Source organism: Streptomyces sp. NPDC024555, assembly GCF_055559335.1.
Map to the genome: position 1 here is coordinate 1 of NZ_JBVHKV010000033.1, position 57,671 is coordinate 57,671.

36 protein-coding genes (1 of these 36 running past the window's edge) are annotated in these 57,671 nt (G+C 73.3%); 15 read left to right on the forward strand and 21 right to left on the reverse strand.

Going from position 1 to position 57,671, the window contains the following annotated elements:
• Positions 1 to 138: 138 nt before the first annotated feature.
• Positions 139 to 993 carry a hypothetical protein gene (locus ACZ4FH_RS35395; protein ID WP_385113607.1) on the reverse strand — a complete coding sequence of 285 codons (855 nt, stop codon included), beginning with the start codon at positions 991 to 993 and terminating at the stop codon, positions 139 to 141.
• Between the two features lie 444 nt (positions 994 to 1,437).
• Between ACZ4FH_RS35395 and ACZ4FH_RS35400 the strand changes: the two genes are divergently transcribed.
• Positions 1,438 to 2,814: a histidine-type phosphatase gene (locus ACZ4FH_RS35400; protein ID WP_467310030.1), complete on the forward strand. Its 1,377-nt coding sequence runs from the start codon at positions 1,438 to 1,440 to the stop codon at positions 2,812 to 2,814.
• A gap of 60 nt (positions 2,815 to 2,874) precedes the next feature.
• Here the strand turns inward: ACZ4FH_RS35400 and prfB are convergent, their stop codons facing one another.
• From prfB to ACZ4FH_RS35415, 3 genes are all read right to left on the reverse strand, one after another.
• On the reverse strand, positions 2,875 to 3,981 hold the full coding sequence (gene prfB, locus ACZ4FH_RS35405; RefSeq protein ID WP_383640969.1) for a peptide chain release factor 2: 1,107 nt from the start codon (positions 3,979 to 3,981) through the stop codon (positions 2,875 to 2,877).
• Between the two features lie 79 nt (positions 3,982 to 4,060).
• A complete protein-coding gene (locus ACZ4FH_RS35410; protein WP_383640971.1) occupies positions 4,061 to 5,299 on the reverse strand; it encodes a serine/threonine-protein kinase in 1,239 nt (412 codons plus the stop codon).
• Positions 5,300 to 5,477: 178 nt separating this feature from the next.
• Positions 5,478 to 7,127, reverse strand: coding sequence for a serine/threonine-protein kinase (locus ACZ4FH_RS35415; protein ID WP_467310033.1), 1,650 nt, complete (start codon positions 7,125 to 7,127; stop codon positions 5,478 to 5,480).
• A 506-nt stretch (positions 7,128 to 7,633) separates the two neighbouring features.
• Here ACZ4FH_RS35415 and ACZ4FH_RS35420 point away from each other — a divergent pair.
• From ACZ4FH_RS35420 to ACZ4FH_RS35440, 5 genes are all read left to right on the forward strand, one after another.
• Positions 7,634 to 11,317: an FtsK/SpoIIIE domain-containing protein gene (locus ACZ4FH_RS35420; protein ID WP_467310109.1), complete on the forward strand. Its 3,684-nt coding sequence runs from the start codon at positions 7,634 to 7,636 to the stop codon at positions 11,315 to 11,317.
• A 406-nt stretch (positions 11,318 to 11,723) separates the two neighbouring features.
• On the forward strand, positions 11,724 to 13,094 hold the full coding sequence (locus tag ACZ4FH_RS35425; protein WP_467310035.1) for an ABC transporter substrate-binding protein: 1,371 nt from the start codon (positions 11,724 to 11,726) through the stop codon (positions 13,092 to 13,094).
• A 4-nt stretch (positions 13,095 to 13,098) separates the two neighbouring features.
• Positions 13,099 to 14,529, forward strand: a complete 1,431-nt coding sequence (locus ACZ4FH_RS35430) for a carbohydrate ABC transporter permease (protein ID WP_467310037.1) — start codon at positions 13,099 to 13,101, stop codon at positions 14,527 to 14,529.
• The gene (locus ACZ4FH_RS35435; protein ID WP_467310039.1) at positions 14,526 to 15,446 is read left to right on the forward strand and encodes a carbohydrate ABC transporter permease; all 921 of its coding nucleotides are present in this window, start codon (positions 14,526 to 14,528) and stop codon (positions 15,444 to 15,446) included. The genes ACZ4FH_RS35430 and ACZ4FH_RS35435 overlap by 4 nt, the downstream gene beginning before the upstream one ends.
• 143 nt (positions 15,447 to 15,589) lie before the next feature.
• The gene (locus tag ACZ4FH_RS35440) at positions 15,590 to 17,740 is read left to right on the forward strand and encodes a bifunctional glycosyltransferase/CDP-glycerol:glycerophosphate glycerophosphotransferase (protein WP_467310041.1); all 2,151 of its coding nucleotides are present in this window, start codon (positions 15,590 to 15,592) and stop codon (positions 17,738 to 17,740) included.
• Between the two features lie 169 nt (positions 17,741 to 17,909).
• On the opposite strand, the gene ACZ4FH_RS35445 is transcribed toward ACZ4FH_RS35440, so the two are convergent.
• The 5 genes from ACZ4FH_RS35445 to ACZ4FH_RS35465 form a co-directional block, all read right to left on the reverse strand.
• Positions 17,910 to 18,284, reverse strand: a complete 375-nt coding sequence (locus tag ACZ4FH_RS35445; RefSeq protein ID WP_467310043.1) for a DMT family transporter — start codon at positions 18,282 to 18,284, stop codon at positions 17,910 to 17,912.
• Between the two features lie 67 nt (positions 18,285 to 18,351).
• Entirely contained in the window at positions 18,352 to 19,866 is a 1,515-nt protein-coding gene (locus ACZ4FH_RS35450; RefSeq protein ID WP_467310045.1) for a methyltransferase domain-containing protein, read from the reverse strand.
• Between the two features lie 97 nt (positions 19,867 to 19,963).
• Positions 19,964 to 21,205 carry a glycosyltransferase family 39 protein gene (locus tag ACZ4FH_RS35455; RefSeq protein WP_467310047.1) on the reverse strand — a complete coding sequence of 414 codons (1,242 nt, stop codon included), beginning with the start codon at positions 21,203 to 21,205 and terminating at the stop codon, positions 19,964 to 19,966.
• A 169-nt stretch (positions 21,206 to 21,374) separates the two neighbouring features.
• Positions 21,375 to 24,941: a bifunctional glycosyltransferase/CDP-glycerol:glycerophosphate glycerophosphotransferase gene (locus ACZ4FH_RS35460; protein WP_467310049.1), complete on the reverse strand. Its 3,567-nt coding sequence runs from the start codon at positions 24,939 to 24,941 to the stop codon at positions 21,375 to 21,377.
• 229 nt (positions 24,942 to 25,170) lie between these two features.
• A complete protein-coding gene (locus ACZ4FH_RS35465; protein WP_467310050.1) occupies positions 25,171 to 25,776 on the reverse strand; it encodes a TetR/AcrR family transcriptional regulator in 606 nt (201 codons plus the stop codon).
• A gap of 355 nt (positions 25,777 to 26,131) precedes the next feature.
• Between ACZ4FH_RS35465 and ACZ4FH_RS35470 the strand changes: the two genes are divergently transcribed.
• The 4 genes from ACZ4FH_RS35470 to ACZ4FH_RS35485 all read left to right on the forward strand — a co-directional run bounded on the left by ACZ4FH_RS35470 (position 26,132) and on the right by ACZ4FH_RS35485 (position 31,730).
• A complete protein-coding gene (locus ACZ4FH_RS35470) occupies positions 26,132 to 27,070 on the forward strand; it encodes an ABC transporter permease (protein ID WP_467310052.1) in 939 nt (312 codons plus the stop codon).
• A complete protein-coding gene (locus ACZ4FH_RS35475) occupies positions 27,063 to 27,854 on the forward strand; it encodes an ABC transporter ATP-binding protein (protein WP_467310054.1) in 792 nt (263 codons plus the stop codon). Before ACZ4FH_RS35470 ends, ACZ4FH_RS35475 begins: the two co-directional genes overlap by 8 nt.
• A gap of 145 nt (positions 27,855 to 27,999) precedes the next feature.
• Entirely contained in the window at positions 28,000 to 29,766 is a 1,767-nt protein-coding gene (locus tag ACZ4FH_RS35480; RefSeq protein WP_467310056.1) for a serine/threonine-protein kinase, read from the forward strand.
• Positions 29,767 to 29,927: 161 nt separating this feature from the next.
• Positions 29,928 to 31,730 carry a serine/threonine-protein kinase gene (locus ACZ4FH_RS35485; protein ID WP_467310058.1) on the forward strand — a complete coding sequence of 601 codons (1,803 nt, stop codon included), beginning with the start codon at positions 29,928 to 29,930 and terminating at the stop codon, positions 31,728 to 31,730.
• Here ACZ4FH_RS35485 and ACZ4FH_RS35490 read toward each other — a convergent pair.
• The 6 genes from ACZ4FH_RS35490 to ACZ4FH_RS35515 all read right to left on the reverse strand — a co-directional run bounded on the left by ACZ4FH_RS35490 (position 31,711) and on the right by ACZ4FH_RS35515 (position 41,510).
• Positions 31,711 to 35,160, reverse strand: coding sequence for a hypothetical protein (locus ACZ4FH_RS35490; protein WP_467310060.1), 3,450 nt, complete (start codon positions 35,158 to 35,160; stop codon positions 31,711 to 31,713). The two genes, ACZ4FH_RS35485 and ACZ4FH_RS35490, sit on opposite strands and share 20 nt — an antisense overlap.
• Entirely contained in the window at positions 35,157 to 36,230 is a 1,074-nt protein-coding gene (locus ACZ4FH_RS35495; protein ID WP_467310062.1) for a protein kinase family protein, read from the reverse strand. Before ACZ4FH_RS35495 ends, ACZ4FH_RS35490 begins: the two co-directional genes overlap by 4 nt.
• Complete coding sequence (locus ACZ4FH_RS35500; protein WP_467310063.1) at positions 36,227 to 37,285, reverse strand: hypothetical protein; 1,059 nt, start codon at positions 37,283 to 37,285, stop codon at positions 36,227 to 36,229. Before ACZ4FH_RS35500 ends, ACZ4FH_RS35495 begins: the two co-directional genes overlap by 4 nt.
• Positions 37,282 to 38,949 carry a VWA domain-containing protein gene (locus ACZ4FH_RS35505; RefSeq protein ID WP_467310065.1) on the reverse strand — a complete coding sequence of 556 codons (1,668 nt, stop codon included), beginning with the start codon at positions 38,947 to 38,949 and terminating at the stop codon, positions 37,282 to 37,284. The genes ACZ4FH_RS35500 and ACZ4FH_RS35505 overlap by 4 nt, the downstream gene beginning before the upstream one ends.
• A 73-nt stretch (positions 38,950 to 39,022) precedes the next feature.
• The gene (locus ACZ4FH_RS35510; protein WP_467310067.1) at positions 39,023 to 40,471 is read right to left on the reverse strand and encodes a hypothetical protein; all 1,449 of its coding nucleotides are present in this window, start codon (positions 40,469 to 40,471) and stop codon (positions 39,023 to 39,025) included.
• 172 nt (positions 40,472 to 40,643) lie between these two features.
• The gene (locus tag ACZ4FH_RS35515; RefSeq protein WP_467310069.1) at positions 40,644 to 41,510 is read right to left on the reverse strand and encodes a hypothetical protein; all 867 of its coding nucleotides are present in this window, start codon (positions 41,508 to 41,510) and stop codon (positions 40,644 to 40,646) included.
• Positions 41,511 to 41,617: 107 nt separating this feature from the next.
• On the opposite strand from ACZ4FH_RS35515, the gene ACZ4FH_RS35520 reads away from it, so the two are divergent.
• Positions 41,618 to 42,757: an FHA domain-containing protein gene (locus ACZ4FH_RS35520; protein ID WP_467310071.1), complete on the forward strand. Its 1,140-nt coding sequence runs from the start codon at positions 41,618 to 41,620 to the stop codon at positions 42,755 to 42,757.
• A 69-nt stretch (positions 42,758 to 42,826) separates the two neighbouring features.
• Here ACZ4FH_RS35520 and ACZ4FH_RS35525 read toward each other — a convergent pair whose 3' ends face one another.
• Positions 42,827 to 47,845: an NAD-glutamate dehydrogenase gene (locus tag ACZ4FH_RS35525; protein WP_467310073.1), complete on the reverse strand. Its 5,019-nt coding sequence runs from the start codon at positions 47,843 to 47,845 to the stop codon at positions 42,827 to 42,829.
• Positions 47,846 to 48,262: 417 nt separating this feature from the next.
• On the opposite strand from ACZ4FH_RS35525, the gene ACZ4FH_RS35530 reads away from it, so the two are divergent.
• Positions 48,263 to 48,829, forward strand: coding sequence for a DJ-1/PfpI family protein (locus ACZ4FH_RS35530; RefSeq protein ID WP_467310075.1), 567 nt, complete (start codon positions 48,263 to 48,265; stop codon positions 48,827 to 48,829).
• Positions 48,830 to 48,848: 19 nt separating this feature from the next.
• Here the strand turns inward: ACZ4FH_RS35530 and ACZ4FH_RS35535 are convergent, their stop codons facing one another.
• Both ACZ4FH_RS35535 and ACZ4FH_RS35540 read right to left on the reverse strand, forming a co-directional pair.
• A complete protein-coding gene (locus tag ACZ4FH_RS35535) occupies positions 48,849 to 49,520 on the reverse strand; it encodes an HAD family hydrolase (protein WP_467310077.1) in 672 nt (223 codons plus the stop codon).
• Positions 49,521 to 49,580: 60 nt separating this feature from the next.
• Positions 49,581 to 50,087: a DUF6912 family protein gene (locus ACZ4FH_RS35540; RefSeq protein WP_383651080.1), complete on the reverse strand. Its 507-nt coding sequence runs from the start codon at positions 50,085 to 50,087 to the stop codon at positions 49,581 to 49,583.
• A gap of 288 nt (positions 50,088 to 50,375) precedes the next feature.
• On the opposite strand from ACZ4FH_RS35540, the gene ACZ4FH_RS35545 reads away from it, so the two are divergent.
• Positions 50,376 to 50,795 carry an Rv3235 family protein gene (locus ACZ4FH_RS35545; RefSeq protein ID WP_467310080.1) on the forward strand — a complete coding sequence of 140 codons (420 nt, stop codon included), beginning with the start codon at positions 50,376 to 50,378 and terminating at the stop codon, positions 50,793 to 50,795.
• Positions 50,796 to 51,310: 515 nt separating this feature from the next.
• Here ACZ4FH_RS35545 and secA read toward each other — a convergent pair.
• Positions 51,311 to 54,121 carry a preprotein translocase subunit SecA gene (gene secA, locus ACZ4FH_RS35550; protein ID WP_467310082.1) on the reverse strand — a complete coding sequence of 937 codons (2,811 nt, stop codon included), beginning with the start codon at positions 54,119 to 54,121 and terminating at the stop codon, positions 51,311 to 51,313.
• A gap of 240 nt (positions 54,122 to 54,361) precedes the next feature.
• Here secA and ACZ4FH_RS35555 point away from each other — a divergent pair, with 240 nt between their 5' ends.
• On the forward strand, positions 54,362 to 54,949 hold the full coding sequence (locus tag ACZ4FH_RS35555; protein ID WP_467310084.1) for a GNAT family N-acetyltransferase: 588 nt from the start codon (positions 54,362 to 54,364) through the stop codon (positions 54,947 to 54,949).
• A gap of 67 nt (positions 54,950 to 55,016) precedes the next feature.
• The gene (locus ACZ4FH_RS35560; protein ID WP_467310086.1) at positions 55,017 to 56,192 is read left to right on the forward strand and encodes a winged helix-turn-helix domain-containing protein; all 1,176 of its coding nucleotides are present in this window, start codon (positions 55,017 to 55,019) and stop codon (positions 56,190 to 56,192) included.
• 34 nt (positions 56,193 to 56,226) lie between these two features.
• Here ACZ4FH_RS35560 and ACZ4FH_RS35565 read toward each other — a convergent pair whose 3' ends face one another.
• Both ACZ4FH_RS35565 and hpf read right to left on the reverse strand, forming a co-directional pair.
• Entirely contained in the window at positions 56,227 to 56,982 is a 756-nt protein-coding gene (locus ACZ4FH_RS35565) for a response regulator (protein ID WP_467310088.1), read from the reverse strand.
• A 182-nt stretch (positions 56,983 to 57,164) separates the two neighbouring features.
• Positions 57,165 to 57,671, reverse strand: the 3' portion of a protein-coding gene (hpf, locus tag ACZ4FH_RS35570; RefSeq protein ID WP_383651074.1) for a ribosome hibernation-promoting factor, HPF/YfiA family. 183 nt of this gene lie beyond the right edge of the window; 507 of the gene's 690 nt are visible here — the last part of the coding sequence; the start codon falls outside the window, past its right edge — the gene reads right to left on this strand; its stop codon occupies positions 57,165 to 57,167.

The window sequence follows — 57,671 nt, forward strand, 5'->3', positions numbered from 1 at the left end:
CCCCCCCCCCACCCCCCCCCCCCCCCCCCCCCCCCCCCCCCCCCCCCCCCCCCCCCCCCCCCACCCCCCCCCCCCCCCCCCCCCCCCCCCCCCCCCCCCCCCCGCCTCTCTGTGTGCGATCGGTCACCGCATGCGGTGTCAGGCGGCCGTGCGGCCGTTCACCAGACGCGGCAGGATCCGGAAGCCGATGCCTCCGGCGATCATCGTCGCGGCGCCGACGAGCAGGAACGTGGTCTCGGCCGCACCGGTCTCGGCGAGCTCGTCCTTGCCCTTGCCCTGCTCGGCCGGCTGGTTGCCGACCGAGTCGGTGTCGGTGTTGTCCGCGCACTCGGCGCCGTCGAGGTCGACGGTGCAGGTGCCGGTGCCACCGTCGTTGGAACCGGCGCTGGCGTTGCCGGAGGTGCCGGAGCTGGCGTTGCCCGACGTGCCGGAGCTGGCGTTGCCGGAGGTGTTGGCCTCACCCGTGGTGTTGCCGGTGGTGCTGGCGTTGCCGGTGGTCTCGCCCGTGGTGGACGTCTCGCCGGTCGTGGTGGTCTCACCGGTGGTGGTGGTCTCACCCGTGGTCTCGCCGGTCGTGGTGGTCTCACCGGTGGTGGTGGTCTCACCCGTGGTCTCACCGGTCGTGGTGGTCTCACCCGTGGTGGTGGTCTCACCGGTCGTGGTGGTCTCGCCGGTGGTCTCGCCGGTCGTGGTGGTCTCACCCGTGGTGGTGGTCTCACCCGTGGTCTCACCGGTGGTGCTGGTCTCGCCCGTGGTACCGGCGGCCTGGCCCTCGTCGACGCCGCCGCCGGCGTCGCCGCCCTCGGACTCGCCCTGCGGGCCGGCCTTGACGGCGATGCCGTTCTTGTCCACGTCGGCCTTGACGGACAGGCCGCCGACACCGACATCGATACCGACGGCCTGCGCCGCGCCGGCGGCCGTGAGCGAGGCGCCCGCGGCGATCACCGCACCCGCGGCTATCCGCGCGACGCGGACTCGCGTCTTCTTTGTCATGTGCTGCTACCCCCAGTAGCTGTTCTCGTCAGTGGAGCAGCCATATGCGGGGCACGGCCGGGCGGGGTTCGCTCCGAGCGCCGGCCCACGTCGCGCCGTGGCCATGCCGCCCGCCCCCGATCACACCCGTCCCAGACATACGCATGCTGCCTTAGCACCCTGTCCAGAGTTAAGGACTACGTCAAGGCCATTCCGCGCAATGTGCCCCGTTTTGGGGAGAGTTGATCCTCATTCAGGGTCACGACTGTGACGCACTCACCACGCCTTCTGCGCAACTCGCAACGCCAACTCCCTTTCACGCCCCCCGAATGTCCGCGCGCCCCGCGGACGGGCCGTGCGGACCGGCGCGCATCCGCCCGTCCCCCGGCGTCCACTCCCGGTTCATCCCGGAGCACCAGGATGCGGACGTCCCGCACGCCCCCTCCTGCGAACCTGGTGAGATCCATGCAGAAACGAACCGCCGCCCTCGCGCTGACCCTCGCGGTCTCGGCGCTGCTGCCGGTGGCCGTACCGGCCCAGGCGGCGCCCCCGTCCGGCCGCGGCCCCGGTTCCGGCTTCTACGCGACGAAGACGCCGTACGCCCCCCAGCAGAACCCGCGCTCCTACCAGCGGGCGCCGAAGGGTTTCGTCCCCGTCTTCACGGAGAACGTGTCGCGCCACGGTTCGCGCGCGGCCTCGGACAGCGAGGACGGCGATCTGATCCTCGCGCTGTGGGAGAAGGCGCGTGCCGAGGGGCAGCTCGCGCCCTCGGGCGAGCGTTTCGGCGAGGAGACGCGGTCGCTGCTGGCCGCGATGGAGCGGGTCGGGTACGGGCAGCTCAGCGGCCGGGGCGTACGCGAGATGCGGGAGACCGCGGTCCGGCTGGAGGAGCGGCTGCCCGGACTCTTCGCGCGGATCGCGGAGCGCTCCGAGCGCATCGACGTGGTCAGCTCCGGCAAGGACCGGGCCGTCGACAGCGGGAACCTGTTCGCCGGGGCCCTCGCCGCGCGGAACCCGGCGCTGGCGCCGCTCATCGGCCCGGCCCGCACCGACCCCGACCTGCTCTACTTCCACAAGACGGCGGGCGGCGCGGAGTACCGGGACTACGTCGAGAACGACGCCCGGCTCGCCGCCACGCTCGACGCGATCACCGACCGGCCGGCCACGCGCACCGCCGCCCGCCGGGTGCTGGGGAAGATCTTCGCGCCGGAGTTCGTGCGGCGGATCTCGGCGGGCGAGTTCGCCTCCGTCGGTACGGAGGTGGAGGCGGCGCAGGCCGTCTACGCGCTCTACAGCATCGCCCCGGCCATGGCGGACGAGGGCGACTGGGACCTGTCCCGCTGGATCGCACCGCGCGAGGCCCGCTGGTTCGCGTATCTGAGCGACGCCGAGGACTTCTACGAGAAGGGTCCGGGCTTCGACGACAGCGACATCACGTACCGGATGGCGAACGTCCTGCTCGACGACTTCTTCGCGAAGATCGACGCCGCGCGGAACGGGACGGGCGGCCTGGGCGCGGAACTCCGCTTCACCCACGCGGAGGAGATCATCCCGCTGGCCGCGCTGATGGGGCTGCCCGGCAGCACGCGCCCCGTGTCGCCGGAGCGTCCGTACACCTACGCCGACAACCCGTGGCGCGGCGGTTCGGTAGCTCCCATGGCGGCGAACATCCAGTGGGACCTGTTCCGGAGCGGGAACGGCGACGGGAGCGCGTACCTCGTACGGATGCTCTACAACGAGAAGGAGACCGCCTTTCGCACGGGCTGTGTGCCGGTGACGAAGGGGAGCTACTACTACGAGGTGGACGAGCTGAAGCGGTGCCTGGGGCGCGAGGCGTCCTGAGACCGGTGGGAACACGGCGACGGGCCCGGGAGCAGGTGCTCCCGGGCCCGTCGCGGCCGGCTACTTCTCGCTCTGCTTGCGCCAGCGGATGCCGGCCTCGATGAAGCCGTCGATCTCGCCGTTGAAGACGGCCTCGGGGTTGCCCATCTCGAACTCGGTGCGCAGGTCCTTGACCATCTGGTACGGGTGCAGGACGTAGGAGCGCATCTGGTTGCCCCAGGAGTTGCCGCCGTCGCCCTTGAGGGCGTTCATCTTCGCCTGCTCCTCCTGGCGGCGGCGCTCCAGGAGCTTCGCCTGGAGGACGTTCATCGCGGAGGCCTTGTTCTGGATCTGCGAGCGCTCGTTCTGGCAGGAGACGACGATGCCGGTGGGCAGGTGGGTCAGGCGCACCGCGGAGTCGGTGGTGTTGACGCCCTGGCCGCCGGGGCCGGAGGAGCGGTAGACGTCGACGCGCAGCTCGGACTCGTCGATCTCGACATGGTCGGTCTGCTCGACCACGGGCAGCACCTCGACGCCCGCGAAGGAGGTCTGGCGGCGGCCCTGGTTGTCGAAGGGCGAGATGCGCACCAGCCGGTGCGTGCCCTGCTCGACGGAGAGGGTGCCGTAGGCGTAGGGCACCTCGACGGCGAAGGTGGTCGACTTGATGCCGGCCTCTTCCGCGTACGCCGTCTCGTAGACCTCGGTCTTGTAGTTGTGCTGCTCGGCCCAGCGGAGGTACATGCGCTGGAGCTTCTCGGCGAAGTCCGCCGCGTCCACGCCGCCGGCCTCGGCCCGGATGGTGACCAGGGCCTCCCGGGCGTCGTACTCGCCGGACAGGAGGGTGCGGACCTCCATCTCGTCCAGCGCCTTGCGGACGGACTCCAGCTCGGACTCGGCCTCGGCGAGCGTGTCCGCGTCGTCCTCGGCCTCGGCGAGCTCGAAGAGGACCCCGAGGTCGTCGATCCGGGCGCGCAGCGCCTCGGTCCGCCGGACCTCGGCCTGGAGGTGCGAAAGCCTGCTGGTGATCTTCTGTGCCGCCTCCGGGTCGTCCCAGAGGGACGGCGCGGCGGCCTGCTCCTCGAGCGCGGCGATGTCCGCCCTCAGCGCATCCAGGTCCAGGACGGCCTCGATCGACCCCATGGTCGAGGAGAGGGACTTCAGCTCTTCGGAAATATCGACGACTGCCACGGGTCCAGCCTAACGGCTGTCGGCGCGGACGTTCCTCGGGCCGCTCGATCACCGCCCCGGGGCGGTGCGGAGGGCCGGGTCAGGGGGTGGCGGGTGCCGAGTTCTCCGTGTCCTGGGGGGAGGCTCCCGCGTCGTCGCCGCCCAGGGCCAGCCAGCTGCCGGCGCCTATCGCCGCGGCGAGGACGAGGGCGGCGGCGCCGAGGGTGAGGCGGCGCTTGCGGAGGGCGGCCTGCTTGTTGCGGGCGGAGCCGGGGCGGGGGCGGCCGGGCGCGCGGGGGGCGCGGGCGGTGCCGTGCGGGCCGCCGGAGAGTTCGTCGGGGGCCGGGACGCGCATGCTGGTGTGGGTGTCCCGGTTGGAGTCGGGCGAGGAGCCCGGGACCAGGGGGACGGCACCGCGGCGGCGGGGTTCCTCGTCGGCGGGGGTGTACTGCTGTTCGTCGTACGGCTCCGGCTCGGGTTCCTCGTCCGGCTCGTCGACGTCCAGCGGCGGGATGCCGGCCAGTTGCGGGAGCTGTTCGCGCAGCCGGGCGGCCAGCTCGGAGGCGCGCAGCCGGGAGGCGGGGGCCTTGGCGAGGCACTGGACGAGCAGCTGCCAGAGCTCGTCGGGGATGCCGGGCAGCGGGACCACGGTCTCGGTGACATGGCGGCGCAGCACGGCGCCGGGGTGGCCGCCGCCGAAGGGCGTGAAGCCCGCGAGGAGCTCGTACAGCACGGTCGCCAGGGCGTAGATGTCGACGGCGGCGCGCGGCGGCAGGCCCTCGACGATCTCGGGCGCCAGATAGTCCGGCGTGCCGATGATCTTGGTGGCCTTGGTGCGGCGCGGGGTGTCGATGAGCTTGGCGACGCCGAAGTCGGTGAGGAGCGCGGGGTGGGCGTTGCCGGGGCCGAGCGGTCCCTCCATGTCGAGCAGGATGTTCTCCGGCTTGACGTCGCGGTGGACCACGCCCGCGGCGTGCGCGGCGGCCAGCGCGTCGGCGACGTCCGCGACGATCGCGACGGCGGCCTCGGGGGCCAGCCGGCGCTCGCGGTCGAGCCGGGTGCGCAGATCGGTGCCGCGCACCAGCTGCATCACCAGGGCCAGATCGTTGCCGTCGACCACGAGATCGCGGACGGCGACGACATGGGGGTGGTCGAGGCCGAGCAGGGCGGTGCGCTCCTGGACGAACCGGCCCACGAGCTCCTGGTCGGACGCGAGGTCCTCGCGGAGCAGCTTGACGGCGACGGGCCCCTCGGGTCCCTCGCCGAGCCACACCGTGCCCGCGCTGCCGCGCCCCAGGATCTGGTGGGCGGTGTACCGGCTGCCGATTTTCCGTGCCAAGACTGCTCCCTCAGCGGCTGGCGATGGACGTCGCTCCACAACCCCCGGTCGACAAAGTTACGCGGCGATCGGGGGGCCGTGTGCCGTGGATGGCACCATCCTTCGCTTCTGCGGGCGAAATGCCTCGGAATTGGTCCGCGGAAGTCGATATAGCTACAGGGTCGGGGAGCGTCCCCGGTCAGTTCCCGCTGGTTCCGGAGGTGCCGCCGCTGTCGCCGCCCAGCTTGGAGATCCAGCCGGTGACGGTGTCGACGGCGTCGGTGACCGCGGTCCAGTAGCTCTGCCCCTGGCCGATCCAGTCCTTGAGCGGGGTCAGCTCCCAGATCAGCCAGCTCGCGACGAAGAGCAGCACCAGCGTGAACAGGCAGCCCTTGAGACAGCCGAGGCCGGGGATCTTCATCGGGTTGGCGCTGCGCCGCCTCGGCTCGCGCGGTTCGCGGGGCGGGCGCTGCGCGGGCGCCTGGGGCTGCTGCGGCGGCGCGTACTGCTGCTGCTGCGGCTGGTGGTACTGCTGGGGCTGGTACTGCTGCTGGGGCGGCTGGCGGTACTGCGGCTGCTGGGGCTGCTGGTACTGCTGCTGGCGTCGCGGCTGCTGCTGCGGCGGGGGCTGCTGGCGCTGGGGGCGCCGGCGCAGCGGGTCCTGGCCCGGGTCGAGGTACTGGACCTGGGTCTGCTCGTTGCGGTCGCGGGCGGCCTGGAGCTGGGACTGCCAGGGGTGCGGTCCGTCGGGCTGCGGGGTGCCCTCGGGGCGCGGCGGGACGGGCGGCATGACCGCCGTCGGGTCGGCGTGGCCGCCGCCGGGTCCGGCGTTGTGCTGCATCACGCTGGTGGCCGCGTTGGGGTCGTACGCGCCCGCGTTGCTCGGCAGCACCTGGGTCGGGTCGGCGGCGCCGGGCGTCTCGGGCACGGCGGTGGGCGCCGGGTCGGGGGCGAGCAGGGCGCCCACCCCGTCGGCGGCGGCGATCTGCGCGGAGTTCGCGTGCACCCCGATGCCGGCGGCGACGGTACGCAGCCCGCGCGCCAGGTTCTCCGCGCTGGGCCTGCGGTCGGGGTCCTTGCTGAGGCAGCGCTCTATGACCGTCCACAGCGGGGCGGGCACGGTGCCGGGGCGGCGGGGCTCCTCGCTGAGGTGCCGGTGCAGGACTTCGAGCGCGGTGCCGCCGGCGAACGGCGGACGGCCGGTGACCAGCTCGTACAGCAGGATGCCGGCGCCGTAGATGTCGACGGCGGAGGTCTGCGGGCGGCCCTCGGCGGACTCGGGCGCCACGTAGGCGGGGGTGCCGACGAACTCGTGGGTCCGGGTCAGCCCCGGGGAGTCGGCGAGCCGGGCGATCCCGAAGTCGGTGAGCATCGGGTGCATCTCGCCGTCGCGCTCGGAGAGCAGCACATTGGCCGGTTTCAGATCGCGGTGGACGACGCCGTCGGCGTGGCTGGCGGCGAGCGCGTCCGCGATCTGGGCGGTGAGCAGCGAGGCGGCGACCGGGGTGAGCGGACCGTTCTCCCGGAGGTAGCGGTGCAGGTCGGGGCCGTCGACCAGGTCCATGACGAGGGCGAGGAGATCGCCCTCGACGACCAGGTCGCGGGTGCGCACGATGTTCTCGTGGGTCAGCCGCAGCAGGACGGAGCGTTCCCGCAGGAACCGCATCACGACGTCCGCGTCGTTGGCCAGCTCCTCCTTGAGGACCTTGATCGCCACGGTCTCGCCGGGCTCGCCGGCGACAGCCGCCTCGGCGCCCGCGGTCTCGCGCTGGCGGGCACGCCATACGGTTCCCGTGGCGCCGCGTCCCAGCGGCTCTTCGAGCAGGTACTTGCTGCCTACGGGCCGCACGTCATGCGCTCCCTGCTGGTCGTGGGGTCATGGGCCCCGGTCCGCTTCCGTCCGGAGTCGGGCCCACTCTAGTGGGGCGGCTGACGGTGTTGACCGAGTCCGGAAGGGTACCTTTTCTGCCGCATTCCCCACCATTCCCACCGCTTCTCCGGTCGTGGGGAAAGACGCCCGCCCCCGGCGGATGGTTGCCGCACACGGGTGCGAACGGACGGTTCCGGGCCGTGGCGGGAGCGCGCCGCGCGCCCCAGAAGCCCCTCGGGCCGCCCGGGGCGACCGGCCAAGGGGGCATTTTTGGGCGCACAGCCGACGTTTCAAGATCATTGAGCGGTGACCCGGGGGCGGGTTGTCGGTGGCAGGTGCGAGGATGCCTCCAGCACGACTGCGCGGTCGGGAGCCCCGCGGTGCGTGACGAACCTGTACCGGACGACGCGTCCGTGCCGGGTGGGGGGAGTTCACAGGGCGTCTCCTTCGCCGGGCACCGCGCGCAGAAGGGACCGCTGACGGCGATGCAGATCCGGCTGACCGTCCTGGCGCCGCGCAGCGGCCAGACCCCCGCGCGCGCCTGCGACGTGCTGGTCACCGCCCCCGCGGGGACGGCGCTGGCCACCGTGGCGTCCAACCTGGCCGCGTCCGTCACGGGCCCCGACGGCACCCTCGGCGGCGGCGCGGTGGTGCTGTACGCGGGCCGGGAGCGGCTCGACGCGCAGCGGTGCGCGCTCGGTGAGCCCCCGCTGGTCGACGGGGCGGTGCTCTCGCTCCAGGTGCCGGGCGAGGACGAGACCCCCGACGCCGCCGTTCCGGCCCAGTTGCACGTGATCGCCGGCCCCGACGCGGGCGGCGTCCATCTGCTGCACGGCGGACAGATCCGGATCGGCCGCTCCGCCGACGCGGACGTGCCGCTCGACGACCCCGACGTCTCCCGGCTGCACTGCGCGGTGACGGTCTCGGCGGACGGCCGGGTCTCGGTCGCCGATCTCGGTTCCACCAACGGCACGACGCTCGACGGCGCGGAGGTCCGCGACCGGCCGGTCCGGCTGGGCCCCGGTGCGCTGCTGAGGCTCGGCGAGTCCACGCTCCGGCTCGCCCCGGGCGCCCGGCCGCCCGCGCTGGACACCGCACCCGACGGGGAGGGCCATCTGCGGGTCGCCCTCGCGCCCGCGCCGCACACCGCGCCCGGCGGCCCGCCGGACGGTCCCGGCCCCGACGGCCCCCCGGAGCACGGGCGGCCCGCCGCCTCCACGGGGCACGCGCACTCCGCGGATTCCGGTGCCCCGGCCCGGCCGCACCCCGCCGCCGGGCGGGCCGGCCGGGTGCCGGACGGCGAGGCGCCCCGCCGCGGCGGTCTCGGTGCCTGGGCGCGCCGGCTGACGGGCGGCAAGGGCGATCCGGCGCCCGGAGCGGGTGACGAGGAGGCGGCTGCCGCGCCGGTCCCCGCGGCGGCGTCCGCCGCGCTCCCCTCGGCCCCCGAGGGCACCTGGCCCGATCCGGCCGCCGTCCTGCTGACCGCGCTGGGCCCGGGTCCCCGGCTCTGGGAGCGCGACACCGCGCATCCGGAGGCGCTGGTGGTCCGGCTGGGCACGACGGACCGGGCGGACCTGCCGTCGGTCCCGGTGACGGTGGGGCTGCGGGAGGCCGGTTCGCTGGGGCTGGCCGGTCCCCGGGAGCGGCTGGCGGGGCTCGCCCGCTCGGCGGTGGCCCAGCTGGCCGCGCTGCACTCCCCCGCCGATCTGGAGATCGTCCTGATCAGTACGGACCGGGCGCGCGGCGCGGAGGAGCGCCGCCGCGCCTGGGGCTGGCTGGGCTGGCTGCCGCATCTGCGGCCGATGCACGGCCAGGACTGCCGGCTGCTCCTGGCGTACGACCGCGAGCAGGCGCTCGCGCGGACGAACGAGCTGGTGCGCCGGCTGGACGAGGGCCCGCTCGGGCCGGGCTGGGCCAGTCTCGACGCCGCGACCGTCGCGGAGGCGGCCCGCGCCCACGAGGGTCCGTTCACGGTGGTCGTCGTCGACGGCGACCCCGGCTCCGCGGTCCTGCGCGAGCACACCGCCCGGCTGGCCTCGGCCGGGGCGGCCGCGGGCATCCATCTGATCTGTCTGGCCGAGACCCCGGCCGCGACCCCCACCTCCCCGGTCACGGCGACCTACGAGGCCGCGTGCCACGCCTCGATCGCCTTCCGCGAGTGCGGGGCCGTGGCCATGCTCAGCGGCGATGTGGCGACGGCCCTGCGGCTGCTGCGCACGGCGGGCGGCCGCGCCGCCGGACACGGCACGGTGGCCGCCGTGGACGCGGTCTCGGCGCACTGGGCGGAACGGTTCGGACGGGCGCTCGCCCCGCTGCGCGTGGACGGCCCCGCGGTGCCCCCGGGTCCGCGCGCGGCCGTGGCACTCCCCCCGTCCGCCCGCCTCCTGGACGAGCTGGGCCTGGCCCGCGCCACCCCGGCCTCCCTGATGGCCCGCTGGGCCTCCACGGCGGACGACCAGCCCGGCGCGGCCCCCCGCACCACGGCTGCCCCGCCCGACGACACCCCCCGCGTCGCCCCCCAGCGCTCCCCCGCGTCGGGCCGCACCCCTTACCCCCGCCCGGCACCGGAGAGCCCCGGCTCGGGGCGCACGCCGTATCCGGACGCGCCGTCGTCCGGACGTACGCCGTACCCGGAGACCCCCGGCTCGGGCCGCACCCCGTACCCGGACGCGCCGTCGTCCGGACGCACCCCGTACCCGAAGACCCCCGGCTCGGGCCGCACCCCCTACCCCGACGCACCCAGCTCCGGACGCACCCCGTACCCGGAGACCCCCGGCTCGGGCCGCACCCCGTACCCGGACGCGCCGTCGTCCGGACGCACCCCATACCCGGAAACCCCCGCTTCCGGCCGCACCCCCTACCCCGACGCACCCGGATCCGGACGCACCACCCGCCCCCGGGCGGACGGGTGGCCCGGGGAGACGCCGAGTTCGCGGACGCTGCCGGGGTCGGACACGCGGTCCTGGGGCGACGACAGGGCGGAAGGGCCGGGGGACGGGAGTGTGCGGACGGCGGGGTCCGGGCGGGCGTCGAACCGGGTGAGCGGTCCGCGTCAGGCGGACGCGCCCCGGGTGGCGACGCGTTCCGCCGCACCGGCCGCACCGGCCGCCGCCGCGCCGCCGGTCACGGCGTCCGCCGGGCGGCCGGTGGTGGTGCTCGGGGCCGGGCCCCGGGGGCCGGTGAGCGTGGACCTCGCCGAGGAAGGGCCGCATCTGCTCATCGAGGGGCCGGGCGGCAGCGGGCGTACGGAACTGCTCCGGGCGGTCGCCGCCTCGCTGGCCGCCGCCGACCGGCCGGACCGGCTGGGGCTCCTGCTGGTCGACGGGGCGGGCGGCGAGCGCGGCGAGAGCCTGGGGCCGTGCACCGAGCTGCCGCACGCGTTCACCCGGCTCGTGGCCTGCGACCCGGTCCGGATGCGGGAGTTCGCCCAGGCGCTGGGCGGCGAGGTGAAGCGCCGGGCCGAGCTGCTGGACGGGCTGGACTTCGCCGAGTGGCACAGCCGGCAGGAGGTGGCCCGGCGGATGGTCGGTCCGCGTCCCCCGGGCCCGGCCGAGCAGCGCGGTGACGTGGAGTCCTCGATGAGCGGCACGCTGCGGCTGCGGCCCGCCTCCGCGCGGACGGCCGATCCGGGCCCCTCCCCGCTGCCCCGGCTCGTCGTGCTCGTCGACGACTTCGACGCGCTGCTCGCCCCGGCCCTCGGCAGCCCGGGGCGTCCCGCCGCCGGTTCCGTCGTCCGGGCGCTGGAGGCGGTGGCCCGGGAGGGCGGCCGGCTCGGCATGCACCTCGTCGCCACCTCCGCCCGCCCCGAGCGCACGGAGGACACCGAGCTGGCCCGGGGCGCCCGGCTGCGCATCGTGCTCGACGCGCCCGTGGTGCCGCCGTCGCCGGACGAACCGGCCCCCGGCCGGGGGCGGCTGGGCCACCCCGACGGACGGGTGACACCGTTCCAGGGCGGCCGGGTGACGGGCCGCATCCCGCGCACGGCGACCCTGCGGCCCACCGTCGTCCCGCTGGAATGGGAGCGGATGGGCGATCCGCCGACCCGCCGCCCGGTCCGCGAGCTGGGCAACGGGCCGACCGACCTCGCGCTGCTCGCCAGCGCGCTGGAGCGGGCCGCCCGTTCGGTCAACGCCGAGCCCGTCGCCCCGCTGGCCCCGGCGCCCTCGTGACACCGGCCCGGGGGGCGGTCGCGGTGACGGCACGCACCCACCGCCCCGCAGTCACGCGCCGCACGGGTCCCGCCGAAGGCGTGTGCCCACCGCCCCGCGCGCACGCGCCGCGCCGTCCCCGGAACCGCCCTCCCGCAGCCGTCTCCCGGTTCGCAAACGGGTACGCGTACCCCGTCCGCGCCCCTCTGACCCCCACCGCTCCCAAGTACTCCCAATAACCCCAGACATCACACTGACCCCACGTCACGAGCCCATCACGATCAACGAGTTGGGCCCGATGACGGTATTGCGGCGCCGGTGGGCCGGGCGTAGGACTGTGCGCACAGGACGACGTGACAGAGGGCCGCACCCCCGGGATCCCGGCCGGTGCCGGTCCGCTCACGCGCACAGGAGAGACGGGGCAGGGATGCGCACAACGCTTCGGATTCGCAGGGCCGCCTTGGTGTTCACCGCCATCGGCGCGCTGGCCCTCACCGGCTGCGGCGACGACGGTGACGGCGGCAAGGACACGAAGGGCAAGGACGGGGCGTCCGAGGGCTCCGGGAGCCCGTCGGGGGTCGCCTTACCGAAACTGGACGGGGAGAAGATCTCCGTCGCGGCGGTCTGGACGGGGCCGGAGCAGGAGAACTTCGTCAAGGTCCTCAAGGAGTTCGAGAAGCGCACGGGCGCGACGGTGTCGTTCGTCCCCGCGCAGGACCCGATCGTCAACTTCCTCGGTACGAAGATCGCGGGCGGCCAGCCGCCGGACGTGGCGATGATCCCGCAGGTCGGCGCGATCAAGCAGGCCGTCGAGAAGAAGTGGGCGAAGCCGGCCGGGCCCGAGGCGAAGGCCGAGCTGGCCAAGAACTTCTCGAAGGTCTGGCAGGACCTGGGCGCGGTGGACGGCACCCAGTACGGCGTGTACTTCAAGGCCGCCAACAAGTCCCTGATCTGGTACAACGCCAAGGTCTTCGAGAACGCGGGCGCGTCCGAGGCGAAGACCTGGAAGGACTTCCTGGCGACCGCCGAGACGGTGTCCGCCTCGGGCGTCACCCCGGTCTCCGTCGCCGGCGCGGACGGCTGGACGCTCACCGACTGGTTCGAGAACATCTACCTCTCCCAGGCGGGTCCGGAGAAGTACGACCAGCTGGCCCAGCACCGGATCAAGTGGACGGACCCGTCCGTCAAGGACGCGCTGACCACGCTCGCGCAGCTCTTCGGGAAGCCCGCCCTGATCGCGGGCGGTGCCGACGGCGCGCTCCAGACGGAGTTCCCGGCCTCGGTCACCCAGACGTTCACCGGGGGCGACCAGCCCAAGGGCGCCATGGTCTTCGAGGCCGACTTCGTCGGGATCAACATCGCGCAGACGAAGGCGAAGATCGGTACGGACGCCAAGGTGTTCCCGTTCCCCGCGGTCGGCGCCGAGTCCCCCGTGGTGACCGGGGGCGACGCCGCCGTGGCCCTGAAGGACAGCAAGGGGGCCCAGGCCCTGCTGACCTGGCTGGCCTCCACGGACGCGGCGAAGATCTGGGCCGAGCAGGGCGGGTACATCTCGCCGAACAAGGCCCTGGACCCGGGCGCGTACCCCAACGAGGTGCAGCGCACCATCGCCAAGGCGCTCATCGCGGCCGGTGACGACGTCCGGTTCGACATGTCCGACCAGGCCCCGCAGTCGTTCGGCGGGACGCCCGGCAAGGGCGAGTGGAAGACCCTCCAGGACTTCCTGAAGAACCCGAAGGACATCGCGGGGACCCAGGCGAAACTGGAGTCCGACGCGGCCAAGGCGTACAAGAGCTGACGCGATGACGACAGCCGCAGCGGGGGGCGCCGACGAGGCGCCCTCCGCCGACAGACAACCGTCCGGCGGGGACCGCGTCCCCGCCCCCAGGGCGCCCTCGTCCGGCGGCCGGTCCGGTCCGCCCGGCCCCGGCCGCACCGCCCGGAGCGTCACCGGCACCCGTAAAGCCGTCGCGGCGGTGTTCCTGCTGCCCGCGCTGGTGCTGCTCGGCGCGCTCGTGGTCTATCCGATCGTGTACTCGGTCTACCGGTCGTTCCTCGACCAGTCGGGCACCGGGTTCGCCGGGTTCGACAACTACCGGACGCTGTTCACCGACGACACCATCCGTACGGCGGTCAAGAACAACGCGGTCTGGGTGGTGTTCGCGCCGACCGTCTCCACCGCGCTCGGGCTGATCTTCGCGGTGCTGACCGAACGCATCCGCTGGGGCACGGCGTTCAAGCTGATCGTCTTCATGCCGATGGCGATCTCGATGCTGGCGGCGGGGATCATCTTCCGGCTGGTCTACGACCAGGCGCCCGAGCGCGGGGTCGCCAACGCGGTCTGGGTGGGCGTGCACGACACGTTCAGCGAGTCGGCGGGCTTCCCCAAGGCGCATCCGCTCCCCGTCCATCCGCTGAAGGCGGCGGGCGGCGGCGCGTTCGTGACGAAGACGACCGTACGGGCCGGGCAGCCGGTCCAGCTGCCCCTGGTCGGGGTGCTCCCGGCGAAGATGCCCGGCGACGCCCGCCCGGCCAGGGCGCCGGAGCCCGCGTCCGACGGGGAGATCACCGGCACCGCCTGGCTGGACTTCACCAAGGGCGGCGGCGGGAAGCCGAACGTCATCGACGCCCGGGAGCTGGGGCTCAAGGGCATCGAGGTGGAGGCCGTCAAGGACGGGAAGGTCGTCGCCACCGCCAGGGCGGGCGCCGACGGGGTGTTCACCCTGCCCGCCTCGGCCGACGGCGCCGAACTGCGGCTGCCCGCCTCCAACTTCCGGGAGCCGTACAACGGTGTGGACTGGCTCGGCCCGTCCCTGGTCACGCCCGGCATCATCGGCAGCTACGTCTGGATGTGGGCGGGCTTCGCCATGGTGCTGATCGCGGCCGGCCTGGCCGGACTGCCGCGCGAACTCCTGGAGGCCGCCCGGGTCGACGGGGCCAACGAGTGGCAGGTGTTCCGGCGGATCACCGTGCCGATGCTCGCACCGGTGCTCGCCGTGGTCCTGGTGACCCTGATGATCAATGTGCTGAAGATCTTCGACCTGGTGTTCATCATCGCGCCCGGTTCCTCGCAGGACGACGCGAACGTGCTGGCGCTCCAGCTCTACCGCTCCTCGTTCGGCACCGACGCGGACCTCGGCGTCGGCAGCGCCATCGCCGTACTCCTGCTGCTGCTGGTGATTCCGGTGATGCTGTTCAACATCAGGCGGATACGGAAGGAGGGGCGCCGATGACGACGCCCTCGGCCACGGCCGCCCCCGCCGGACCGGGCGAGGCGCCCGCCGGCCCCGTGAAGGAACGGACCCCGTTCGCGGCACGGCTGGCGGCCCGCGCCGCCGGCGGTGCGATGCGGGTCTTCCTCGTCCTGGTGGCCCTGTTCTGGCTGATGCCGACCATCGGGCTGCTGCTCTCCTCGCTGCGCGGCGCCGACCGGATCGCGGCCTCCGGCTGGTGGAAGGTCTTCACCGCCCCGTCCGAGCTGACCCTGGACAACTACTCCCGGCTGCTCGACAACTCGGCGATCACCGACTCGCTGTTCAGCACCGTCATGATCACCGTGCCGTCGACCGTCCTGGTCGTGGTGATCGGCTCGCTGGCCGGATACGCCTTCGCCTGGATGGACTTCCCCGGCCGCGACTGGTGGTTCCTGCTGGTCGTGGGGTTGCTGGTGGTGCCGGTGCAGGTGGCGCTCATCCCGGTCTCCAAGCTCTTCGGCGAGGTCGGGATCTTCGAGACCACCTTCGGGGTGGTCCTCTTCCACACGGCCTTCGGCCTGCCCTTCGCGATCTTCCTGCTGCGCAACTTCTTCGCGGAGATCCCCCGGGAACTCCTGGAGGCGGCCCGGCTGGACGGGGCGGGCGAGATCCGGCTCTTCACCCGGGTGGTGATGCCGCTGGGCGGTCCCGCGATCGCCTCGCTCGGCATCTTCCAGTTCCTCTGGGTGTGGAACGACATGCTGGTCGCGCTGATCTTCGCGGACTCCGACTCGCCGCCGATCACCGTGGCGCTCCAGCAGCAGGTACGGCAGTTCGGCAACAACATCGACGTCCTGGCGCCCGGCGCCTTCGTGTCGATGGTCATCCCGCTCGCGGTGTTCTTCGCCTTCCAGCGCCAGTTCGTCTCCGGCGTGATGGCGGGCGCCGTCAAGTAGGCGGCCGGACAGGCGGGGCGGGGGCGGTCTCCGGGATGCCCGGGGCCGCCCCCACCTGGCGTTTCGCGGGGGCGGCGGGGCCGGCGTAACCCTGTCACTCCTTCGGGCGTTTATGGGGTGTCCCCGGCCGAGAAAGAGACCGTATGCCCCGCCTGAGTGTCATCATCCCCGTCCGTCGCGCCCGGGGCAGTCTGCGCGCCTGCCTGGAGTCGGTGCTCGCGCAGTCGTTCACGGACATCGAGGTGATCGGTGTCGACGACGCGGCACCGGACGGTTCGGGGCTGCTGCTCGACGAGTTCGCCGGACGCGACGACCGGGTGCAGGCCATCCACCTCCCCGACGGGGCCGGCCCCGAGGGGTGCCGCAACGCCGGTGCCGAGCGGGCCGTCGGGGACTATCTGCTCCATCTGGAGGCGCACTACGTCCTCCTGCCGGGCGCGCTGGGCGCCGTCGCCGGCCGGCTCGCGGAGGCGGGCGATCCCGATCTGCTGCTGTACGGCCACCACAAGCGGCCCTTCCGGGGCCGGCCCCGGCCGAGCAGGTCGCTGGAGCTGCTGGGCGGGCTCGACGACGGCCCGCTGACCGGGCCCGAGCGCGCCGGGCTCCTCGACATCGCCCCGGTCCCCTGGAACCGGGCCGTGCGCCGCTCGCTCCACGAGGGCGAGAAGCTGAGCTTCGGACCGGGTCCGCACGGGGAGCGGATGTACGCCCTCCAGACCCTGGCGGCGGCCGAGTCGGTGGCCGTCCTGCCCGTCGCCTGCGTCGAGCACCGCCAGCAGCGCGGCATCCCGGGGCACGGCGAGGAGGAGGCACCCGGTGCCGCCCCCGCCGGGCTCGTCGAGGCGTACACCGGGCTGATGGAGTTCCTGCGCGAACGCCCCCGGCTGGAGCCCGTCCGGCCGCTGCTCTTCGAACGGGCCGTCCAGGAACTGCTGTCGGGCTATCCCGCGGTGCGGCGCGGACGGCGGCGGTACGTGCGCGCGGTGGCCGCCTTCCACCGCGCCCACCGCCCGGAGGGCTTCCGCTTCCCGGGCGGGGCGCGCGGGCTGCGCCCCCGGCTGATCGGCGGCGGGAAGTACGCCGCGCTCGGCGGCCTCGACGCGGTGCTCGCCGTGCGGCGCGGGCTGCGCGCCGCCCCGGACGCCGTCCGGGGACAGGCCAGGCGGACCCTGAGCAAGCGGTACTACTGGTGGCAGCGCACGCGCTCGCTCGACCCGGGCCTGGCCGTCTACGCCGCGTACTGGAACCGCGGGGTGAGCTGCAATCCGGAGGCCGTGTTCCGCAAGGCCCGGGAGCTGGCCCCGGGGGTGCGCGGGGTGTGGGTGGTCTCGAAGAACCAGGTGGACACGGTCCCCGAGGGCATCGACCACGTGGTGCCCGGCACCCGTCGCTACTGGTCCGTCATGGCCCGCGCCACGTACTTCTTCAACAACGTCAACTTCCCCGACCACGTGGTCAAGCGCCCCGGCCAAGTCCATGTGATGACCCATCACGGGACCCCGCTGAAGATCATGGGCCTGGACCAGCAGGACTACCCGGCGGCCGCGCAGGGGCTGAACTTCGACCGGCTGCTCAAGCGGATCGACCGGTGGGACTGGAGCGTCTCGGCCAATCCGCACTCCACCGAGGTGTGGGCGCGCGCCTATCCGGGCGCCGCGCGGAGCCTGGAGACGGGCTATCCGCGCAACGACGTGCTCGCCGCCGCGACCGGGGACGACGTGCGGGCCGCCCGCGAGGCCCTGGGCCTGCGCCCCGGGCAGCGGGCCCTGCTGTACGCGCCGACGCACCGCGACTACGAGGCCGGGTTCACCAGCCGGCTGGACCTGGAGCGGTTCTGCGCCGAGGCCGGGCCGGACACCGTGCTGATGGTGCGCGCGCACTACTTCTACGGGGACACGGGGCTGCCGGAGCACCCCTCGGTCCTCGACGTGAGCGACCACCCCCGGATCGAGGAGCTGTGTCTGGCGGCGGACGCGCTGATCACGGACTACTCGTCGGTGATGTTCGACTACGCCCATCTGGACCGGCCGATCGTGGTGCACGCGCCGGACTGGGAGACCTACCGCACGGTGCGCGGGGTGGTCTTCGATCTGCTGTCGGGCCGGCCGGGCGAGACCCCGGGCCCGGTGGCGACGAGCACGGAGGAGCTGGCCCGGATCTTCCGGGACGGGGAGTGGGACGGCCCGGAGAGCCGGGAGCTGCTGGCGGCGTTCCGGGCCCGGTTCTGTCCGTACGGGGACGGCCGCGCCGCCGAGCGGGTGGTGCGCCGGGTGCTGCTGGGGGAAGAGGTCTGACCCACGGCCGGGGGGGGGGGGGGGGGGGGGGGGGGGGGCGCCGGGGGGGGGGGGGGGGGGGGGGGGGGGGGGGGGGGGGGGGGGGGCCCCGGGCCGCCCGGGGGGGGGGGCCCCCCCCCGGCCCCGCGCGCCCCCCCCCCCCCCCCCCGGCCGTGGCGGCGGGGCGGGGTCAGCGTTGCTGGCCCGCCATGACCGTGATCAGGCCGACCACCACGAGCAGCGAGCCGCCCCAGGTCCACATCGAGGTCCGCTCGTGCAGCACCGTCGCCCCGGCCCCCACGATCAGCAGATAGCCGAGGGCGTTGAACGGATAGGCGAGCGAGAGCGGCACCGTGGCCAGCGTCGACATCCAGGCGAGCGCGGAGACCGCGAAGACCACCAGACCGATCACGACCCAGGGGCTGGTGGCGGCGCGCAGCGCGACCGAGGTGCCGTCCCGTCCCGCGGCGGTCGCGGCGCTCCTCATCCCGTGCTTGAGCATGATCTGCCCGCCCGCCGAGGAGAACACGGCGAAGAGCAGCAGGAGGAGACTGGAGAGGGTCAAGGCCTTGCTCCTGACGGCGGCCCGGGGCGCGGAGTCCGGGGCGCGGGTGGGTTCGGGGATCGCGGGCTCAGACGCCGACCCGGTCGCCGGGGACGTACTGTCGGTTGAGGATGTCCTGAACATCGACGTGCTCTCCAGCGATGATCGTCTCGGCCGCGTGCGGGGTGAGCAGGGCGACGTGCTGATAGCCGAACAGCGTCGGCCGGATCCGGGTCAGCAGCCGCGACACCCCGCCGAGGACCGAGGCGAGCGGCCCGCGTCCCAGCAGGGACCAGAACGGGGCCCCGGTCGAGGCGAGGTCCAGGACGTCGTAGCCCGCGTCGCGGACGGTGCGGCGCAGGCTGGCCCGGGTGAAGAAGCGCAGGTGCGTTTCGTCGAGGATGCCCCGGCGGTCGTAGCCGAAGGCGCCGACGGCGACCCGCATGCGGGAGTACCAGTGGCTGAAGTTCGGTACGGAGAGCAGCACTTCGCCGCCCGGCCGGAGCACGGTCGCGATCTCGGCGAGGACCCGCTCCGGGCGGGAGAGGTGCTCGATGACGTCCCCGGCGACCACGTAGTCGAAGCCGGTGCCGATCTCCGGGGGCAGCCCCTCCTCCAGATCGGCGAGGTGGAAGTGCGTACAGCGTTCACGGACGCCGGACACCTCGACGTAGTCGACGCCGGTCACCTCGTGGCCGAGGGATTCCAGGCGCTGGGCGAACAGCCCGCCGGAACAGCCGAGGTCGAGGACCCGGCCGGGCGGCATGGTGCGCATCTTCTCCAGGATGACCGCGTGCGAGGAGCCGTCGCCCTCCTTGAAGGCGTACTCGACGGGCTTGGGGATCCAGGCGCAGGTGCCGAACCCCTTGACGGCCAGCCGGTATTCGAGGACGTCCTTGACGACGTCCTTCGCGTATTTCATGCCGTTGACGTAGCAGATCTCGTCGCCGTAGTACGTGGGCACGGGGATCTCCTTGATCCGCATGCCGGCGTCGAGGAGCTGGACGATGATCTGGGTGTCGAAGTCGAAGGCGTCGGTGTTCCGGTCGACGGGCAGTTTCTTGAGGGCCTCGACGCTGTAGGCGCGGTATCCGGAGTGGAATTCGGTGAGATCGGATCCGAGGAGCCGGTTCTCCAGCCGGGTGAGAATGCGGTTGCCCAGCCATTTGTACATCGGCATACCGCCCTTGCGGGCTCCGCCGGATTTCATCATCCGGGAGCCGAACACGGCCTCGCATTCGCCGTTCTCGATGGGGGCGACCATATCGGGGAGGAATTCGGGGGCGTACTGCCCGTCGCCGTGCAGCAGGACGACGATGTCGAGTCCGTGGGCGGCGGCGAGGGCGTATCCCGCCTTCTGGTTTCCGCCGTAGCCGAGGTTCTTGGTGTGGCGCATGACCACGGTCCTGGGCATTCCCTCGGCCTGCGACCAGCGGCAGCCCGCGGTGAAGGTGGCGTCGTGGCTCGCGTCGTCGAGGATGAGGATCTCGTCGATCCGGGACCGGAAGTCCTCCGGGATCCGGTCGAGGGTCTTCTCCAGCGTTGTCTCCGCGTTGTACGCGACCACCAGGATGCCGATCCTGGGGCTCGGGCTTTCCTTCACGGGGCGTTCTCCTGTTGTGCTCGGTGCGGTTCGGGGACGGGCGGTGGCGTGGTCGTGGGCTCGGAAGGGGTGAGGGGAGCGGCTCGGTGCGCCGGGGTCAGCGGGCGGCGGAGCGGGAGGGCTGTGCGGTGCGGGGCGGGGACGGTTCCGCCGGGCCGGAACGGTTCTCCGGGCCGGTGGCCGGGGGTGCGGTGAGGAGGCCGTGGATGCCGGTGGCGAGTCCCGCCGCGAGGACGAACCAGCCGGCGGCGCCCAGGTAGAGCACCGGTTCGCTCCAGCGCACGGGGGAGCGTCCGCCGTAGCCGAGGACGGCGGTCAGTCCGGCCACGGCGTTGAACGCGAACCCCTCCCAGGGCCCGAGGACGAACATCGCGGCCGCCGCCCAGGTCAGGTACTGGAGCCCGGAGGCGGTGGAGAGCAGGAGCAGCAGGCCGAGCGTGGCGGCGGTGACGCCGGGCAGCTGGTCGGGGCGCAGCACCGCGAGCCGGACGCCGACGGCCACGCAGACCAGCACGAAGAGGAGGTGGCCGCTGCCCTGCATGAAGGTGACGGCGGCCTCCGGCAGCCCGAGGACGTCGGCGAACCGGATCAGTCCCCAGAGGTGGTAGGAGCCGCCGGTGTAGTCGAGGACGTTCTCCTTGAGGTGGCGGGGGACGGTCACCAGGACCGGCCCCCAGACCACGGCGATCACGGCGGCGAACCCGGCGGTGAACCGGAGCGCCGCCGGCCGGCCGCCGCGCAGGGCGGCGACGAACAGGGCCGGGAGAGCCACGACGGGGACGAACTTGACGCTGATCGAGAGGGCCGCCGCGATCCCCGCCGCCAGGGGTGACCTGCGGTCGGCGAGCAGATGGGCGGCGGCCAGCGCGCACACGACGGCGACCGCGTCGGTGTTGCCGTGGTAGCCGGAGGTCGCGAGGAGCACCGGACTGAGGGCCACCCCGGCCCCGCACAGGACGGCGGTGCCGAGACGGGCGCGGCGGCGGACGATCTCGAACACGAGCAGCGCGCAGCAGAAATCGGCGAGCGAGGCGGGAAAGCGCATCAGCGTGGCGAACGACATGCCGTGCTCGGAAAGGGCGTTCAGTCCGAGCAGCATCCAGCCGGCCAGGGGCGGATGGTTGTAGACGGGGAGTCCAGGGAGTGGTTCCTCGTAGATGCGGAGGGGCCCGTACACCGTGAGCGCCTTGGCGAATCCCTGGAAGAAGCGCACATCCGCGGGTCCCGGTGAATGCGCGGCGATGAGCATGCGCGTCAGAAGACCGACAGCCGCGACGGCCGACACCACGGTCCTCGCCCGGCGCACGCTCCCGTTCTCGCCCCGCGTTCGGATACCCATGAAAACAGAACGTAGCAACCCGGCGACGCTAAGCAACGCACCGATGAACAGACTTGTCCGGGCAGTCGCTCGCATGCCTGCGCATCGGTGCAAACGCCGCCGGGCCGGAATCACCCGAACGGTTCAGCCAGTTCGGACCGTGTGTCCGTCAACGCGCGGGCGCACGGGCTCACTCGGCCGGTGCGAGCATGCGGTCCACCACGCGGGCGGCGGCCCTGCCGTCGTCCAGATCGCAGAAGTCGCGCCGGAACGCCTCGTACGCCTGGGCGTGTCCCTCGGTGGCCCGGACCGGATCGCGCAGCGCCTCGACGAGGGCGGCGGAGTCCGCGATCAGCGGGCCCGGGGCCCGGGACTCGAAGTCGAGGGCGAAGCCGCGCAGGGTGTCGCGGTAGTGCTCCAGGTCGTAGGTGTGGAAGAGCATGGGCCGCCCGGTCTCGGCGAAGTCGAAGAGCATCGAGGAGTAGTCGGTGACCAGCGCGTCGCTGATCAGCAGGAGTTCGGCGGCGTCCGGGTAGCGCGAGACGTCGCGGACGCGTCCGGTGCCGGAGTCGGGGAGCCGGTCGGTGACGAGGTAGTGGCGGCGCACCAGCAGGACGGTGTCCGGGCCCAGCGCGCGTTCGGCGGCGGCGAGGTCGAGCCGCAGGTCCATGGGGTAGCGGCCGCCGTTCTTCGGCAGGTCCTCGCGCCAGGTGGGGGCGTAGAGCACCACCCGGGCGGTGTCGGGGATGCCGAGCGAGGCGCGTACGGCGGCGGCGACCTTGGCGCGGTCCGGGGCGTGGAAGAGGTCGTTGCGGGGGTAGCCGCACTCCAGGATCTCGCCCTCGTAGCCGAAGGAGCGCCGCAGCACGGGGGTGGCGAAGGTGTTCGGGGAGACCAGGAAGCTCCACTGCCGGGAGCGGTGCCGCAGGGTGGCGATGTACGCGCGGTTGGCCCGCGCGGTGTCGGCGAGGTCGAGGCCGATGCGCTTGAGCGGGGTGCCGTGCCAGGTCTGGACGACGGTCTGGCCCTGCCGCCGCTCGAACCATTCGGGCAGCTGGGTGTTGGTGACGACGTACCGGCTGCGGGCCAGCGCCTCGTACCAGGCGGCCGATCCGTGCTCCACGGTGTCGGCCGAGGCCGGGACGCGGGCCTGCCCGTCGCGGACGACCCAGACATGGCCGAGTCCGGTCCCCCGGCGGGCCAGTTCCTCGTGAACGGCGCGCGGCGAGTCGGAGTACTGCCGGCCCTCGAAGCTGGTGAACAGCACGGTGTCGCGCAGGGCGGCGGTGCGCTGGGCGGTGTGGGCGGCGGTGAGCAGCCGCCGGGCGCGCGGCCCGCGCTCGGCGGCCGTCAGCGGCGGTGCGCAGCGCAGCAGCAGCTGGTCGTGGTAGCGGCGTTCGATGGCGTACGTGCGGCCCGCGAGGGTGCGGGCGGCGGGCAGGGTGTGGTGGACGGCGGCGGGGAGCCGCAGGGCGGTGTCGCGGCTCTCGTCGGTGGCGCCGCGTTCGCGGAGGAAGAAGTACCAGTTGCCCTCGCCGAGCGGCAGCGCGCCGCCGCCGCAGACCTCGACGGCGTCGGGGCGCAGTTCGGCGGCGAACCGCCGTTCGCCGCCGGGTCCGGTGAAGGTGACGGGCAGGACGGTCTCCTCGTGGTGGCCGCTGTGCCGGGCCACGAGGACGACGGGCCGGGCGGTGTCCTCGGGGAAGGTGCCCTCCAGGAGCAGCCTGCCGTCCTGGGTCCAGGCGGCCAGGTCGACGACGGGCTGCACGGGGCGGTCGCCGATGAGCAGATTGCCGCGCGCGCTGACGGTGAGCCCCAGCTCGCGCGGTTCCTCCCCGGCCGGGACGATCGGATAGCGGCCGGGCGGTACGGGGCCGGGGACGTCGAGCGGCGTGCGCCGCCCGCCGGGCCCGACGAGATGCACGCTGTACGGGAGGCCGGCGCGGGGTCCGGTGTCCGCCGGGCGGGCCTCGCCGAGGGCGGCGAGCGGGAGGGCGGCGGTGAAGCGCCGCCAGCCGGTCCGGGCGGGTGCGGCGTCCTCGTGGACGGTGACGGGGGCGTCGAGGGCGGCTCCGGAGGCGCGGTGGGTGAGGCCGAGCCGCAGCTCCCCGTCGGCGAACCGGGCCCTGACCATGCCTTCGACGACGACGGCGGGCGCCCCGTCGGCGTCCTCGCCCGCGTGGTGGCTCTCGAAGCGGGCGTCGACGCGCTCGGCGTGCAGGACCAGGCGGTCGGCGTCGAAGACGGGCACGATGCGGTGGTCGCCGTCCGGGCGGTGGACGGGCGGGGCGACGGAGGCCTCGGTGGTGGCGGGCGCGGCGCGGCGCAGGAGGCCCTGGCGGGCGGCGCCGATCTCCAGGCGCCAGGTGACGCGGTCGACGGGCCCGTCGGGGGCGATGCGGATCCGGGCGGGGTCGAGCACCGCCTCGAAGCCGGAGCGGTCGTAGTCGTGGAGGCTCTGCCGGGAGCGGGCGGTGGCCTCCGGTTCGGTGGTGCGGCGCAGCCGCAGCGGGACGACCTGGCGGCGCCCGGCCCGCAGCCAGCCGGCCCGGAACTCCGCGCGGCCGGAGCCCGCGGGGAGGTTGCGCAGATAGGCGTATCCGCCGAGGTGGAGCTTGCCGTCCCGCCAGGTGACGTCGCGGAGCCGGGCGACGAGCGGCAGGTCGCGGTCGGCGACGCGCAGCACCCGGTCGGGGACCGGGCGGGTGAGCGCCGGGTGGACGGCCCGGCGGCGGCGCAGTCCGCGTACGGCGAAGGCGCCGGGTTCGCGCCGGTCGAGGACGAGCACGTCCAGCAGTTCCTCCAGACGGCGTTCGCGCACCAGGTGCCACATCAGCCGCAGCCGCAGCGGGAGGGCGTCGAGGACCGCGGGGTCGACCTGGCCGAGGAAGGCGTTGGCGCGGTCCAGGAAGGCCTCGCGGTAGGCGTCGTCGCCGTCGGGCAGGACCTCCATGAAGTACCAGAGGTCGTTGGCGAGGGCGTGTGCCTCGTAGTGGTTCTTGTCGGCGGGGGTGTGGTGCTCGGCCAGGAACTCGGACACTCCCCGGACATGGGCGACGCGGTCGCGGACACCCCGGACGACGGCCCGGCCGGCGGTGATGGAGCCGGGGCGGTCGCGCCAGTGGTAGACGGGGTCCTTGAGGATGTCGACGGAGGACGCCAGGAAGTGCGCGGGGAGCACGACGGGGATGTCCTCGTAGAGCGCGCCGACCGGGAAGGCGAAGGCGTGCGCGTCCCAGAAGGAGCGGCGGAAGACCTTGTTGCAGGCGATCCGGTCGCCTGCGAGGACCCGGTCGCGGGTGATGTGGGTGCGCAGCCGGGTGGTGGCCATGGGCGCGCGGAACATCGGTGACTGCACGAGCCGGCCGCCGGTCCGCAGCCGCAGCACATTGCCGGAGGCGAGGTCGGATCCGGTCTCCTCCAGGGCGCCGAGCAGCCGTTCGTACGCGCGCGGCGGGACGATGTCGTCGCTGTCGACGAAGGCCAGGTAGCGGCTCTCGGGGTCGCAGTGGCGGACGCCGGTGTTGCGGGCGTGGCCGAGTCCGCCGTTCTCCTGGCGGACCAGGCGGAAGCGGTCGTCCCGGGCGGCGAAGCCGGCGGCCAGGGCGGCGCTGTCGTCGGTGGACCCGTCGTCGACGATCACCACGTCGAGGTCGGTGACGGTCTGCTCCGCGAGGGACCTCAGGCAGTCCGTGAGGAAGGGTTCGACGTTGTAGACGGGGACAACGACACTGAGCCGTGGCGGCATGGCGGACACGTCCGTTCATCGGGGGAGCCTGGCGATCCGTAGGGCTCAACCCCGTGTACGGCCGGGGGTCACCGGTAACGGCCCCCGACGGGTGACGGCGCGCGCATGCGTGCTGACGGCGGACGGCGGCCGGAGGTGTCCGGTGGGTGAGGGTGTTCGGTGGGTGACGGCGGCCGGCGGGTGAGGGGTTCGGCGGGCGGCGGCCGTCAGCGGGCAGGGGTTCGGCGGGCGCCGGCGGTCAGCGGGTGAGGGCGGCGACGGCCGAGGCGGCCAGGTCGTCCAGATAACCCGGGGGCAGGTCGCCCCGGACGACCGCGAGCCGCCAGTAGAGCGGTCCGACGATCAGGTCGAGGACCCGGTCGGGGTCGGTGTCCCCGGGCAGTTCGCCACGGGCCACGGCCTCGCGCACGACGACGGCCGCGATCCCCTGCTGCGGGTCGAGCAGGACGGCCTTGATGGTGTCGGCGATCTCCGGATTGCGGGCCGCCTCGACGAGCAGGTCCGGGATGACCTGCGAGGCCAGCGGGTGGCGCAGACCGTACGCGGCGAGGTCGAGCACCGCGCGGATGTCGGTGTACAGCGAACCGGTGGACGGCGCGGGCATGCCCTGCACCGCCACGGCCGTGACCAGGTCCTGGACGAGGTGGAGCTTGGACTTCCAGCGCCGGTAGACCGCGGTCTTGCCGACGCCGGCCCGGCGGGCGATGCCCTCGATGGACATCCGGGCGAAGCCCACCGCGGCGAGTTCCTCGAACACCGCTCTGCGGATGGCGTCGGTCACGTCCTCGCGCAGCACGGCGGCTCCGGCAGGGACACGGCGGCGGCTTCCGGGGGCGGTCGTCATGGCCGAAGCATAGTCCGGTGCGACGAAACGGTTGCGTTTCGACGTGGGGAGGTCTTTACCTCGACGTCACGACGAAACGGTTGCGTCGCGACGCTGGAGCGTCCTACCCTCGGCGTTACGACGAAACGGTACCGTCGCGACGCAGAGGCGTTCCCTCCTCCGCGTGACGACGACACAGTCCCGTCGCGACGCAACACCGTTCCACCCCTCGCATCACGACGAAACAGTGCCGTCGTGACGCAGGGCCGTCACACCCCCCGCGTCGCCACGCAACGGTCCCGTCCCGTCGCCCGCACACGTTCCCGTACCCCCGGCACCCCGGGGGCGCCCCCGCACTTCCGCGTCGAAAGTGATCGTGGTGAGCCAGACCATCGCCCCGGCCCCGCCGGACGCCCCGCCGCCCCCCGGCCCTCCCTCGTACGCCCCCGGCGAGCTCGCCGCCCTCGCCGCCCGGCACGGGCTGGGCGTGAGCGGGGCCCGTCCGTCGCTGCCGCGCTACGTACGACAGCTGTGGGGGCGCCGGCACTTCATCACGGCGTTCGCCACGGCCAAGCTCACCGCCCAGTACAGCCAGGCGAAGCTCGGCCAGATCTGGCAGCTGATGACCCCGCTGCTCAACGCGGCGGTCTACTACTTCATCTTCGGCGTCCTGATGAGGACCAAGCAGGGCGTCGCCGACTTCGTGCCCTTCCTGGTGACCGGCGTCTTCGTCTGGACCTTCACCAGCAGTTCGATCACCGCGGGCACCCGGGCCGTCAGCGGGAACATCGGGCTGGTCCGGGCGCTGCACTTCCCCCGGGCGTCGCTGCCGATCGCGCTGGCCCTCCAGCAGCTCCAACAGCTGCTGTTCTCGCTGGGCGCGCTGGTGATGATCCTGCTGGTGTTCGGCCAGTACCCCCGGCCCTCGTGGCTGCTGGCGGTTCCGGCGCTCGGTCTGCAGGCCGTGTTCAGCGCGGGCGTCTCGATGGTGGTCGCCCGGCTGGCCGCCCGCACCCCGGACATCGCCCAGCTGATGCCGTTCGTCCTGCGCACCTGGATGTACGCGTCGGGGGTCATGTGGAGCATCGACAAGAGCCTGAGCGGCGACCGGGTCCCGCATCTGGTGAAGGCGGCGCTGGAACTCAATCCGGCGGCCGTCTACATCGACCTGACCCGGTTCGCGCTCATCGAGAGCTTCCACGCCTCCCAGCTGCCCCCGCACGTCTGGGCCGTCGCCACGGGCTGGGCGCTGCTGTGCGGGGTGGGCGGTTTCGTCTTCTTCTGGCAGGCCGAGGAGCGTTACGGACGTGGCTGAGCACCCGGGCACCGCGGTGCCGACCGTCGTCGTCGACGACGTCCACATCACGTACAGGGTCAACGGCGCGCGCACCGGCCGGGGCAGCGCCACCTCGGCGCTGAGCCGGATCGTCTCGCGCCGGGCCGCCCCGGGCGTCCGCGAGGTGCACGCCGTCAAGGGCGTCAGCTTCGCCGCGTACAAGGGCGAGGCGATCGGCCTGATCGGCTCCAACGGCTCGGGGAAGTCCACACTGCTCAAGGCCGTCGCCGGGCTGCTGCCCGCCACGAAGGGCCGAATCCACACCCGGGGCCAGCCCTCGCTGCTCGGGGTGAACGCGGCGCTGATGGGCGATCTCACCGGCGAGCGGAACGTGGTGCTCGGCGGACTCGCGATGGGCATGAGCCGGGAGCAGATCCGCGCACGCTACGACGACATCGTGGACTTCTCCGGGATCAACGAGAAGGGCGACTTCATCACGCTGCCGATGCGCACGTACTCCTCCGGCATGGGGGCGCGGCTGCGCTTCTCCATCGCCGCAGCCAAGGACCACGACGTGCTGCTGATCGACGAGGCGCTGTCCACGGGCGACGCCCGGTTCCAGCGGCGCAGCAAGGAGCGGATCGCCGAACTGCGGCAGCGGGCCGGCACGGTCTTCCTGGTCAGCCACCACAACAAGTCGATCACCGAGACCTGCGACCGGGCGATCTGGCTGGAGGCGGGGGTCCTGCGGATGGACGGACCGGCGGCGGAGGTCGTCGCGGCGTACGAACGGTTCACCGCGGGGCGGGGCAAGGGCGGGTGAGGGGCCGGGCCGGCCGTCCGGAAGGTCCCAAACCTCCTGTCGGACAAGGGATCTGACGGTGCGGCACCTGTCATAGGCTCGTGCGGTCGCAGACGATGACGAGGGCGGGGAGGCTCCCATCAGTACAGGCTTCGGCACGGCACTCATGCCCCTGGGCCCCGGCGATCCGGCCGAGATCGCCGGCTACCGGCTGATCGCCCGGATCGGCGAGGGCGGCATGGGGGCCGTCTACCTCTCGTACACGCGCGGCGGTCAGGCCGTCGCGGTGAAGCTGATCCGCCGGGAGTTCGGCGACGATCCCGAGTTCCGGCAGCGGTTCGAGCAGGAGGTGCGGTCGGCCCGGACGGTGCGCGGCTACCACCTGGTGCCGGTCGTCGACCACGACACCTCGGGCGATCAGCCGTGGCTGGCCTCGTCCTACATCCCCGGCATACCGCTGCACGAGGCACTGACCGCCCACGGCCCCCTCCCGCTGCCCTCGGTCCTGGCGCTCGTCGGCATGGCCGCACAGGCCCTCGGCTCCATGCACATGGTCGGGGTGATCCACCGCGATCTGAAACCGGGCAACATCATGCTCGGCGCCGACGGCCCGCACGTCATCGACTTCGGGATCGCCCGCGCCGCCGACGCCACGCACATCACCCGCAGCGGCCGGCTGATCGGCACCCCGCAGTTCATGTCCCCCGAGCAGACGCTCGGCGAGGAGGTCGGGCCGCCCAGCGACGTGTTCTCGCTCGGGCTGATCGCCGCCGTGGCCGCGACCGGCCGCCATCCGTACGGGGAGGGCGGGGCGGTCTCCATCGGCACCCGGATCGCCAACACCGAGGCCAGGCCGCCCTCGCTGGACGGGTACGAGGACGGGCTGCGCGAGCTGCTGACCGGCTGCCTGGCCCAGGATCCGGCGGCCCGCACCACCCCGGCCGAACTGGCCGCCCGCTACGCGCCCCCGGCCAGCCGGGAGGGCTGGCTCCCCGCGCCGATCACCGCGGAGATCGCCCGCCGCGCGGCCTCCGTACCGCCGGACCCCGGCCCCGCCGCTCCCCCGCCGCCGAAGGGCGTCCCCGACGCGCCGCCGCCGGTCGCCGGTGCGGTCGCCGCCGGGACCACCGTGCCGCCCGTCGCCGGAGCGGGGACCACGCTGCCGCCGCGTACGGACGCGGGAACCGCCCCGACGCCCCCTCCGCCGCCCGCCGTCGCACCGGCCGGCCCCGCCCCCGGCCCCTCGCCGTACGGGACCGTCCCGCCGATGCCGTATCCCGGACAGCCCGGACCGCGGCCCTCCCGGATGTCCGACCGGCGCCGGGGGCTGCTGGCGGGCGCCGCGATCCTGCTGGTGGCGGTGGGCGTCGTGATCTGGTCGCAGTCCGGCTCGGACGGCTCGGGGGACGACGGCAGGGCGGCCTCGGACCCGGCGACGACGGCCGGCACGGACCGGGCCTCCCAGGGGACGGAGGACCCGGAGAAGTCGTCCTCGCCGAAGCCCACGTACACCGTGGTCTTCAAGGACAAGCCACTGCTGATCCGGGCGCCGGGCTGGCAGGAGACCAGCATGATCGATTTCGACGCCCCCCGGCTGGACCCGCACGGCGGCAGCAACCCCGAGGACGAGGAGGGGCAGGAGATCCGGTACTTCAACGGCGTCTCGGTGATGCAGTTCCTGACCCCCACGGGCACCTCGTCCGCCCCCACGCCCGAGGCCTGCCGGGACGCGGTGAACACCTCCGTGATCCAGGACCTGGACGAGGACCGACTGGAGGACGGCAAGACCCTGGGCAAGGGCACCCTGCTGTGCACGGTGACCAGCGAGGGCAACCTCGCCATGATGCGGATCCTCGACTCCCACCTCGTACCGGGCGACTTCACCGTCCCCGGGTACGACACCCAGGTGACGCTCTGGAAGATCAACGAGTAGGCGTCCGAGCGCAGTCCGGCCGGACCGGCTCCGCGTCGCACCCGAAGGAGCCAACCACCCTGCCTCACAGCAGATGTGAGGGACCGTCAACCGTCGTAAGCTCGTACGGTGAGCTGGACGCGCGAGCGCGGGAGGATCCCATCGGCAGCAGCACCGGCACGATGTTCGCACCGCTCGGACCCGACGATCCGCGCGAGATCGGCGGTTACCGGCTGCTCGCCCGGATCGGCGAGGGCGGGATGGGCACCGTCTACCTCTCGCGCACCCGTGGCGGCCAGGCCGTCGCGCTGAAGGTGATCCGCCGGGACTTCGGGGAGGACACCGAATTCCGTCGCCGCTTCGAGCAGGAGGTGCGGGCCGCCCGCCTGGTGCAGGGCTACCACCTGGTGCCGGTGGTCGACCACGACACCTCCGGCCCCCACCCCTGGCTCGCCACGGTGTTCGTCCCGGGTCTGTCGCTCCGGGCCGCGCTGGAGGACCACGGACCGCTGCCCCTGCCGACCGTCATGCGGCTCATGGGCTGTACGGCGCAGGCCCTCGTCGCCATCCACACGGCGGGAGTCGTCCACCGCGATCTGAAGCCCGGCAACATCGTGCTCGGGAGGACGGGCCCGTACGTCATCGACTTCGGCATCGCCCGCGCCGCCGACACCACGCATCTCACCCGCAGCGGGGGGCTGATCGGCACCCCGCAGTTCATGTCGCCCGAGCACGCCCAGGGCGAGGACACCGGCCCCGCCTCGGACGTCTTCTCGCTGGGTCTGATCGCGGCCCTGGCGGCGACCGGCAGTCATCCGTACGGGACGGGCGGGGCGATGACCCTGGGCGCCCGGATCGCCAACACCGCGTTCCGGCCGCCCCGGCTGGACGGTTTCCCGCCCCAGCTGCGCGAGGTGCTGGAGCAGTGCCTGGCGGCGGATCCGGCGGTACGCATCACCCCCGCCGCGCTCGCCTCGCTGTGCGAACCCTGGACGGGCAGGGCACCGGACGGCCTCGGCTCCTGGCTGCCCGGCCCGCTCGCCGAGGAGATCGCCCGCCGTGAGCAGGCCCTGCCGGGACCCCCGGCCCTGCCCGACCCGCCGCCCCCGCTCCCCCGGTCCGGGACCGGCGACCCCGCCCCGCCCGACGGCCGGGCGGCCCCGCCCGACCCGGTTCCCCCGGTCCCGGACGGGACCGGCGAGCGCACGGTGCCGCCCGCCGGGGCGGTGCCGCCGGGTGGTGTTCCCGCGCCCCCGGCCGCCGCACCCGCCGCGCACGCGCCCTCCGCACCGGTCCCCCCGGCCCCCGTCCCTTCCGGGCCGGTGCCCCGGGCGCCCGGCGGTTCGCGCCGCAGGACCGTGCTCAGGGTCGCGCTGACGGCGGGCGCGGCGGTCCTGCTCGTCGCGGGTACCTGGCTGGTCGCCACCCGGACCGGCGACCACGGCCGCACCCCGGCCGACGACAGCCCCGGTGACGTGCGTACGCCCGGCGGACAGCCGGCCTCGCCGACGCCCGGACCGGACCGGAGCGGCCCGGACACCACCGCTCCGGAGACCACCGCGCCGTCACCGGAGCAGAAGCGCTACACCCTGGTCTTCGAGAACCGGCCGCTCTCGCTGCGGGCCCCGTCCGGCTGGGACGCGGTCTCGGTGGACCTCGACGAGCCCCGGGTCGGCGGACCGAGCGAGGGCAGCGGCACCCACAGCGAGCTGACGCTCGACAGCAACCTGAGCCGGTGGGAGTTCCTGACCCCCATGGGCCGCGGTGCCGGGCCGACGGCCGAGCAGTGTCTGCGCGGCGCGCAGACGGACGTGCTGCCGTCGGAGATCGAGGAGGAGGATCTCAGCCGCACCCTGCCGGTGGGCACCCTGCTCTGCACGGTGACGTCCGACAAGAACATCGCCCTGGTGAAGGTGACCAGGGTCGTGCACACCTCGGACGGCATGCCCGACTACTTCACCGAGGTCACCCTCTGGCGGTCGTAGTCCGGGCGCCGCCGCCCCGGCCCGACCACAACCGCAGCAGCACCCGGTCGCCCGGCTCCCCCGCCGCCAGCAGCGCCGCCGCCCGGCGCCAGGTGGCCGGGGGCAGTCCGTTGGCGGTGATCAGCCGGTACAGGTCGGGCAACGGCCCGGTGAGCATGAGGAGTTCGCCCAGCAGCCGGGCGTCGGCGGGCGGGGCGTCCGTGGCCAGGACCAGGAAGAGGGCGTCGGGGCCGAAGCGCTCGACCAGGGCCAGGCCGTCCTCGCCCGCCGCGAGCAGCCAGGGGGTGAGCCGTTCGCCGTGGCCGGCGTGCGGTCCGCGCTGTTCCAGCAGCATCCGCAGCACGCGCCGCCCGGACTCCCCGGCCAGCGGCGGCAGCCAGCGCGGGCCCCAGGCGGACACGGCGTCGGCGGTCCCCGGCAGCCGCTGTTCGACGACGGCGGCGGTGACCGCCACCGCGAGTCCGTGGTGCACGGCCAGCGTGAGGACGGTGGTCAGCGCGGACGGGGCCAGGACGTCGGTGAGCGGGGTCAGTTCGGCGAGGGCGCGGCGCTGTTCCGGGCTGAGCGCGAACCGGTCGGCGAACTCCTGCGCCGGGACGCCCAGCCCCTCGCCGAGCAGGGTGTACAGGGCGCGGGCCGGGTCGGGCGCGGTGACGATCCTGGCCAGTTCGGCGCGGGCGCGCGGGTCCAGCACGGCGTCCGGGGCCGTCGCGTGCAGGGCGAGCAGCGCGGCCCGTTCGGCCGGGCCCGGCAGGGCGGCCAGCAGCGGGAGCAGGGCCGGGGCGGCGGCCAGCGCGGCCAGGGTCCGGCCGGGGCCGTCGTCGTCCCGGACCGGGGTGCCGAGGACCGCCTCGGCGATCCTGCGGTCCAGCCGCCGGCCGTTCACCGCCCAGGCCCGCACCCGTTCGGGGCGTTCGACGGCGCCGCGCACCACCCGGGTCAGCCCGGTGGTGGCGAGCCGGGCCCGCGACCACTCGACGACCGCGACCGAGTCCAGGGGCGCCGCCTGCTCGCTCTCGTAGCGGCACTCCTGGAAGACGACGAGGACCTCGTCCAGTGGGCGGCCGATGCCGGTGGCGTACGTCCCCAGGATGCGCATCGCCCGCTGGTCCAGCCCGAGTTCATGGGCGTGGCGCAGTCCGTCGGTGCCCAGTTCGGCGAGCGCGGCGGCCGGGTCGGGGAAGGCGGTGACGATGTCGCCGAAGTCCAGGTCGCCCTGTTCGGCGAGCCAGCGGGCGGCGAGGACGGGGTGGGCGCAGACGGTGCGCCAGTGCTCGGGCGAGGTGGCGAGCAGGGCGCGGGCGGCGTCGGGGGCCGGGGCACCGGCGTCGGCGGCGATGCGCAGCAGGACCCGGGCGTCGACGGCCCCGTCCTTGTCCAGGGCGGTGATCTGCACCCAGCCGAGGCCGAAGTGGCTCAGGTGCTCGGGCTGGCGCAGCCCGTCGAGCAGCAGGTGCCACATCTCCGGGGTGTAGCGGGTCAGCAGGTCCCGGTCGGGGCCCTCCAGGTGCGGGCGGAGCAGTTCGAGGAGTCCGGGGTCGTCCATGCGTCCGGCGAGCGCCTGGAGGCTGGGGGCGGGGATGTCGCAGAGGACGCCGACGACGGTGTCGTCCATGGCCGCGACGGTGCCGGCCAGCCGGCGCGCGTCGAGCGCCGGCAGCGCGGTGCACAGCCGGCCGAGGAGTCCGGCGCGCCGGATGCCGGGCCGGGTGCGCAGGGCGTCCTCCAGCGGGACGCCGTCCGCGTCGGAGGGCAGGTCGGGGTCGAAGACCTCGGCGAGCCGCTGGGCGACCGGGAGCAGCCGCCGGGTCGCCTCGTCGTACAGATCCTCCTCCGACGGGCCCAGCAGCGCGGACATCAGGCATTCCCGGAAGACCGAGGCGGGCACCCCGGACAGGGCGATGACCAGCCGGTCCATCCGGGCCCGGTCCAGCATCCGGTTCTGTTTGCGCAGCCCGGGGGCGTTCTGCCGGGCGCGGACGGCGACCAGCAGTTCGGTGTTGGTGCCGAAGGCGTCGGGCATCCGCTCCAGCACGATGCCGCGTTCGCTGGGCGACATGGTGTCCATGCCGCCGAGCCGGATCGCCCAGCCGGTGGCGAAGGTGCGGCGGCGCAGCGCCTGTCCGCCCTGGCCGGCCAGCATCTCCTGGTGGAAGGCGTCGAGTTCGCGGTCGGTGACGTACGGGAGGCGGTCGGCGGGCATGCCCGCGATCCTGGGGACGGCGCCGGCGATGTCGCCGGGGTCGACGCGTTCGGCGCGTCCGCCGCGGGCGGCCTCGATCCGGCGCAGTTCCTCGCCGTCCATGCGCCCCGCGATGATCAGCCGGGCGCCGGGGGCCGCGGCGGCGGCCTGCACGGCGTAGCGGATCAGGTCCTTGCGGCGGGCCACCACCCAGCCGGCCCCGGAGAGCTGGGAGGCGGTGCGGGAGGTGAGCCGGCCCTGTTCGAAGGCGGCCAGGGCGAGCACCTGGGGGCCGTGGTCGTGGAGCAGTCCGAGCCGCAGGGACTCGGGGTTCAGGGCGAGCCGGCCGTCCTCGGTGCGCTGGGCGGCGTCGTCGTAGATCAGCAGGGCGCGGCTGTCCGCGATGTCGCGCAGGGCCCGCTCCCGTTCCTCCGTGGCGGAGGCGGCCGAGAGGGACTGGGCCAGCCGGCCGGGCTGGAGCGAGGGGATCTGCTGGAAGCCGGCGGCGCCGAGGTAGCCGGCCAGGTCGGCGGGGCCGCGCACCGGCCCCCAGGCGGCCGGCGGCAGTCCGCAGGCCATCCAGCCGGCCAGTCGCAGCAGCGAGCGCAGCTGGGTCTCGCGCCAGGCGACGGGGCGGCCCTTGCCCCGGGCGGAGGGCAGGTCGTCGCCGAGGAGCAGCGCCCCGGACAGGGACATGCCCTGCGGGGCGGGCATCCGGCCGGCCGAGGGGATGTAGAGGTGGCGGCCGAGACCGACGAGGGTCAGCGCGCCGGAGTTGAAGACGAGGTGGTCGGGGGAGAGTTCGACGGGGGTGTAGCCGGAGCGGGCCATGTCGTCGAGGGCGCGGCCGAGCGGCACCAGGACGCGCAGGGCCTCGGCGGGGGTGAAGCGGTGGCCCTGTTCCAGCATCGCGGCGAGGTCGTCCAGCTCCATGAGGACGTCGAGCGGCCGGGTGCCGTTGCCGGGGGCCCAGGCGGTGACCAGGGCGGGCGGCAGCCCGGGGTGGTCGATGACGTCGAAGAGCGCCGGGGTGACGGGGGCGCCGACGGCGAGGAGCGCGGCGGCCTCGGCGCGGGTGGCCCGGTTGGCGAAGGTGCGCAGCGTGCCGTACTCGTCGGTCCGGGTGTCGCGGACCATCCGGGTGGCGCGCGCGGAGGTTCCGGCGGGGCGCAGTTGGCCGGGGCGGGGCAGGGCGGGGCGGGTCTCCCAGACGCGACCGCTGCGGCCGGGGTACGTGGCGGTGGTCATGAACGGTGCTCCAGTGCGCGCAGCGCCCCCAGCAGGGCCGTCGCGCTGCGGGCGCGGGCGAGGTCGGCGCGGACCCGGTCGACGGTGGCGAGACGGTACTTCTGCGGGGCCAGACAGGTGGAGACGACGCTGTTGAGGATCGGGCCGAAGCGGGGGTCGGAGATCTCCCGTCTGACCCGGCCCTGGACGTCCTGGCTGCCGTAGTAGAGGCCCCGGGTCTGCTTGGGGGTGAGCCGGGCGAGGCGGGCGGCGTGGGCGAGCGTGGCTCCGAGCATGTAGATGTCGTACCGCTCGGACGCGGGGGCCAGTTCGGCGGTCTCGTCACCGCCCTCGGGGCCGGGCGGGGCGTAGGCGACGGTCGTGGTGGTGATCCGGGCGCCGATCCGCACGGCGGCGTCGTAGTCGATGAGGACGTAGCGGTCGGGCGGGCCGAGGACGAGGATGTTCTCCGGTTTGATGTCGGCGTGCACCCAGCCCTTGACGACCTCGCCCTTGTCGGTGTGGCGGGTGGTGTGCAGGGCGGCGAGGGTGTTGCACAACTGCTCGGCCAGGTCGAGGAGTTCGGACTCGGTGTAGCGCTGGTTGCGCTCGGCGCGGCGCTCGATCTCGTCCTGGAGGGTGCGCGCGCCGGTGTTCCGGTACCCGATGAACTCCTGGACGAGGAAGCCCTCCTCGTCCTCCTCGTCGAAGGGCACCCCGGCCGCGCGCAGGGTGGGCGAGGGCTGGGACTCCAGCGAGATGACGACCGGGCACTGCTGGGTGAGCTGGGCGGCCCGCCGGGCCGCCACCAGTCCGCTCTCCCGCCGCCCGCGCTGGCCGCCGAGTTCGGCCTTGACCTCGCGGGGTTCGTCCAGGACGGCCCTCGGCCACCACATGCCCTTGATCACCACGTCTCCGCCGGACCAGCTGTCCTGGGCGAGCAGGGCGTACCCCTGCCCGGCCCCGGCGATGAGCCGTTTCGTACGGAAGCGGTCGCCCTGCCCGTAGAAGGCTGCGATGTACGCGCAGCGCGGCGGATCGTCGGGGGCGCCGCGCTCCGCCTCGGCCCAGAAGGGTTCGAATCCGCTCACCACGCCTCACCCCCGGCCCCGTCGCCGCCGTCGCCGTCGCCGTCCGTGGAGCCCTCGCTGATCCGCAGCCGTACGGAGCCGGTGCCCAGGACGAGTTCGTCGCCCGGTTCCAGCCCGTACGGGGTGCGGGTGGCCAGCCGGGCGGTGCTGGGGCGGCCGTAGCGGTCCAGCACGGGGTTGAGGAAGGAGGCGTTGTTGTCCGTGAGGTGTTCGGCCATCGGCCGGCCGTCGTCGTCCAGGAAGATCCGTACGTGCTCGCGGCTGATCTCGCCCCTGGCCTCCGGGCCGAGTCCGGTGGTGACGTCGGTGGTGCCGGGCCGGGAGCGCGAGGCCCGGCCGATCACGAGCCCGTCGTCCCCCGGCACGTCCACGGTCCGCAGCACCGCGTAGCCGTGCATCACCGTGATCACGGTCCGCCCGTCCGGGGTCCGCGGCAGGGGCGCCTCGGCGACGGTCTCCTCGGCGGGCTGGTCGCAGGAGTGGCAGTAGAGCCGGTCCCCGGAGGCGTACACCTGCGGGGGCGTCAGCACGGATCCCGATCTGCGGCAGGGCGAGGGCTCCTCGACATGGCGGAACCGCAGCTCCGAGTCCGGATCGCGCAGGCCCGCCTTGCCGCGTTTCCTGGCGCGGTCGGCGTCGATCTCCTCGTCGGTGGCGACGGACAGGCTGCGCCGGCTGAACACGACCCGGCCGCGCACCCGCCGGGCGCTCCAGATCCGGTCGGTGCTGCCCTGGAGCCAGGTGTGCTCTCGCCGGGCGAAGCGGAAGTTGTCCTCGCTGATCACGGCGGCGCCGTACTGCACGGCCAGGGAGAGGATGCGGTCGTCGGCGTCGCCCGGGTGGAGTTCGAGCCAGTGCTCTCGCCGGGCCCGGTCGGCGAGCGCCCGGTCCTCCAGCCTGCCGCGCACCGCGCCGTCGAGCACGGCGTACGGATAGGAGCCCGGGTGCTCCCGCAGCCAGGCCTCCCGTACGTCGACGACCCGGGCGAAGCTGACGGTGCCGCCCCGGCCGTGGGCGACGTTGGACGCGTCGATGATGACGTCGGGTGCGCTCACGGGCGGCCCCCCGAGCCCCACGGCGGCCGGGTCGCCTCGTCGTCGTCCGCGCCGGACGCGCCGGACGCACTGGACGCACCGGGTGCGCCGGAGCCGTACGGCGGCCGGGTCGGCTCGTCGTCGTCCGGCCCGTGGCCCTGGGGCGGGCGGGTCGTGCGCAGCGGCGGATATCCGGCGCTCCCGTATCCGCCGCCGTAACCGAAGTCCGGCCCGCCCCCGCTCACCGGCGCGTAGCCGTCGTCGTCGTTCTCGTCGTCGTCCTCGTCGTCGTCGAGATCCGCGTACTGCTGGGCGCGCCGGGCCTTGATCTCGTCCGGCATCTCGACCGGGATCTCCTCGAACCAGGCCCGTTTGGACCTGGTGGAGCTCTGACTGGAAGCCGCCCGTGCCTCGTTGGCGACGTCGTTGGGGTCCATGCCGTCCCGGAGCCCGCCGCCCGCCTGGTCGAAGACGGCGGCCAGGGCCGGGTCGGGGATCCGGCGGGCCCGCGCCGCGCCCTCCCGGTAGACGGCCTCGCGCTCGTACTCCGAGGCGGCGCGGGCGGCCCGGTCGGTGATCTCGCGGTCCAGGTCGATGCCCTCCGCCTGGCGCAGCAGATCGCGGCGCAGGATCGGGGTCATCGGGTTGTCCACGACATTGACCGCGACCTGGGCCCCGGACAGCTGCCGCGCCCCGCTGCCGGAGCCGAGCCGCCCCCTGGCCCGGAGCACCGGCATCGGGCGGGCGGACCTGCGGTGCGGGGCGCGCAGCTTGACCAGGTAGAGCGGCTGGCCCGCCTCGCCCTCCCGGATCGCGCCGAGCGTGAGGACGATCCGGCTGGGCGCCTGGCCGCCGCCGTCCTGGACGGCGCCCTCGATCCGCCGCCGGACCGGGTCGAGCTGGTACACCGCGAGGACCGGGAAACTGGGGTTGATCTCCAGGGACAGTTCGCCGCTGCCGGTGACCACGTCCCGGCTGTTGGCCGCGAACTCCCGGGCGACCTCGCTCATCACCTCGCCCGCGCGGGTCCGCGAGGCCACATGGCGGGCCATCCCGGTCGGCGTGAGCCGTTCCAGCAGTCCGAAGTCGGCGCCCTCGCCGATGCCGACGGCGTCCGTGTGCAGTTCGCGCCCGGCGGCCTCCGCGGCGAGGGCGGCCAGCCGGCCGGGGTCCTGCTCACCGAAGTTGGCGACGCCGTCGCTGACCAGGACCACCCGGCGGGAGGCGGCCCGGTGCCCCTCCAGCGCGCGGTACGCACGCCGCAGCGCGCCCTCGATGTTGGTCCACTGGCGCTCGGTCTCGACGTTCCCGTTCCACCGCCCCTTGCGCAGCAGCTCGCCCGCCGTGCCCGAGAAGCGCACCCCGGAGTCCTGCGCGAAGGTGAGGAGTTCGACGTGGGTGGCGCGCGGCAGCGATCCCACGAGCGCCCGGACCCCGGCGGTGGCCACGTCCTTGCGGCTGGCCTGGCCGCTGCCCTCGACCGGGTACTCCTTGCTGTTGTCGGCGCGCAGCTCCATGGACCAGCTGTCGTCCACGAGGACGGCGTAGACGACGCCCTCCTTGGAACGGTCGCTCCTGGTCAGCTCGCGTGGTGCGACCAGTACGGCGAACTCCTCGCCGAGATGGACGTCCTGCCGGTCCGCCGTCACCTTGATGTCCTCGGCCGGCTGTCCCGTCTGCGTCATGCCCGTGCTCTCTCCTGGACCTCGTCGGCCGTCGTCCGTCCCCCGGGGCGTGCCCAGGGCCTTCCCGTCTGGATCAGCGCTCGCCGACCGCGCAGACCAGCGCGGTCGCGTTGTCCCAGCCGCCGAGCGCCTCGGCCCGGCCCATGAGCCCGGCGGCCAGCGCCGGGGCGACCGGGCGCCCCGATGCCTCCAGGTCCGCCGCCATGGCCGCCAGCACCTCCCCCGTCCACCGCCCGCGCTCCCCCGCGGTGGCCCCGTCGGAGGCGAGCACCAGCAGATCGCCCGGGGCCACGGTGAAGACGCGGTGCGCCCAGCGCGCGGTTCCGTCCCCGAGTGCGCTGGTGAGCGCCGAAGTGTCGCCGTGCGCCTGGGAACTGCCGCGCAGCCGCTCGGCGTAGGCGGTGTGCGCGGGGGTCAGTTTCCAGGCGGTGTACGGAAGTTCCCTCGGCCGTACGGCGGCGGCCTCCAGCGGCCGTACGAGCCAGGCCTCGGCGTCCCCCACGGAGATCACCTCGGCGGTGCCGTCCGGTGCCACCGTGGCGAGGACCGCGGCGGCCCCGCCCCCGGTCCGCTCGACGACCCGGTCCAGCTCGCCCACGAGGGCGCGCGGCCGGTCGAGGACCCGGCGCGAGGGGTGGGGCGCGGCCGGGAGCGGGGGCCCGGTGCGCGGCGCGGCGGCGCCCGGTTCCGGGGAGTCGGGGGTGGCGGCCGGGGAGGGCGGCTCCCCGGCCGGGGGCGGCGGTTCGGCGCCGGCCTCGGCCTCCTTCCAGAGCCGGACCAGGCATTCGGTGGCCGCGCGGGCGGCCCGGCCGCCGGAACCGTCCCCGTCGCCGGTGACCCCGTCGAACACCGCCATCCGCAGGGTGCCGTCGGCCGCGCGCAGGGCGGTCGCGGCGTCCTCGTTGTCCCGTTCGGGATCGCCCTTGGCCTTGCGCGAGCCGACGGCGCTCTCCCGGAAGCAGACCGCCGAGACCGGTCCGCCGGGCCGCCGCTCCAGCGCCTCGTGCAGCGCCGCCATGCCCGGTGCAACGCCCCGGCGCAGCTCCACGTCGAGCAGCAGCCGGTGGCAGACCGCGTCCAGACCCAATGGGAAGGTGCCCGCCAGCACGTCCAGCAGGGCCAGCGCGTCCGCCTGGTCCGCCGAGGGCCGCTCGGCCACCGCGTCGACCAGCGCCTGCACCAGCGCCGAGCGGTCCCGGGCCCGGGGCCGGGCCGGCTCCACGCCGTCGCGCAGCTGGAGCCCGCCCTCCGGGTCGTACCGGGGCAGTGCCGCGACCTGCCAGCCCTCGTACGGGTCGTAGCGGATCGACTCCGGCACCAGGCAGCCCGGCCCGACGCGCTCCAGCGCGGCGTCCACCGCCCGCCACAGGAAGGGCAGTTCGGCGCAGAGCTTGCCGCTGTCCAGGGTGTGCCGGTCCTGCACGCTCTCCCGCAGCACGGGGGCCAGTTCGTCCGGCCACTCCAGGCGGATCCGGGGCAGCGCGAGCCTCGCGAACCCCGCCCGCTCCTCCCGTGTGCCCACGCCCGTGTCCCCTTCGCCGCGCCCGTACCGCCGTGCCGTTCCGTCCGTCACGCTGCTCCCACCGGTCCCCGCCGCCCCACGCCCGTACGGCCCCGCCGCCCCACCGGCCGCTTCCGTCCCTTCCGTCCCTTCCGGCTCGTCCGCCTCTTCCGGCTCTTCCGTCACGCGGATCTCACCGGCTTCCGCCGCTCCGCCAGCGGCGCCAGCCGCCCCGCTGCAACTCGGTGTCCAGCCGGACCACTTCGGCCTCGGCGGCCTGGGCCCGCTGCTGCCACTGCCAGGCGCTCTGCTGGGCCTCCTGGACGCCCTGGCGCGCGGTGTCCTGGGCGGCCCGGATCTGCGATTCGGCGTAGCCCTGGGCCTGCCGGGCGGCCTCGTCGGCCCCGGCCCTGAGCCGGGCACGCTCCTGCTGGAGGGCGGCGGCCGCCTCCTCGCGCTCCCGCCGGACAGCGGCGGCGGCCTTCTCGCGCTCCTCCGCCACGGCCGCCGCGAGCAGGGCGTCCAGATCGGGGCCCCGGCCGGCCGGGAAGGCGGCGGCCCGGTCCGGGACCGGTGCCGTGTGCGGTTCGGGGTCCCGGTAGAGCGCGGAGACCGAGGTGGCGGCGCCGACCGGCGGATCGGCGAGGGCCAGCGGCACGGGGCGGACGGTGAGCGCGGCCGGGTCGACGACCACGACGGGCCGCCAGCCCGTGTATCCGTCGCCGCCCCCGTCCTCCCGGACCACGGTCAGGGCGCAGCCCGAGCCGAGATGCGCGGCGCCGCCCCCGTCCACGTACGCCCACAGGTGCTCGCCCTCCGTCAGCAGCGAGGCGACGGCCTCGGGCGAAGGCACCACCGCACCGGGCGCGGGCACCGGCGGTCCGGCGGGGGCGGGGGCGGCGGGCGCACCGGAGGCTTCCGGGCCGTCGGCGAAGACGCCCCAGCCGTCGTCGGCGGCCGGGGGGACGTACGGGGGCGCGGCGGGCTCCGGGGGCCGGTCGGGCCTCCTGGGCACGGCCTGCGACGGCTCCTCGTCGACGAACGAACCCCAGTCGGACACCGCAACGCCCCCACGTCGGTACTGCTCCGGAAGACGTCAATATAGTTGCTGCACAAGCGTATTCACAGAGCGTCAGTTCCCGATCGGCGAGCCCGGAGGCCGGCCCGATGGAAGAACACCTGACCACCGACTTCGAAGAAGCCTGCTTCCTCGTGGACCTCTCCAACGTCGTGCGCGACCAGCGCCTGGGCGAACCCGGCGGCCGTTCGCTGCGCAGGCTCGCGCTCCTGGTGGACGCCGCGAAACAGCTGGCCCGCGACCCCGACGTGAAGCTGTACCTGGTCGCCGACCGGAGTCTGCGCCTGGGCCGCAGGCAGGAGTTCACCGATCCCGCGGACATCGGACTGCTCGCCCGCTGGGTCCGGCTGGGCCTGGTCGAGGAGCTGGGCGACGCCGACGACCGGCTGCTGGAGCTGTGCGAACTGACCGGCATCCCGGTCATCACCGGCGACCGCTTCCGGGGGCACCGCACCGCGTACCCCTGGCTCCAGGGCAACGCCGACGACTTCCTGGAGCCCGTCCCGCGCCCCGACGGCACCGTGGGCCTGGTCCCCGTCGATCTGAAGGTGGCCGCCCCCGTCGAGATCTCCATCAAACTGGAGGAGGACGTCCTCAAGCGTCAGGGGCTCCTCAACCCCCGGCGCAAGCCCCTCTTCGACGTGGTGAACCGCAACTGGCGCTGTGCGGAACGCCGTTGCACGCTGTACGACACCCGGCAGGGCAGTGCCGCGCTGCTCCCCCGGATGCGGCGCGGGGTCCCGACCTGCGAACTGCACGGGGGCGAGCTGGCCGACGACGGCCCGCGCACCGCGACCGTCCAGCTGAAGCTGCTGCTCGACGACGCCCTGGCGGAGCGGTTCACCCTGGTCGACGGGACCCGGGTGAAGGTGGGGCGGGCGGCGGGCGAGGGCGGCATCTCGCTGGCCGGACTGCTGCCGAAGGAGCGCACCGCGGGACTGAGCCGGATCCATCTGGAGCTGCGGATCTCCGGCGGCACGGTCCATGTCCGCGACCGCAGCAGCTACGGCACGACGCTGTGGCGCCGCCATCCGCGCCGCTCGGGCCCCGGCCCGTGGACGAAGCTCGGCACCGAGGAGCGCGCGTTCGCCGGGGGCGACGAACTGCAGCTGGTCGAGGGCGTCCTGCTGACCCGCAGCGGCCGCCGCTTCCCGACGGAGCTGGCCAACGAGTGGCAGCGCCGCAAGCCGCCGCCGTCCGCGGAGACGGACGTGACCCGGCTGGTCTGAGACCCCGGGACGGACGCGAGGGAGGGGCGGCTGCCGGGCAGCCGCCCCTCCCTCGCGCCGTCCGGTGCGTCAGGCGTGCGTACGCAGCAGGGTGCGCATCGTCCGCATGGCCACCGAGAGGTTGGCCAGGTCGAAGGCGTCCGATCCGCGGATCTCCTCCAGGGTGGAGCGCGACCGGGTCAGGATCGCCGCGTTCTTCTCCTCCCAGGCCTCGAACCGCTCCTGCGGGGTGGAGGTCCCGTTGCCGACGGCGAGCACATCGGCCGTGAGGGCGGCGTGCGCGGCGTACAGGTCCTCGCGGATGGAGGCGCGGGCCATCGACTGCCAGCGGTCGGCCCGCGGCAGCTCGATGATGCGGTCCATCAGCTGGGTGATGCCGAGCCGGTCCGCGAGGTCGTAGTAGACCTCGGCGACGGACAGCGGGTCCTTGCCCGTGCGGTCGGCGATCGCCACGATGTCCAGGGCCGGGAAGGCCGAGGAGAATCCGGCGACCCGCTGCGCCAGCTGGTCCGGAACACCCGCCTCGGTGAGTTCGTCCAGGATGCCCTGGTACCACTCCTGGTCGGCGCCCTTGAGCATCTTGGGCAGCGCGGCCCAGACCTGGTCGACACCCTCGCGGAAGAACTCGACCGTCTCGCTGATCTCCAGCGGCTGCGGCCGGTTGCCCAGCAGCCAGCGCGAACCGCGCTCGACGAGCCGGCGCGAGTGCAGCCGGATCCGGGTCTGCACCTCGGCGGCGACGGTGTTGTCGAGCGCTTCCACGGCGTCCCACACCTGGCCGAGACCGAAGATCTCCCGGGCCGCGAACTGCGCCCGCACGATCTCCTCGACGGAGGCCCCGGTCTCCTCCCGCAGCCGGTGCAGGAAGGTCGAACCACCGGTGTTGACGGTGTCGTTGACCAGCACCGTGGTGATGATCTCGCGCCGCAGCGCGTGCCCGTCGACCGCCTCGGGGAACCGCTCGCGCAGCTGCTCCGGGAAGTAGGCGTGCAGCAGCTGCTGCAGGTGCGGGTCGTCCGGCAGGCTGGTCCCGATCAGCTCCTGGGCCGCCGTGATCTTCGTGTAGGCGAGCAGGACGGCCAGCTCGGGCTGGCTGAGCCCCTTGCCGGCGGTCAGCAGCTCGCGGATCTGCCGGTCGTTGGGCAGGAACTCCAGCCCGCGGTCCAGGTATCCGTCGCGGCCCAGCCGGCGCATGAAGCGCTGTTGGGCGTGGAGCAGCGAGGACGCCTGGGCGGACGAGTTGGCGAGGGCGGTGTTCTGCGCGTAGTTGTTGCGCAGCACCAGCCGGCCGATCTCGTCGGTCATCTCGGCGAGCAGCTTGTTGCGCTGCTTGACGGTCATGTCGCCGTCCCGGACCAGGCCGTTGAGCAGGATCTTGATGTTCACCTCGTGGTCGGAGGTGTCCACACCGGCGCTGTTGTCGATGGCGTCGGTGTTGATCCGGCCGCCGTTGCGGGCGAACTCGATCCGGCCGAGCTGGGTGGCGCCGAGGTTGCCGCCCTCGCCGACGACCTTGGCCCGCAGGTCCTCGCCGTTGACGCGGATCGCGTCGTTGGCCTTGTCGCCGACGTCGGTGTTGGCCTCCGAGGACGCCTTGATGTACGTACCGATGCCGCCGTTCCACACCAGGTCGACGGGGGCCTTGAGGATGGCCTGCATCAGGTCGGCGGGGGTCATCTTGACGATGCCCGGCTCGATGCCGAGCGCCTCGCGCAGATGGGCGTTGACCGGGATGGACTTGGCGCTGCGCGGGTGGACGCCGCCGCCCGCGGAGATCAGCTCCTTGTCGTAGTCGGCCCAGGAGCTGCGCGGCAGGTCGAACAGGCGGCGCCGCTCGGCGTACGAGCTCGCGGCGTCCGGGTTCGGGTCGAGGAAGATGTGCCGGTGGTCGAAGGCGGCGACGAGCCGGATGTGCTCGGAGAGCAGCATGCCGTTGCCGAACACGTCACCGGACATGTCGCCGACGCCGACGACGGTGAAGTCCTCGGTCTGGGTGTTGTGGCCGAGCTCCCGGAAGTGCCGCTTGACGGACTCCCAGGCGCCGCGGGCGGTGATGCCCATGCCCTTGTGGTCGTAGCCGGCCGAACCGCCGGAGGCGAAGGCGTCGCCGAGCCAGAAGCCGTAGGCGACGGCGACCTCGTTGGCGATGTCGGAGAACTTCGCGGTGCCCTTGTCGGCGGCGACGACGAGGTAGGTGTCGTCCTCGTCGTGGCGGACGACGTCCTTGGGCGGGACGACCTCGCCGGCCACCATGTTGTCGGTGATGTCGAGCAGTGCCGAGATGAACGTGCGGTACGAGGCGATGCCCTCGGCCATCCAGGCGTCACGGTCGGCGTTCGGGTCCGGGAGCTGCTTGGCGACGAACCCGCCCTTGGCGCCGACCGGCACGATGACGGTGTTCTTCACCATCTGCGCCTTGACCAGGCCGAGGATCTCGGTGCGGAAGTCCTCGCGCCGGTCGGACCAGCGCAGACCGCCGCGGGCGACCTTGCCGAAGCGCAGGTGGACGCCCTCGACGCGCGGCGAGTAGACCCAGATCTCGAACGCCGGGCGGGGCGCGGGGAGGTCGGGGATGGACTGCGGGTCGAACTTCATCGAGACGTAGCCGTGCGGCTCGCCGCTGTCGGCGCGCTGGAAGAAGTTGGTCCGCAGGGTGGCCTTGATGACGGTGAGGAAGGAGCGCAGGATGCGGTCCTCGTCGAGCGAGGCGACCTGGTCCAGGGCCCCGTCGAGCTCTTCGAGCAGTCCGTCGGTCAGCTCGTTGCCGGCGGCCTGGCGGCCGGGCGCCATCCGGGCCTCGAAGAGCGAGACCAGCAGCCGGGTGGTGTGGACGTTGTTCTGGAGCGTGGACTCCATGTAGTCCTGGCTGAAGGTCGATCCGGCCTGGCGCAGGTACTTGGCGTAGGCGCGCAGCACCATGGCCTGCCGCCAGCTCAGACCGGCGCTGAGCACCAGGGCGTTGAAGCCGTCGTTCTCCGCCTCGCCGGTCCAGACGGCGGCGAAGGCGTCCTGGAAGCGCTCGCGGGCGTCGTCGGCGAGATAGCTGCCGTTGCCCGTGGACTGCGGCATGCGCAGGCCGAAGTCGTAGATCCAGGCGTGCGTGCGGTCGGCGCAGCGCAGCTCGTAGGGGCGCTCGTCGACGACCTCGACGCCGAGGCGCTGGAGCGCGGGCAGCACGGCGGAGAGGGAGACCTGCTCACCGGTGCGGTAGATCTTGAACCGGCGCTCGCCGGGGGCGGCGCCCACCGGCTCGTACAGGCTGAGGGCGAAGTCCTTGCCGTCCTTCTTGAGCGCTTCGAGGTGGACCAGGTCGGCCACGGCGGAGCGCGGCGAGTGGTCGGCCTTGTAGCCCTCGGGGAAGGAGTGGCCGTACTGGCGAAGCAGCTCGGCGGCGCGCTCCTCACCGCATTCGGCGCCCAGCGCCTCCTGGAAGCCGTCGGCCCAGGAGCGGGCGGCCTCGACGAGGCGGGCCTCGATGCGGTCGGCCTCGGCGTCGGTGAGGGTGGGCAGCTCGCTGCCCGGGGCGACCCGGACGACGAAGTGCAGCCGGGACAGGATCGATTCGGTGTTCCAGGCGGTGAAGTCGACGCTGGTGCCGTTCAGCTCCTCCTTGAGGATGTCGATCAGCCGCAGCCGCACCCCGGTGGTGTAGCGGTCGCGCGGCAGGTAGACGATCGCGGAGTAGTAGCGCCCGTACTCGTCCTGGCGCAGGTAGAGCCGGAGCCGGCGCCGCTCCTGGAGGTAGAGCACCGAGGTGACGACGGAACGCAGCTGGTCGGGCGGCGTCTGGAACAGCTCGTCGCGCGGGTAGGTCTCCAGGATCTGGAGCAGGTCGCGCCCGTCGTGGCTGTTGTACGAGAAGCCCGCGCCCTCCAGCACCTCGGCGACCTTGCGGCGGACGACGGGCACCCGGCGCACGGACTCGGTGTAGGCGGCGGAGGAGAACAGGCCGAGGAAGCGGCGCTCCCCGATGACGTTGCCGTCGGCGTCGAACTTCTTCACGCCGACGTAGTCGAGGTAGCTGGGGCGGTGCACGGTGGCGCGGCTGTTGGCCTTGGTCAGCACGAGGAGCTTGTGCTCGCGGGCCTTGGCGCGGGCGTCGGCGGGCAGCCGGTCGAAGGAGGGGCTGACCGGGTGGGCCTCGTCCTCCGTGTGGTGCGGGTCGGAGCGCAGGATGCCGAGGCCGGTACCGGGGACGGCGGCCAGCGCGTCGGTGTCCTTCAGCTCGTACTCGCGGTAGCCGAGGAAGGTGAAGTGGTCGGCGGCGAGCCAGCGCAGCAGCTCCCGGGCCTCGTTGACCTCGTCGTCGGCGAGGTCGTCGAGCGGTTCGCCGGGCAGGTCGTCTGCGATGCGCAGCGCGGCGTCCCGCATCTTCTCCCAGTCCTCGACGGTCTCCCGCACGTCGGACAGGATGCGCAGCAGGTCGGCCTGGATCTGCTTGAGGTCGGCGCGGTCGGTCTCGCGGTCGATCTCGACGTGGATCCAGGACTCGACGAGCGCGTCGTGCGGCAGCTCGGGCCGGGCGTCCTTCTTCGCGCCCTTGGCGGTCTTGCGGCCGGACCGGGGACCGGCCGGGGCGCCGGCGCCCTCGCTGAGGACCTCGATGAGCTTTCCGGTGACATCGCGCCGGACGACGATCTGCGGGTGGATCACGACGTGGATGCCGCGGCCCTGGCGGGACAGCTCGTTGGTGACGGAGTCGACGAGGAACGGCATGTCGTCGGTGACGACCTCGACCACGGAGTGGCTGCACGTCCAGCCGTTCTCCTCGACCGTCGGGGTGTGCACCCGGACGTTCGCGGTGCCCTGGGGGCGGTTCTCGGCGAGACGGTAGTGGGAGGAAGCGGCGCCGAAGACGTCGACCGGGTCACGGCCGATGATGTCCTCCGGGGCGGTGTGGAGGTAGTAGCGCTGGAGATAGCCGAGCACGGTGTCCTGCCGTGAACGCTCCTGGCCGGTCCCGCTGCCCTCGGCCTTCGCCCGGGGGCCCCCGTCCGGCCCGCCGACACCACCACCCGGGCTGTTGTCAGCTACCTTGGCGGCCCGTGCGAGCAGCTCGGCCTTGGCTTCGTCCAGCTTGGTCTGCATGTCCTCTGGCTCCTGTCGCGCGCCGTTGCGTGACGTAGGTGGAAAAAAAGACGACGTACCGCCACGACACGGGGTTTCCGGTCTGAGTCGACGCTATGCCGCTATGAGAGACGCCCGGGACCTTATTGGCCATTTTTGGCGGTCTGGCCGGGCTGAGGGGATCAGTCATGGCCCGGGTGCGGTGGCACTCCGGGCGCAGGCCGGGGGCTTCGCTGCCCCCGAGGCGTATCGCGCTGATCACGGGGTCCAGGCTATCTCGCTCTCCCCCACAACCGTCACGAGCCGCATGTGTACAAAAGAAACCCCCGAAGTTTGACACTCCGGACAGCGCGCGGCCCCTGGACAACGCACTCTGGAACGGTTGGGACCGTACTGTCCGGCCCGGATCGGGCCGGCGCACCCGTGAGGAGCCCCGCGATGGCACCGAAGATCCTCATCGTCACCGGCGACGCCGCCGAATCCCTCGAAGTCCTCTATCCGTACCAGCGGCTGCGCGAGGAGGGGTACGAGGTCGACATCGCCGCCCCCTCCCGCAAGACGCTCCGTTTCGTCGTCCACGACTTCGAGCCCGGATTCGACACCTACACCGAGAAGCCGGGCTACACCTGGCCGGCCGACCTGGCCTTCTCCGAGGTCGATCCGGCCGACTACGCGGCGCTCGTCGTCCCCGGCGGCCGGGCCCCCGAATACCTGCGCAACGACCCGGACCTCCGCGCGATCCTCGCCGCCTTCTTCGACGCGGACCGCCCGGTCGCCCAGATCTGCCACGGCCCGCTGATGACGGCGGCGGCCGGGGCGCTGAAGGACCGCAGGGTCACGGCCTACCCCGCCCTGGAGCCCGATATGGCGACGGCCGGGGCCGCCTTCGAGGACACCGAGGTCGTGGTGGACGGCACCCTGGTCTCCTCCCGAGCCTGGCCGGACCACTCCGCCTGGATGCGCGCGTTCCTCACGGTGCTCAGGGCCAAGGCCCCGGTGACGTGAGCGGGCCCGGGACCGCCGGCTACTCGCCCAGGCTCCGGGCGAGGGCCGCGGCCTCGGCGAGGGTGTCCACGACGGGCACCCCGGCCTCCTCCAGGCTGGCCCGGCTGTGCGAACCGCCGGTGAAGAGCACGGCCTTCGCCCCGACGTGCGCGGCGGCGACCGCGTCGTCCACGGCGTCGCCGATGACCACGGTGTGCTCGGGGGATATGTGCTCCAGGGCCGCGAGGTGCCGCTCCATGTGCTGGGCCTTGCTGCCGCCGGAGGGGCCGGTGCGCCCGTCGACGCGCACGAAGTGCCGCTCGATCCCGTAGCCGCGCACGGTGGGCACGAGGTGCTCGTGCCCGTACATGCTCAGCAGGGACTGGCTCCGCCCGCCGAGCTGCCACTGGGCCAGCAGCTCGGCGGCGCCCGCGGTCAGCCCGCACTCCGCCCGCCGCTCGGCGTAGTGCCGGTGGAACGCGCCGTCCATCAGCTCCCACTCGGCGTCGGTGGGCAGCCGGCCCATGAGCCGCTCGTAGAAGCGGGGTATCGGGACGCAGTACGTCTCGCGGTACTGCTCCACGGTGATGGGCGCGAGCCCGACCTCACCGAAGGCGGCGTTGGTCGCGCCGACGACGGCGGTGTTGTCGTCGAGCAGCGTGCCGTTCCAGTCCCAGACCAGATGTGTGCGGTGGTGTCCGTGCGTCCCCATGCAGGAAAAAATACCCGGCGCCACCGACAACCGAACAAACGGTCCACAACCCGGCTGCTCTTATCCGATCAGATGAGGAATCTCCTGGACGCCGAACCACAGCAGCTCGTGGTCCTCGGCACCGTCCACGGTGAACTGCGCGTCGTCGTCGCCGAGGTCCGCCGCCCCGAGCGCGGCCGCGGCGGCGGTGACGTCCTTGTCGGCCTCGTCGGAGTCGACGTGGACGGCGGCGGCCTTGGCCAGGGGGACCGCGGAGGCGATGGTGACCTCGCCGAGCGAGGAGGCGTCGAGGATGTGATCGGGGTCGGCGACCGCGTCCCCGTCCGGTACGTCGACGGCGACGACGACCCGGCGGCGGGCGGCGTCCGGGTCCCCGGCGATCAGCCGCAGCGAGGCGGAGGCGGCCCGGTTGAGCGCCGCGTACTCCAGCTCCTCGATGTCGTCGGAGACGTACCACTCCCGCAGCGCGGGGGTCACCGCGTAGGCGGTGAGCGGGCCGGGGCCGACCTCGCCCGCCCGGTGCGCCGCTGCGAGCCCGGAGAGGGTCAGGGGGACGTACACGCGCATGGCTGGGGTCGCTTTCGTAGTCGGAACGCCCTCAGGATACGTGCGGCATCCCCCTTTGGGGTTACGTGTCCCGGCCCCGCACCGTCCACCCGGCGCCCGCGCCTCACCCGGACCGGCCCGCCCCTCAAGCCCGCCCCGCACCGCCTCCACCACCCGGATAGGTGAATCCCCGACCCCGCCCCTCCGCACCCGTCGACGCTTGCGACGGCCCCGCCGCCCCCGTAGAAGATCCCCAGCAGAAGTTACCGCCCGGTACTGACCGGGCTCCGAAGCACGGGGGCGACAGCGATGAGCACGAACAGGACCAGGCCCGCCGGACGTCACGACGCCCGCAGGCCCGAAGCCGTACCCGCACAACGCCGCCGGACGCCCCAGCGCCTCCGGCCCCACCACTGGTTCGCCGAACGCCTCCTCGCGGTCCTCAGCGGCCAGCGCCCCGTCCACTGGATGCTGGGCCACACCATCGGCGACGCCTACGACCAGCTCGCCGAACTGGCCCCCGCCACCCCCCTCAGGAGCCGGGGCGCCCGCCCCGTCATCCGCATGTGCCACGGCGCCCAGCCGGCCCCCGGCGTCGTCGAGGCCTGCGCCAGCATCGCCGCCGGCGAACAGGTCCGCGCCATGGCCTTCCGCCTCGAACAGGGCCCCGACCTCCGCTGGCGCTGCGCAGCCGTGGAACTCGGCAACACCCCACTCCGCCACTCCTGACCCGCCCGCAACCACCCCCACCCGACGAAACCACGGAACATCCCATGAACGCCGCACAAGCCCCCAGAACCCTCCCCTCACGCCCAGACCTCCACCAGACCCCACCGAGGCCTCCAGGCGCCCCCCAGCCCCCTTCCCGACCCCACGCCGGAACCGGCCACCCCCACCCCTCAACCAAAACCCCCCGACCGAGCCCGCCTCCGCCTCCAGCCCCTCCCAGCCCCACCCACATCTGAGACGCAGGTCCAGAGCCGAGTCCGGCCCCTCCCCCAGCCCCACCCACACCTGAGACGCAGGTACAGGGCCGAGCCCGCCCCTCCCCAGCCCCGCCGGCGTTTGAGGCGCGGGGTCCGGGGCAGCGCCCCGGTTTCGGGAAGGGGCGGGGAGGGGATCAAGCCCGCCGCAGGCGCACCCCCACCCGCACCCGCACGCCCACCCACCGCACCCCCACCCCGCACAACGGCCGGGGCCGGACACCCCTAGGTGCCCGGCCCCGGCCGCAAACGCGAAACCGCCTACTTCTTGCGGCGACGCCCCCCACCACTCTTCTGCGCCTTGCGCCGCTCCGCCCGGGTGAGCCCGTCCGACTCGGACGCCGTACCACCGTCCCCGTTGGAGAAGTCGCCCTCGACGACCCCGCCCTCCCCGTCCACCGTGGGAGCGGAGAAGTGCAGCCGGTCCGGCCGCTGCGGAGCGTCGAGCCCCTTGGCCCGGATCTCCGGCCGCGCGGCCGGCACCGCGTCCTCCTTGGACAGCGACGTCGCCGCGTCCTGCACCGGAACCTCCTCGACCTGCTGCTCGACCTGGACCTCCAGGTTGAACAGGTAGCCGACGGACTCCTCCTTGATGCCCTCCATCATGGCGTTGAACATGTCGAAGCCCTCGCGCTGGTACTCGACCAGCGGGTCCTTCTGCGCCATGGCCCGCAGGCCGATGCCCTCCTGGAGGTAGTCCATCTCGTAGAGGTGCTCACGCCACTTGCGGTCCAGGACGGACAGCACCACACGCCGCTCCAGCTCACGCATGATGTCGGAGCCGAGCGTCTTCTCCCGCTCGTCGTACTGCTCGTGGATGTCTTCCTTGACGGACTCGGCGATGAACTCGGCCGTGACACCGGCCAGGTCCCCGGCCGTCTCCTCCAGCTCGGCGACGGTGACCTTCACCGGGTAGAGCTGCTTGAACGCGCCCCACAGCCGGTCCAGGTCCCACTCCTCGGCGAACCCTTCCGCCGTCTCCTGGCGGATGTAGTCGTCGATGGTGTCGTCCATGAAGTGGCGGATCTGCTCCTGCAGGTCCTCGCCCTCCAGGACGCGGCGCCGCTCGCCGTAGATGACCTCGCGCTGCCGGTTGAGGACCTCGTCGTACTTCAGGACGTTCTTGCGGGTCTCGAAGTTCTGCTGCTCGACCTGCGACTGCGCGGACGCGATGGCCCGGGTCACCATCTTGTTCTCGATCGGCACGTCGTCCGGCACGTTGGCCATCGACATCACGCGCTCGACCATCTGCGCCTTGAACAGACGCATCAGGTCGTCACCGAGCGACAGGTAGAAGCGGGACTCGCCCGGGTCGCCCTGACGGCCGGAACGACCGCGCAGCTGGTTGTCGATACGACGCGACTCGTGCCGCTCGGTACCGAGGACGTACAGCCCGCCGAGGTCCTTGACCTCCTCGAACTCCGCCTTCACGGCCTGCTCGGCCTTCTCCAGCGCGGCGGGCAGCGCGGCCGCCCACTCCTCGACGTGCTCCACCGGGTCCAGACCGCGCTGGCGCAGCTCCGCCTCGGCGAGGTCGTCGGGGTTGCCGCCGAGCTTGATGTCGGTGCCTCGTCCGGCCATGTTCGTCGCGACCGTGACGGCGCCCTTGCGGCCGGCCTGGGCGACGATCGTCGCCTCACGGTCGTGCTGCTTGGCGTTGAGGACCTCGTGCTGCACACCGCGCTTGGAGAGCTGCTGCGAGAGGTACTCGGACTTCTCGACCGAGGTGGTGCCGACCAGGATCGGCTGGCCCTTCTCGTGCTTCTCCGCGATGTCGTCGACGACGGCGGCGAACTTCGCGACCTCGGTGCGGTAGATCAGGTCCGACTGGTCGACGCGCTGCATCGGCCGGTTGGTCGGGATCGGGACGACGCCCAGCTTGTAGATCTGGTGGAACTCGGCGGCCTCGGTCATCGCCGTACCGGTCATGCCGGAGAGCTTGCTGTAGAGGCGGAAGAAGTTCTGCAGGGTGATCGTGGCGAGCGTCTGGTTCTCGTCCTTGATGTCCACCCCTTCCTTCGCCTCGATCGCCTGGTGCATGCCCTCGTTGTAGCGGCGGCCGGCGAGGATACGGCCGGTGTGCTCGTCGACGATCATGACTTCGCCGTCGATGACGACGTAGTCCTTGTCCTTCTTGAAGAGTTCCTTGGCCTTGATGGCGTTGTTGAGGTACCCGACGAGCGGCGTGTTCACCGACTCGTAGAGGTTCTCGATGCCCAGCCAGTCCTCGACCTTGGCGACACCGGGCTCGTGGATGGCCACGGTGCGCTTCTTCTCGTCGACCTCGTAGTCGCCGGTCTCCTCGATGCCCTTGAGGGGGTTGCCCGCCTCGCCCTTGGACAGGCGGGTGACCAGCTTGGCGAAGTCGCCGTACCACTTGGTGGCCTGGTCGGCGGGGCCGGAGATGATCAGCGGCGTACGGGCCTCGTCGACGAGGATCGAGTCGACCTCGTCGACGATCGCGAAGTTGTGGCCGCGCTGGACCAGCTCCTCCTGCGACCACGCCATGTTGTCGCGGAGGTAGTCGAAGCCGAACTCGTTGTTCGTTCCGTACGTGATGTCGCGGCCGTACTGCTCGCGGCGCTCGGCCGGCGTCATGTTGGCGATGATGCAGCCGACGTCGAGGCCGAGGAACTTGTGGACGCGGCCCATCATCTCGGAGTCGCGGGAGGCCAGGTAGTCGTTCACCGTGATCAGGTGGACGCCCTTGCCGGAGAGCGCGTTGAGGTACGCGGGCAGCGTGCCGACCAGGGTCTTGCCCTCACCGGTCTTCATCTCGGCCACATAGCCGAGGTGCAGCGCGGCGCCGCCCATGATCTGGACGTCGTAGTGGCGCTGGCCGAGCACGCGCTTGGCGGCCTCGCGGACGGTCGCGAAGGCCTCGGGGAGCAGGTCGTCGAGGCTCTCGCCGTCGGCGTACCGCTCCTTGTACTCGTCGGTGAGCGCCCGCAGCTCGGCGTCGGAGAGGTTGACGAAGTCCTCTTCGATGGAGCTGACCTGGTCCGCGATGCGGTGCAGTTTGCGCAGGATCTTGCCTTCGCCTGCACGCATGAGCTTGTTGAAGACGGACACTGAGGCTGGTCTCCTTGCCGGTCGGGCCTGGGCACTGGGTCGTGTGAGGACACTGGCGCGGGCACGGCAGGTGGGCCCCACCGCAACGGCCATCGTAAGCGAGGACCCGGCCGCGCCGGGAGGGCTGCCGCCGCGTTGACCCCGCAGCGCCCCTCCGAGTCAACGGACGAAGGGCACCGAAGGTGCCGGGAAGCACGAAAAGTACTCGCCCCGCGGCGCCCGCCTCACCAGAATCCGTCCATGGAGCCGATCACTCTCACCACCGAACGCCTGCTGCTTCGCCCCTTCGCCCCCGAGGACGCGGACGCGGTGTACGAGGCCTGTCAGGACCCCGCCGTCCAGCGCTGGACGGTCGTCCCCTCGCCGTACGCCCGCGACGACGCCGACACCTTCACCCGCCGCCTGGTGCCGGACGGCTGGCGCGACGACACCGCCTACAACTTCGCCGTGGTCCCGCACGAGGGCGGCGGGCTGGCCGGAGCGGTGGGCGTGAGCCGCCGCCCGGACCCGGGAACGTTCGAGGTGGGCTACTGGACGACCCGTGAGCACAGACGCCGCGGCTACACGACGGAGGCGGTGCTCGCCGTCGCCCGCTGGGCCTTCACCGCGCTGGGCTGCGACCGCCTGGAGTGGCGGGCCGAAGTGGGCAACGAGCCGTCGCGGGCCGTCGCGCTGCGCGCGGGCTTCCGCATGGAGGGCGACCAGCGCTCCGCCCTGGTCAACAAGGGGGTGCGGCGCGACGGCCGGCTGGGCTCGCTGCTCCCGTCCGACCTCGGTCTGCCGTCGGCCCTCGCGTACGTCCCGGACGGTGCCGCCGGTCCCCGGTGAGGGAGTGCCGCGACGGTGAACCGCCTTCCCGGCCCGACTGTCGGTGCCGCCCTCTAGGGTTCGGGTCATGACGCCTGTGCAGTCCCCCGCCGTCGAACTCTCCGCCGACCAGGCCCGCAGGATCGCGCTGCGGGCCCAGGGATTCCTGGGTGCCCCGGACCGCCGCTCCGGGGTGCCCGGCGTGCTGCGGCATCTGGGCGCGGTGCAGCTCGACACGATCTCCGTCCTCGCCCGCTCGCACGAGCTGATCCCGTACGCGCGCCTGGGCGCGGTCGGCCGCCGCCCCGTCGAGGAGGCGTACTGGTCGGGCGGCCGCGCCTTCGAGTACTGGTCGCACGCGGCCTGCATCCTCCCGGTCGAGGAGTGGCCCCACTTCGCGTTCCGCCGCCGCGCCTACCGCTCCCGCCCGCAGTGGCACCACGACCTTCCCGACGGGGCGTACGCGAGGGTCATCGACCAGCTGCGCGCCGAGGGCCCCCTGACGGCGACGGAGCTGGGCGGCGCGAAGAACGGCGGGGAGTGGTGGGACTGGTCGGCCTCGAAGGTGGCCGTCGAGCGCGCCCTGATGTACGGCGAGGTGGTCTGCACCGAGCGGCGCGGCTGGAAGCGGGTCTACGACCTGGCCGAGCGCGCCCTGCCGGACGCCGTGCTGCACGACGATCTGGACGACGCGGAGTGCCTGCGCCGGCTCGTGGCGCTGGCCGGGCAGTCGCTGGGCGTCGGCACCCGGGCGGACATCGCGGACTACCACCGCCTCAAGGGCGAGCAGTTCGACGCGGTGGTGGCGGACTCGGGGCTGGTTCCGGTGACGGTGCGGGGCTGGTCCAAGCCGGCCTGGGCCGATCCCGCGGCCCTGGCCTCGGAGCCCCGGGGGCGTCACCGTACGACGCTGCTCTCGCCGTTCGACTCACTGGTGTGGGAGCGGGCGCGGACCGAGCGGATCTTCGGCTTCACGCACCGCCTGGAGGCGTACGTTCCCAAGCCCAAGCGGATCCACGGCTACTTCGCGATGCCGCTGCTGGCGGGAGGCCGGCTCCGGGGGCGGGTCGACCCGGCGCGGGAGGGCACGACGCTGGTCGCCCGGCAGGTGTCGCTCGCGGACGCGAAGGCGGTCGAGCCGATGGCGCGGGCGCTGGCGGAGGCCGCCACGTGGGTGGGGTGCACGGACGTGCGGCTGGAGCGGGTCGACGCACCGGAGCTGCGCACGGCACTCGCCAAGGAGCTCGGCCGCGTGCCGGCCTGAGCACTCCCTCCGCGGAAGGGGCGCTACGGCCGGTTCACCGGATCTCCAGGATCTTCTCCCGCATGGCATAGACCACCGCTTCCATGCGGGAGTGCAGCTGGAGCTTCTCCAGAATGTTGCGGACGTGGTTCTTCACGGTGTTCTCGGAAATGAACAGCTCTTTCGCGATATCGCGATTGTTCATGCCCGTGGCGACGAGTTTCAGGACCTCCAGCTCGCGCTCGGTGAGCCGGGGCGCCGGAACGAGGCGCCGCTCGTCGGTCCGCTGGATCATCGACTTGAACTCGGTGAGCAGTTTGGACGCCATGGACGGACTGATCTGGGACTGCCCGTCGGCCACCGCGCGAATCGCGGTGGCGACCTCGTCCGTGGAGATCTCCTTGAGCAGATATCCGGTGGCACCGGCCTTGATCGCGTCGTAGAGGTCCGCCTCCTCGTCGCTGATCGTCAGCATGATGATCTTCGCGCTGGGGGCCACCTCCTTGATGGAGGTGCACGCCTCGATACCGCCGCGCTTGGGCATCCGGACGTCCATCAGAACGATGTCGGGCAGCAGATCGGCCGCCTTGTCGACCGCTTCGGCCCCGTCGCCCGCCTCGCCGACCACCTGGATGTCCTCCTCCTGCGCGAGGACGATCTCCAGCCCCCGGCGGAACAGGGCGTGGTCGTCGACCACCAGGACCCGGATCGGCTCCTTGCGGGAGCCTCCGTCGTCGTCCGCGGCGGCACGGGAGCGCCGCATCTCATCGGCATCGTGCGCGTCGCGTACGGGCCCGAAGGTGTCCGCCATCGTTCTTCCCCCTGAAGGCCACGGCCTGATTCGGACGGTCCGCCAACGGCAGTTCACAGCGCACCGATTGGCTTGGGCCGCCATGATTTCATGCCCGGACGGCGATGCGGTGATCCCGTGGTCGCACGGGGGTGCCCCTGGGGGCGCACAGGGCGCTCCAGGGGCACCACGAGGTGAGGGCGTCAGCCGCCCAGCGCACCGCCGGCGCCGCCCGCCTCGTCGGCGGCCAGCGGGTCGGTCCTCAGGTGGATGACACCGTAGTCGTAGGCGTGTCGCCGGTAGACGACACTCGGTTCCTTCGATTCGGAATCGACGAACAGATAGAAGTCGTGACCGACCAGCTCCATCTCGTAGAGCGCCTGGTCCAGTGACATGGGCGCCGCCACATGCGTCTTCTCTCGCATCACCAGCGGTCCTTCGCCCTGCACTTCGAGCGAACCGATCCTGGTGGTGGGTACGGGCCGGTCGCCCTCGTCGGCGACCAGCTCGCCGTCACCGTTGAACGACGCCGCGTCCGGCACCGTTTCGCCGACCTCCGCAGCGGGCGTACGACCCGATCCCCGGCGGCTGTAGCGCTTGTCGTGCTGCTTGCGCAGCCGCGCCTCCAGCTTGCCCGTGGCCAGGTCCAGCGCTGCGTACGGGTCGCCTGCGGCCGCTTCCGCCCTGATGACCGGTCCACGCGAGCGGAG

Bases quoted from the DNA above. Each gene is read 5' to 3' on its own strand.
- ACZ4FH_RS35420 (WP_467310109.1), top strand. From the start codon at position 7,634: ATGCAGATCCGGCTGACCGTCCTGGCGCCGCGCAGCGGCCAGACCCCC.
- ACZ4FH_RS35425 (WP_467310035.1), top strand. From the start codon at position 11,724: ATGCGCACAACGCTTCGGATTCGCAGGGCCGCCTTGGTGTTCACCGCC.
- ACZ4FH_RS35485 (WP_467310058.1), top strand. From the start codon at position 29,928: ATGTTCGCACCGCTCGGACCCGACGATCCGCGCGAGATCGGCGGTTAC.
- ACZ4FH_RS35525 (WP_467310073.1), bottom strand. From the start codon at position 47,845: ATGCAGACCAAGCTGGACGAAGCCAAGGCCGAGCTGCTCGCACGGGCC.
- ACZ4FH_RS35480 (WP_467310056.1), top strand. From the start codon at position 28,000: ATGCCCCTGGGCCCCGGCGATCCGGCCGAGATCGCCGGCTACCGGCTG.
- ACZ4FH_RS35540 (WP_383651080.1), bottom strand. From the start codon at position 50,087: ATGCGCGTGTACGTCCCCCTGACCCTCTCCGGGCTCGCAGCGGCGCAC.
- ACZ4FH_RS35505 (WP_467310065.1), bottom strand. From the start codon at position 38,949: ATGACGCAGACGGGACAGCCGGCCGAGGACATCAAGGTGACGGCGGAC.
- ACZ4FH_RS35565 (WP_467310088.1), bottom strand. From the start codon at position 56,982: ATGGCGGACACCTTCGGGCCCGTACGCGACGCGCACGATGCCGATGAG.
- ACZ4FH_RS35535 (WP_467310077.1), bottom strand. From the start codon at position 49,520: ATGGGGACGCACGGACACCACCGCACACATCTGGTCTGGGACTGGAAC.
- ACZ4FH_RS35395 (WP_385113607.1), bottom strand. From the start codon at position 993: ATGACAAAGAAGACGCGAGTCCGCGTCGCGCGGATAGCCGCGGGTGCG.
- ACZ4FH_RS35545 (WP_467310080.1), top strand. From the start codon at position 50,376: ATGAGCACGAACAGGACCAGGCCCGCCGGACGTCACGACGCCCGCAGG.
- ACZ4FH_RS35520 (WP_467310071.1), top strand. From the start codon at position 41,618: ATGGAAGAACACCTGACCACCGACTTCGAAGAAGCCTGCTTCCTCGTG.
- ACZ4FH_RS35430 (WP_467310037.1), top strand. From the start codon at position 13,099: ATGACGACAGCCGCAGCGGGGGGCGCCGACGAGGCGCCCTCCGCCGAC.
- ACZ4FH_RS35440 (WP_467310041.1), top strand. From the start codon at position 15,590: ATGCCCCGCCTGAGTGTCATCATCCCCGTCCGTCGCGCCCGGGGCAGT.
- ACZ4FH_RS35530 (WP_467310075.1), top strand. From the start codon at position 48,263: ATGGCACCGAAGATCCTCATCGTCACCGGCGACGCCGCCGAATCCCTC.
- ACZ4FH_RS35555 (WP_467310084.1), top strand. From the start codon at position 54,362: ATGGAGCCGATCACTCTCACCACCGAACGCCTGCTGCTTCGCCCCTTC.
- ACZ4FH_RS35435 (WP_467310039.1), top strand. From the start codon at position 14,526: ATGACGACGCCCTCGGCCACGGCCGCCCCCGCCGGACCGGGCGAGGCG.
- ACZ4FH_RS35560 (WP_467310086.1), top strand. From the start codon at position 55,017: ATGACGCCTGTGCAGTCCCCCGCCGTCGAACTCTCCGCCGACCAGGCC.
- ACZ4FH_RS35465 (WP_467310050.1), bottom strand. From the start codon at position 25,776: ATGACGACCGCCCCCGGAAGCCGCCGCCGTGTCCCTGCCGGAGCCGCC.
- ACZ4FH_RS35490 (WP_467310060.1), bottom strand. From the start codon at position 35,160: ATGACCACCGCCACGTACCCCGGCCGCAGCGGTCGCGTCTGGGAGACC.
- ACZ4FH_RS35455 (WP_467310047.1), bottom strand. From the start codon at position 21,205: ATGGGTATCCGAACGCGGGGCGAGAACGGGAGCGTGCGCCGGGCGAGG.
- ACZ4FH_RS35400 (WP_467310030.1), top strand. From the start codon at position 1,438: ATGCAGAAACGAACCGCCGCCCTCGCGCTGACCCTCGCGGTCTCGGCG.